The organism is Nocardioides bigeumensis (genome assembly GCF_039531755.1).
In the GTDB taxonomy this organism is placed as follows: domain Bacteria; phylum Actinomycetota; class Actinomycetes; order Propionibacteriales; family Nocardioidaceae; genus Nocardioides; species Nocardioides bigeumensis.
Genome location: NZ_BAAAQQ010000003.1, coordinates 56,410 through 105,926 on the forward strand (window position 1 = coordinate 56,410; position 49,517 = coordinate 105,926).

General features: G+C 72.0%; 47 protein-coding genes (1 of these 47 running past the window's edge). 10 read left to right on the forward strand and 37 right to left on the reverse strand.

The window, feature by feature from the left end:
* The 10 genes from ABD295_RS06055 to ABD295_RS06100 form a co-directional block, all read right to left on the reverse strand.
* Nucleotides 1–1,197, reverse strand: the 5' portion of a protein-coding gene (locus ABD295_RS06055) for a xanthine dehydrogenase small subunit (RefSeq protein ID WP_344302771.1). The gene continues 309 nt to the left of window position 1, outside the view; only the first 1,197 of its 1,506 coding nucleotides appear in the window; it begins with the start codon at nucleotides 1,195–1,197; its stop codon lies beyond the left edge, outside the window.
* Between the two features lie 11 nt (nucleotides 1,198–1,208).
* The gene (locus ABD295_RS06060) at nucleotides 1,209–1,787 is read right to left on the reverse strand and encodes a dihydrofolate reductase family protein (RefSeq protein ID WP_344302772.1); all 579 of its coding nucleotides are present in this window, start codon (nucleotides 1,785–1,787) and stop codon (nucleotides 1,209–1,211) included.
* 12 nt (nucleotides 1,788–1,799) lie between these two features.
* Nucleotides 1,800–2,627: a bifunctional allantoicase/(S)-ureidoglycine aminohydrolase gene (locus ABD295_RS06065; RefSeq protein WP_344302773.1), complete on the reverse strand. Its 828-nt coding sequence runs from the start codon at nucleotides 2,625–2,627 to the stop codon at nucleotides 1,800–1,802.
* Nucleotides 2,624–3,961: an allantoinase AllB gene (gene allB, locus ABD295_RS06070; RefSeq protein WP_344302774.1), complete on the reverse strand. Its 1,338-nt coding sequence runs from the start codon at nucleotides 3,959–3,961 to the stop codon at nucleotides 2,624–2,626. Before allB ends, ABD295_RS06065 begins: the two co-directional genes overlap by 4 nt.
* Entirely contained in the window at nucleotides 3,951–4,274 is a 324-nt protein-coding gene (gene uraH, locus ABD295_RS06075; protein WP_344302775.1) for a hydroxyisourate hydrolase, read from the reverse strand. Before uraH ends, allB begins: the two co-directional genes overlap by 11 nt.
* Nucleotides 4,274–4,768 (reverse strand): 2-oxo-4-hydroxy-4-carboxy-5-ureidoimidazoline decarboxylase, encoded by a 495-nt coding sequence (gene uraD / locus ABD295_RS06080; RefSeq protein ID WP_344302776.1) that lies wholly within the window; start codon nucleotides 4,766–4,768, stop codon nucleotides 4,274–4,276. Before uraD ends, uraH begins: the two co-directional genes overlap by 1 nt.
* On the reverse strand, nucleotides 4,765–5,625 hold the full coding sequence (gene pucL / locus ABD295_RS06085; RefSeq protein WP_344302777.1) for a factor-independent urate hydroxylase: 861 nt from the start codon (nucleotides 5,623–5,625) through the stop codon (nucleotides 4,765–4,767). Before pucL ends, uraD begins: the two co-directional genes overlap by 4 nt.
* A complete protein-coding gene (locus ABD295_RS06090) occupies nucleotides 5,625–6,821 on the reverse strand; it encodes a DUF6986 family protein (RefSeq protein ID WP_344302778.1) in 1,197 nt (398 codons plus the stop codon). Before ABD295_RS06090 ends, pucL begins: the two co-directional genes overlap by 1 nt.
* Nucleotides 6,821–7,231: a VOC family protein gene (locus ABD295_RS06095; protein ID WP_344302779.1), complete on the reverse strand. Its 411-nt coding sequence runs from the start codon at nucleotides 7,229–7,231 to the stop codon at nucleotides 6,821–6,823. The genes ABD295_RS06090 and ABD295_RS06095 overlap by 1 nt, the downstream gene beginning before the upstream one ends.
* Before the next feature lie 131 nt (nucleotides 7,232–7,362).
* Entirely contained in the window at nucleotides 7,363–8,538 is a 1,176-nt protein-coding gene (locus ABD295_RS06100) for an acyl-CoA dehydrogenase family protein (RefSeq protein WP_344302780.1), read from the reverse strand.
* A 54-nt stretch (nucleotides 8,539–8,592) separates the two neighbouring features.
* On the opposite strand from ABD295_RS06100, the gene ABD295_RS06105 reads away from it, so the two are divergent.
* On the forward strand, nucleotides 8,593–9,168 hold the full coding sequence (locus ABD295_RS06105; protein ID WP_344302781.1) for a hypothetical protein: 576 nt from the start codon (nucleotides 8,593–8,595) through the stop codon (nucleotides 9,166–9,168).
* A 12-nt stretch (nucleotides 9,169–9,180) separates the two neighbouring features.
* Here the strand turns inward: ABD295_RS06105 and guaA are convergent, their stop codons facing one another.
* From guaA to ABD295_RS06125, 4 genes are all read right to left on the reverse strand, one after another.
* Entirely contained in the window at nucleotides 9,181–10,764 is a 1,584-nt protein-coding gene (gene guaA, locus ABD295_RS06110; RefSeq protein ID WP_344302782.1) for a glutamine-hydrolyzing GMP synthase, read from the reverse strand.
* A 333-nt stretch (nucleotides 10,765–11,097) separates the two neighbouring features.
* Complete coding sequence (locus tag ABD295_RS06115) at nucleotides 11,098–12,804, reverse strand: GMC oxidoreductase (RefSeq protein ID WP_344302783.1); 1,707 nt, start codon at nucleotides 12,802–12,804, stop codon at nucleotides 11,098–11,100.
* A complete protein-coding gene (locus tag ABD295_RS06120) occupies nucleotides 12,801–14,426 on the reverse strand; it encodes a succinic semialdehyde dehydrogenase (RefSeq protein ID WP_344302784.1) in 1,626 nt (541 codons plus the stop codon). The genes ABD295_RS06115 and ABD295_RS06120 overlap by 4 nt, the downstream gene beginning before the upstream one ends.
* A gap of 102 nt (nucleotides 14,427–14,528) precedes the next feature.
* Nucleotides 14,529–16,286 (reverse strand): glycerol-3-phosphate dehydrogenase/oxidase, encoded by a 1,758-nt coding sequence (locus tag ABD295_RS06125; RefSeq protein WP_344302785.1) that lies wholly within the window; start codon nucleotides 16,284–16,286, stop codon nucleotides 14,529–14,531.
* Between the two features lie 41 nt (nucleotides 16,287–16,327).
* Here ABD295_RS06125 and ABD295_RS06130 point away from each other — a divergent pair, with 41 nt between their 5' ends.
* Nucleotides 16,328–17,605 (forward strand): phosphotransferase, encoded by a 1,278-nt coding sequence (locus tag ABD295_RS06130; RefSeq protein ID WP_344302786.1) that lies wholly within the window; start codon nucleotides 16,328–16,330, stop codon nucleotides 17,603–17,605.
* A gap of 17 nt (nucleotides 17,606–17,622) precedes the next feature.
* Here ABD295_RS06130 and ABD295_RS06135 read toward each other — a convergent pair whose 3' ends face one another.
* The 5 genes from ABD295_RS06135 to groES form a co-directional block, all read right to left on the reverse strand.
* Nucleotides 17,623–18,729: a GuaB3 family IMP dehydrogenase-related protein gene (locus ABD295_RS06135; protein ID WP_344302787.1), complete on the reverse strand. Its 1,107-nt coding sequence runs from the start codon at nucleotides 18,727–18,729 to the stop codon at nucleotides 17,623–17,625.
* Nucleotides 18,730–18,749: 20 nt separating this feature from the next.
* The gene (guaB, locus tag ABD295_RS06140) at nucleotides 18,750–20,252 is read right to left on the reverse strand and encodes an IMP dehydrogenase (RefSeq protein WP_344302788.1); all 1,503 of its coding nucleotides are present in this window, start codon (nucleotides 20,250–20,252) and stop codon (nucleotides 18,750–18,752) included.
* A 9-nt stretch (nucleotides 20,253–20,261) separates the two neighbouring features.
* Complete coding sequence (locus ABD295_RS06145; protein ID WP_344302789.1) at nucleotides 20,262–21,533, reverse strand: multidrug effflux MFS transporter; 1,272 nt, start codon at nucleotides 21,531–21,533, stop codon at nucleotides 20,262–20,264.
* A 25-nt stretch (nucleotides 21,534–21,558) separates the two neighbouring features.
* Nucleotides 21,559–23,181, reverse strand: a complete 1,623-nt coding sequence (gene groL, locus ABD295_RS06150) for a chaperonin GroEL (RefSeq protein WP_344302790.1) — start codon at nucleotides 23,179–23,181, stop codon at nucleotides 21,559–21,561.
* Between the two features lie 92 nt (nucleotides 23,182–23,273).
* Entirely contained in the window at nucleotides 23,274–23,567 is a 294-nt protein-coding gene (gene groES / locus ABD295_RS06155) for a co-chaperone GroES (RefSeq protein ID WP_205471680.1), read from the reverse strand.
* A 260-nt stretch (nucleotides 23,568–23,827) separates the two neighbouring features.
* On the opposite strand from groES, the gene ABD295_RS06160 reads away from it, so the two are divergent.
* Complete coding sequence (locus ABD295_RS06160) at nucleotides 23,828–25,027, forward strand: class I SAM-dependent methyltransferase (RefSeq protein WP_344302792.1); 1,200 nt, start codon at nucleotides 23,828–23,830, stop codon at nucleotides 25,025–25,027.
* 7 nt (nucleotides 25,028–25,034) lie between these two features.
* On the opposite strand, the gene ABD295_RS06165 is transcribed toward ABD295_RS06160, so the two are convergent.
* The 3 genes from ABD295_RS06165 to ABD295_RS06175 all read right to left on the reverse strand — a co-directional run bounded on the left by ABD295_RS06165 (nucleotide 25,035) and on the right by ABD295_RS06175 (nucleotide 27,440).
* Nucleotides 25,035–25,556, reverse strand: a complete 522-nt coding sequence (locus ABD295_RS06165) for a hypothetical protein (RefSeq protein WP_344302793.1) — start codon at nucleotides 25,554–25,556, stop codon at nucleotides 25,035–25,037.
* Between the two features lie 175 nt (nucleotides 25,557–25,731).
* Nucleotides 25,732–26,346, reverse strand: coding sequence for an MBL fold metallo-hydrolase (locus tag ABD295_RS06170; protein WP_344302794.1), 615 nt, complete (start codon nucleotides 26,344–26,346; stop codon nucleotides 25,732–25,734).
* On the reverse strand, nucleotides 26,343–27,440 hold the full coding sequence (locus ABD295_RS06175) for an S-(hydroxymethyl)mycothiol dehydrogenase (protein ID WP_344302795.1): 1,098 nt from the start codon (nucleotides 27,438–27,440) through the stop codon (nucleotides 26,343–26,345). The genes ABD295_RS06170 and ABD295_RS06175 overlap by 4 nt, the downstream gene beginning before the upstream one ends.
* A 131-nt stretch (nucleotides 27,441–27,571) precedes the next feature.
* On the opposite strand from ABD295_RS06175, the gene ABD295_RS06180 reads away from it, so the two are divergent.
* The 4 genes from ABD295_RS06180 to ABD295_RS06195 all read left to right on the forward strand — a co-directional run bounded on the left by ABD295_RS06180 (nucleotide 27,572) and on the right by ABD295_RS06195 (nucleotide 31,666).
* Entirely contained in the window at nucleotides 27,572–29,161 is a 1,590-nt protein-coding gene (locus ABD295_RS06180) for a hypothetical protein (protein WP_344302796.1), read from the forward strand.
* A 15-nt stretch (nucleotides 29,162–29,176) separates the two neighbouring features.
* On the forward strand, nucleotides 29,177–29,593 hold the full coding sequence (locus ABD295_RS06185) for a hypothetical protein (RefSeq protein ID WP_344302797.1): 417 nt from the start codon (nucleotides 29,177–29,179) through the stop codon (nucleotides 29,591–29,593).
* 187 nt (nucleotides 29,594–29,780) lie between these two features.
* Nucleotides 29,781–30,368 carry a SigE family RNA polymerase sigma factor gene (locus ABD295_RS06190; protein WP_344302798.1) on the forward strand — a complete coding sequence of 196 codons (588 nt, stop codon included), beginning with the start codon at nucleotides 29,781–29,783 and terminating at the stop codon, nucleotides 30,366–30,368.
* The gene (locus ABD295_RS06195) at nucleotides 30,365–31,666 is read left to right on the forward strand and encodes a hypothetical protein (protein WP_344302799.1); all 1,302 of its coding nucleotides are present in this window, start codon (nucleotides 30,365–30,367) and stop codon (nucleotides 31,664–31,666) included. Before ABD295_RS06190 ends, ABD295_RS06195 begins: the two co-directional genes overlap by 4 nt.
* Here ABD295_RS06195 and tsaD read toward each other — a convergent pair.
* Nucleotides 31,663–32,709, reverse strand: a complete 1,047-nt coding sequence (tsaD, locus tag ABD295_RS06200) for a tRNA (adenosine(37)-N6)-threonylcarbamoyltransferase complex transferase subunit TsaD (RefSeq protein WP_344302800.1) — start codon at nucleotides 32,707–32,709, stop codon at nucleotides 31,663–31,665. The two genes, ABD295_RS06195 and tsaD, sit on opposite strands and share 4 nt — an antisense overlap.
* A gap of 122 nt (nucleotides 32,710–32,831) precedes the next feature.
* On the opposite strand from tsaD, the gene ABD295_RS06205 reads away from it, so the two are divergent.
* Nucleotides 32,832–34,409 carry an HAD family acid phosphatase gene (locus ABD295_RS06205; RefSeq protein WP_344302801.1) on the forward strand — a complete coding sequence of 526 codons (1,578 nt, stop codon included), beginning with the start codon at nucleotides 32,832–32,834 and terminating at the stop codon, nucleotides 34,407–34,409.
* A 32-nt stretch (nucleotides 34,410–34,441) separates the two neighbouring features.
* Here ABD295_RS06205 and ABD295_RS06210 read toward each other — a convergent pair whose 3' ends face one another.
* Genes ABD295_RS06210 through glmS form a run of 9 tightly spaced genes read right to left on the reverse strand, consistent with a single transcriptional unit; the run spans nucleotide 34,442 to nucleotide 43,141 of the window.
* Nucleotides 34,442–34,918, reverse strand: a complete 477-nt coding sequence (locus ABD295_RS06210; RefSeq protein WP_344302802.1) for a GNAT family N-acetyltransferase — start codon at nucleotides 34,916–34,918, stop codon at nucleotides 34,442–34,444.
* A complete protein-coding gene (tsaB, locus tag ABD295_RS06215) occupies nucleotides 34,915–35,556 on the reverse strand; it encodes a tRNA (adenosine(37)-N6)-threonylcarbamoyltransferase complex dimerization subunit type 1 TsaB (RefSeq protein WP_344302803.1) in 642 nt (213 codons plus the stop codon). Before tsaB ends, ABD295_RS06210 begins: the two co-directional genes overlap by 4 nt.
* Nucleotides 35,553–36,338 (reverse strand): metallophosphoesterase, encoded by a 786-nt coding sequence (locus ABD295_RS06220; protein WP_344302804.1) that lies wholly within the window; start codon nucleotides 36,336–36,338, stop codon nucleotides 35,553–35,555. Before ABD295_RS06220 ends, tsaB begins: the two co-directional genes overlap by 4 nt.
* A gap of 4 nt (nucleotides 36,339–36,342) precedes the next feature.
* On the reverse strand, nucleotides 36,343–37,254 hold the full coding sequence (tsaE, locus tag ABD295_RS06225; RefSeq protein WP_344302805.1) for a tRNA (adenosine(37)-N6)-threonylcarbamoyltransferase complex ATPase subunit type 1 TsaE: 912 nt from the start codon (nucleotides 37,252–37,254) through the stop codon (nucleotides 36,343–36,345).
* Nucleotides 37,251–38,345 (reverse strand): alpha/beta fold hydrolase, encoded by a 1,095-nt coding sequence (locus ABD295_RS06230; protein ID WP_344302806.1) that lies wholly within the window; start codon nucleotides 38,343–38,345, stop codon nucleotides 37,251–37,253. The genes tsaE and ABD295_RS06230 overlap by 4 nt, the downstream gene beginning before the upstream one ends.
* The gene (gene alr / locus ABD295_RS06235; protein WP_344302807.1) at nucleotides 38,342–39,469 is read right to left on the reverse strand and encodes an alanine racemase; all 1,128 of its coding nucleotides are present in this window, start codon (nucleotides 39,467–39,469) and stop codon (nucleotides 38,342–38,344) included. Before alr ends, ABD295_RS06230 begins: the two co-directional genes overlap by 4 nt.
* A 35-nt stretch (nucleotides 39,470–39,504) precedes the next feature.
* On the reverse strand, nucleotides 39,505–40,887 hold the full coding sequence (locus ABD295_RS06240; protein ID WP_344302808.1) for an NAD(P)H-hydrate dehydratase: 1,383 nt from the start codon (nucleotides 40,885–40,887) through the stop codon (nucleotides 39,505–39,507).
* Between the two features lie 34 nt (nucleotides 40,888–40,921).
* On the reverse strand, nucleotides 40,922–41,275 hold the full coding sequence (locus ABD295_RS06245; protein ID WP_344302809.1) for a holo-ACP synthase: 354 nt from the start codon (nucleotides 41,273–41,275) through the stop codon (nucleotides 40,922–40,924).
* A 21-nt stretch (nucleotides 41,276–41,296) separates the two neighbouring features.
* On the reverse strand, nucleotides 41,297–43,141 hold the full coding sequence (gene glmS / locus ABD295_RS06250) for a glutamine--fructose-6-phosphate transaminase (isomerizing) (protein WP_344302810.1): 1,845 nt from the start codon (nucleotides 43,139–43,141) through the stop codon (nucleotides 41,297–41,299).
* A 74-nt stretch (nucleotides 43,142–43,215) separates the two neighbouring features.
* On the opposite strand from glmS, the gene coaA reads away from it, so the two are divergent.
* Nucleotides 43,216–44,199 carry a type I pantothenate kinase gene (coaA, locus tag ABD295_RS06255; RefSeq protein ID WP_344302811.1) on the forward strand — a complete coding sequence of 328 codons (984 nt, stop codon included), beginning with the start codon at nucleotides 43,216–43,218 and terminating at the stop codon, nucleotides 44,197–44,199.
* A gap of 12 nt (nucleotides 44,200–44,211) precedes the next feature.
* On the opposite strand, the gene ABD295_RS06260 is transcribed toward coaA, so the two are convergent.
* The 4 genes from ABD295_RS06260 to rplM are packed head-to-tail and all read right to left on the reverse strand — an operon-like array spanning nucleotide 44,212 to nucleotide 47,604.
* On the reverse strand, nucleotides 44,212–45,213 hold the full coding sequence (locus ABD295_RS06260; protein WP_344302812.1) for a GNAT family N-acetyltransferase: 1,002 nt from the start codon (nucleotides 45,211–45,213) through the stop codon (nucleotides 44,212–44,214).
* A 24-nt stretch (nucleotides 45,214–45,237) separates the two neighbouring features.
* Nucleotides 45,238–46,608: a phosphoglucosamine mutase gene (glmM, locus tag ABD295_RS06265; protein ID WP_344302813.1), complete on the reverse strand. Its 1,371-nt coding sequence runs from the start codon at nucleotides 46,606–46,608 to the stop codon at nucleotides 45,238–45,240.
* Nucleotides 46,609–46,630: 22 nt separating this feature from the next.
* Entirely contained in the window at nucleotides 46,631–47,140 is a 510-nt protein-coding gene (gene rpsI / locus ABD295_RS06270) for a 30S ribosomal protein S9 (protein WP_344302814.1), read from the reverse strand.
* A 20-nt stretch (nucleotides 47,141–47,160) separates the two neighbouring features.
* Nucleotides 47,161–47,604 (reverse strand): 50S ribosomal protein L13, encoded by a 444-nt coding sequence (rplM, locus tag ABD295_RS06275; RefSeq protein WP_344302815.1) that lies wholly within the window; start codon nucleotides 47,602–47,604, stop codon nucleotides 47,161–47,163.
* 243 nt (nucleotides 47,605–47,847) lie between these two features.
* Here rplM and ABD295_RS06280 point away from each other — a divergent pair, with 243 nt between their 5' ends.
* The gene (locus ABD295_RS06280; RefSeq protein ID WP_344302816.1) at nucleotides 47,848–48,768 is read left to right on the forward strand and encodes a homocysteine S-methyltransferase family protein; all 921 of its coding nucleotides are present in this window, start codon (nucleotides 47,848–47,850) and stop codon (nucleotides 48,766–48,768) included.
* A 54-nt stretch (nucleotides 48,769–48,822) separates the two neighbouring features.
* Here the strand turns inward: ABD295_RS06280 and ABD295_RS06285 are convergent.
* On the reverse strand, nucleotides 48,823–49,517 hold a 695-nt coding region (locus tag ABD295_RS06285), incomplete at its 5' end, for an HNH endonuclease signature motif containing protein (protein WP_344302817.1).

Below are 49,517 nucleotides of genomic sequence, written 5' to 3' on the forward strand. Positions count from 1 at the left end.
GACTCCCTCGATCACGTCGATGGCCAAGGCGACCGCGACGCTGGAGATGTCGTCGAAGCGTCGCTTGGCGATCTTGTGGAAGGCCGTGATGCCGGGCTGCTCCGCGGGAAGCCGCACGGACCTGATCAGCTCATCGCGAGCGCGGACGGTCTGGCGATAGCCGGTGAAGTACTCGCTCAACGGCACCTCGCGCTCACCCCCGCTCGACACGAGCAGCAGCCGCGCGTCGAGAGCCAGCAGGGCTGGCGCCAGGTCACCGATCGGCGAGGCGGTGCCGACGTTGCCGCCGATGGTCGCACCGTTGCGGATCAGCCGCGACGCGAACTGCGGCCACACCTCGTCGAGCAGCGGGACCCGCCCGGCCAGCGCCTCCTCGACCTCGCTCAGCGTCAGCGCCGCACCGACGTCGATCCAAGCGCCGGCCCGGCTCGCCGAGACCTCGCGCAGCTCGGGCAGCCGGTCGATCGCGACGACGTACGCCGGCCGCGATCCCCGCAGGTTGACCTCGACGCCGAGGTCCGTCGACCCGGCCATCACGACGGCGTCCTCGTGCTCGTCCAGCACGGCGAGCGCCGCGGCGAGGTCGACCGGCCGGACGAAGACGCCGTCATCGTGGACCACCGTCGTCGCGACCGAGGGCGGTGCCGACTGGTCGCGCCGGGCCGCGAGCGGGTCATCGCCGGCAGGTGGCCCGAGCGCCTCCGCGGCGTCGACGATCGGCCGGTATCCCGTGCAGCGGCAGAGGTTGCCGCTCAGGGCGTGGTGCCACGCTTCGCTTGTCGAGCTTGTCGAGCTTGTCGAGCTTGTCGAGACACGGTCGCGTCGGTAGTACTCCGCGGCCATCGAGCAGACGAACCCCGGCGTGCAGTAGCCGCACTGCGACCCGCCACGCTCGGCGAGCTCGCGCTGCACGGGGTGCAGGGCGGACCCCTCGCCCAGGCCTTCCGCGGTCACGACCTCCTGGCCGTCGAGGGCGGCAGCGGGCAGCAGACAGGCGTTGAGCGCGGTCCACCGCGTCCCGCCGGACGGCTCGGGACGCGAGACCAGCACCGAGCAGGCGCCGCACTCGCCCTCCGCGCAGCCCTCCTTGGCCCCGGTGAGACCGAGCCCGCGCAGGAAGTCGAGCGCGGTCGTGTGCACCGGCGTCCCGCCGAGCGGGCGCAGGTCCCCGTTGACCGTGATCGAGGCCTCGCTCATGAGTTCCGGCGTCACCTCGTCTCCGCAGATCCAGGTCCACGCACATAGTGCAGGTGGACGACCCCGTTGCGGAAGCGCCGCTCCCCCGCCAGCGTGAGGTCCAGCCGTACGCCGTCGGGCAGCGCCCGCAGCCCCCCGCCGACGATCACCGGGTTGACGAACAGGTGGATCTCGTCGACCAGTCCTGCGGCGATCACCTGAGCCGCGAGGGTGGGCCCACCGATGCCGAGGTCCTCGTCAGACCCAGCGAGCCGTCGGCGCACGTCGGCGATGTCGAGCTCCCTCACCACCGAGGTGTTGGGCGCGTCGACCGAGTCCAGGGTGCGCGAGCAGACGACCTTCTCGGTGGCCCGCCACACCTCGGCGAACTCCCTGATCGCCGGCTCGTCGTCGTTCAGCATCGCCGGGTCGTCCCACACCTTGAGGACGTCGTACATCCGCCGGCCGAGCAGCTGGGTGCCGACCCGCTCGGAGACGGCGTTGACCGCCTCGTGGACCTCCGCGTCGGGCATGCTCCAGTCGAAGTCGCCGTCGGCGTCGGCGGTGTAGCCGTCGAGCGAGCAGATCGCGGTGTAGAGCAGTCGGGCCATCAGGGATCCCCCTCACAGGTCCAGGGCGGCATGGCGGTTCACGTCCTTGTAGAGCAGGTAGCGGAACCGGCCAGGACCACCGGCGTAGCAGGCCTGCGGGCAGAAGGCGCGCAGCCACATGAAGTCGCCGGCCTCGACCTCCACCCAGTCGGTGTTGAGGAGATAGACCGCCTTGCCCTCCAGCACGTAGAGGCCGTGCTCCATCACGTGCGTCTCGGGGAAGGGGATCGCCCCGCCGGGCTCGAAGCTCACGATGTTGACCTGCATGTCGTGGCGTACGTCGTTGGGGTCGACGAAGCGCTGCGTGGCCCAGGCGCCATCGGTGTCGGGCATCGGCTGCGGCAGGACGTCGCGCTCGTGGGTGACGAACGGGGCGGGCGGGACGACGCCGTCGACGGCGGCGTACTTCTTGCGGATCCAGTGGAACACCGCGTCCTCGTGGCCGCGGTTGCGCAGCGCCCAGAAGACGCCGGCCGGCAGGTAGACGTAAGAGCCCGGCGAGAGCTGGTGCGTGCCGGAGCCCTCGATCGTCACCGCCGGGGTCCCCTGGACCACGAAGAGCACGGCCTCGGCGCCGTCGTCGTCCTCCGGCAGGTCCGACCCGCCGCCCGGCGCCACCTCGACGACGTACTGGCTGAAGGTCTCGGCGAAGCCGCTCAGCGGCCTCGCCAGCACCCACAGGCGGGTGTCGTCCCAGTGCGGCAGCCGGCTGGCCGTGATGTCGCTGAGCGTGCCGCGCGGGATGACGGCGTACGCCGTCGTGAACCGCGCCCGGCCCGACCGGCCGGTCGTGAGCTCGGATTGGGCGGGCAGCCCGCCGGTCGGCACGTAGTAGCTCACGCGTCTCCTCTCCTCAGCAACCGCCCCTGGGGCGCCCCGTCGCCGTCCGGGTCGACGACACGGCCGCGCAACCAGGTGCGCCGGACCGTGCCGGTGAGCGTACGCCCGGAGTAGGGCGTCACGGGGTTGCGGTGGTGGAGGCGCGCGGGGTCGACGACCCAGGTCTCGTCCGGTGTGAAGGCGCAGAGGTCCGCCGCGGCGCCGGGCGCGATGCGGCCCTTGGTGTGCAGCCCGACGAGGTCGGCCGGCGCCTCGGCCATCCAGTGCACGACGTCCGCGAGCGAGTGCCCGCGCTCGCGTGCCTGCGTCCACACGGCGGGCAGCCCGAGCTCCAGCGACGCGATGCCGCCCCAGGCCTCGGCGAAGTCGCCGGTGTCGCCGCACTTGAGGTCGGCAGTGCAGGGCGAGTGGTCGGTGACGACGAGGTCGATGCCGCCGTCAGCCAGGGCAGCCCACAGGCGGTCGCGGTTGTCCCGCTCGCGAATGGGGGGACAGCACTTGTGGTCGGTCGCCCCGTCGGCGATCTCCTCGGCCGCGAAGGTGAGGTAGTGCGGGCAGGTCTCCGTGCTGATCCGGACGCCGTCGGCACGGGCGGCCTGCAGCATCGGGATCGCGTCGGCGTCGGACAGGTGCACGACGTGCGCCCGACCGCCGGTGTGCCGGGCCGCGGCGACGACCCGCTCGATGGCGGCCTCCTCCGCCCGGCGCGGCCGGGAGGCCAGGAAGTCGGCGTACGCCGGGCCCGGCTGGACCGCATGGATCGCCGCGGCGTCCTCGGCGTGCACCAGCAGCAGCGCGTCGTGCCGGGCCAGCTCGTGCAGAACCAGGTCGAGACCGTCGATGTCGAGCGGCGGGAACTCCTCGACCCCGGAGTCGAGCAGGAAGCACTTGAAGCCGAACACGCCGGCGTCGTGGAGCGGACCGAGGTCGTCGAGGTTGCCCGGCACCGCACCGCCCCAGAAGCCGACGTCGACGAGCACCCGACCCTCGGCCGCCGCCCGCTTGGCGTCGAGCCCGGCGACCGTCGTGGTCGGCGGGATGCTGTTGAGGGGCATGTCGATGATCGTGGTGACGCCGCCGGCCGCCGCCGCCGCCGTCGCCGTCGCGAACCCCTCCCACTCGGTGCGGCCCGGCTCGTTGACGTGCACGTGCGTGTCCACCAGGCCCGGCAGCAGCACCTCGTCGTCGGCGAGCGTGACCACCTCACGGGCCGGCACATCGGCGTCGTACGCCGCGACCTCGGCGACGACGCCGTCGCGGACCACGACCGCGACCGATCGCTCGGCGCCGTCGACGATCGCGCGGCGGGCGCGCAGCAGCAGGTCAGCTGCCACGGTAGGTGGAGTAGCCGTACGGGCTGAGCAGCAGCGGGACGTGGTGGTGCTCGTCTGCCTGGATGCGGAACGTGACGACGACCTCGGGATAGAACGCGGCGACGCCTTGGAACTCGTACCAGCGGCCCGTGTCGAAGCGGAGCCGGTAGTCGCCGGTCGGCAACGGCTCAGGCCCGATGGACGAGACTCGGCCGTCGGCGTCGGTCGCGCCCTCCCCGATCACGGCGCCCGAGTCGGACTCGAGGGTGATGTGGACGCCGACGGCCGGACGGCCGGCCGCGGTGTCGAGGACGTGCGTGGACAGGCTGGCCACTACGACAGCACCTCCCGGATGCGGAGCAGCGCGATCTGGGTGAGCTGCTCGATGGTCTCGGCCCGTTCGGTCGCGTCGTCGTTGGCGAGGCGGCGGCGCAGCTCATGGAGGATCTCGGGCCCGTCGCGCCCGGCCGCACGGATGATGAAGACGCGGCCGAAGCGCTCCTCGTAGGCGAGGTTGCCGGCGCGCAGGTCCTCCGCCAGCGCTGCGTCGGCGGCGTCGACGCCCGACTGCTCGCGCGCGGAGTGCTCGGCGTCGTGCTTCTGCGCGTCCGCCCGCTCACCGATGCGGGGGTGCCGGGCCAGCGCGCGCTCGAGCTCGTCGTCGGTGATGGTCGAGGAGGCGGTACCCATCGCCGACGCGACCTCCCCGAGGTCGGCGTAGGGGCGTCCCGCCGCGATCTCGTCGGCCCAGCGCGGGACGTCCAGGCAGACGAGCAGCAGCTCCCGCGCGGACTCACTGCTGGCGGCGTTGAACGACTCGAGACTCACGCGTCGTCCCGCACGACGGTCGCCTCGATCAGCCCGTAGGGCCGGTCGGCCGCGATGTAGACCTCGCCCTCGTTGTCGAGCCCGAAGGGCGACAGGTCCACGAGGAAGTGGTGCTTGTTGGGCGCCGTCAGCGACACCTCGACGAGGTCGTCGTGAGCCTCCAGCGCGGCCCGGCCCATCTCGAAGAGCGAGTGCTGCATGGCCAGGCTGTGCGTCGACGCGAAGGTCTCGACAAGGACGGCGCGGACGGCGGCGTACGCCGCGTCCCAGTCCCGCTCGCCGGCATCCCGGTGCCGCCAGGTCGCCGTCAGCGAGGTGGCCAGGATCCGGTCGTGCGCGTCCTCGAGCGTGGTGAACTCGTCGCGCTGGAACCCGGCGTACTCCGACCCCGTCGTCTTGAGCAGCACCAGGTCGGTCAGCCCGGACGTCACCGTCGTGGTCGCGCCGACGGTCACCTCGGTCGTGCGCACCTCCGTGCCCCGACGGACGAACGTGTGGTCGTGACCGTCTGGGCCGACCGGCACCCGGTCCCAGGCGAGCTCCTGCACGTGGACGGACGCCTCGACGGCAGCGGTGCAGGCGTCGCGCAGCCGTGTCGCCAGGGCCAGCGCGTAGTCCTCCGGCGACGAGACGCCGTGCAGCTTGGCGTAGGCGAAGGCGGTGTTCTTCTGGGTGTCGGTGGGCAGCCCGTGCGCCTGGTCGCCGGTGACGTGGACGTCCTCGAAGTCGCCGCGCAGGGTGGTGGTGACGTTGAGGTCGCGGATCTCGTGGCGCCCGGGGGTGCCGGTGTCGCGACGGATGCGCACGACGCGGTTCTCCGCCTTGCCGTACTGGTTGGGTCCCAACCTGATGCCCATCAGGCACTCCCTTCCGCGTTGCGCTTCGCCAGTCGCTCCAGCTCGGCGCGGTCGAGACCCACCTCGTCCTCGGTGAGAGCGCCGCAGTCGAGCCCGCGCAGCAGGTAGTCGGCGAGCGCGCGTGCCGTCGCCGGCTCGTCGGCGACGGCGCCGTCACCCTCCGCTGGTCGAGCTTGTCGAGCCCATGACGCCAACCGGTCGACGGCCTCGGGAGCGCCGGCGCGGAAGAACCGGAAGGTCGCGGCGTACCTCGTCGGCAGCTGCGCCGGGTGCAGGTCCCAGCCCTGGTAGAAGCCGCGGTGCAGCGCTCGGGTGACGAGACGGTGGTGCAGCTCCCAGCCCTCTCGGAGCCGGTCGCCGACGGGCAGGCGGTTGGTCGACCCGTCGGAGAGCTGGACGCCCGTGCCGGCGGCGGCGGCCTGCATGACGGCCTTCGCGTGGTCGGCCGCGGGGTGCTCGAGGCTCTGGTCGCCTGCCGCGATGCCGAGGAAGGCGGAGTAGTCGTAGGTGCCGTAGTGCAGGCCCGCGCAGCGGCCGCGGGCGGCGCCGATCATCCGCGCGACGAGGGCGGTCCCGTCCGGACCGAGGATGGTCTGCGGTGTCTCCACCTGGATCTCGAAGCGCTGCCCCGGTCGGTCGAGGTGGTCGAGCACGTCGATGAGCGTCTCGACCTGGGCCACCGAGGTCACCTTCGGCAGCACCACCACGTCGAGGTGGGCCAGCTCGGTCATCAGTGCGAGGGTGCGCAGCCCGCGCCGGCGGGTGGGGGCCTCGAGGCTCTTGAACCGGATCCCCCACCGACCCGGGGCGTCGGGGTGCATACCGGCGGTGGTGAGCGCGGCCGCGCACGCCTCGGCGTCGGCGTCCTCCTCGTCGTCGGCGCGGGCGCCGTACCCGTCCTCGAAGTCGACGCGCAGGTCCTCCACCGGCTGGCGGGCGAGCTTGTCGCGCACCAGGGTGAGCATGGCGTCGTCGGCGCCGGTCACCTCGCGGAGGAGGTCCTCGTGCTCGTCGAGGAGGTCGAGCGCGTGATCGCCGTACGCGCGGTGCGTGCCGGCGTCGAAGCGGTCGGCCGGGACGTACACCGTGTGCACCGGCTGCCAGGCACTGCCCGCGCCGGGGTACTCGCGGGCCAGGGCGGCGTCGGCCTCCGCCAGACGCGCATCGGCGAGCGCGACCAGCTCGTCGAGCCCCACTAGGGCCCCACCCCAGGCTCGACCACCACGACCTCGATCTCGAACCCCTCGGAGTTCTCGACGTAGAGCGCCGTGTGGTCGTCGCCGCCGGCATGCGGGTAGCGGTCCGCGAACATCTCGTGCCACCCGTGCTCGGAGGACTCCGCGCGCAGCCGATCGAGCGCGCCGCGGTCCTCGATGGTCAGCGCCAGGTGGTTGACCCCGGGTCGCATCCGGTCGTACGGCTCGCCGGTGTCCTCGGGGACGCCCTGGAGGAAGAGGTACGTCCCGTCGTCGTGCTGCCACGCGATGCCGGTCGGGTCCTCGAAGTCGACGGTCCAGCCGAGCTCGCCGAGGAGCCACCCCCACTCGCCGCGCGCCACCGCCACGTCCTGCACCCACACGTCGAGGTGATGCACCGCGCGCGACATGCCCGCCACCCTAGACCGGCCCGGGTGGTCGAGCAGTGGGCGTCGCCGCGATACCTGACCACGAAAAGCACGCTTCGAGGGTGCCGAACCGTGCTTTTCGTGGTCAGGTATCTCCGCGGTGGGGGCGAGCCCTAGCGGAACGCGGCCTCGCCCGTGAGCGCCTGACCGAGCACCAGCGTGTGCATCTCGACCGTGCCCTCGTAGGTCAGCACCGACTCGAGGTTGTTGGCGTGCCGGAGCACGGGGTACTCCAGCGAGATCCCGTTGGCGCCCAGGATGGTCCGCGCGGTCCGGCAGATCTCGAGCGCCTCGCGCACGTTGTTGAGCTTGCCGAGGCTGACCTGCTCGGGACGCAGCGTGCCGGCGTCCTTGCGCCGGCCGAGGTGCAGCGCGAGCAGCTGCCCCTTCGCCAGCTCGACGGCCATGTCGGCGAGCTTCTGCTGGGTGAGCTGGTACGCCGCGATCGGCTTGCCGAACTGGGTGCGCTCCCCGGCGTACCGCAGCGCCGTCTCGAAGCTCGACCGCGCGGCGCCCATCGCGCCCCAGACGATGCCGAAGCGGGCTTCGTTGAGGCACGAGAGCGGACCGCGCAGACCAGTCACGTCGGGCAGTACGGCGGAGCCTGGCAGCCGCACCCCGTCGAGCACCAGCTCGCTGGTGACCGAGGCACGCAGCGACATCTTGTGCCGGATCTCGGGGGCGCTGAAGCCGTCGGTGTCGGTGGGGACCACGAAGCCCCGGATGCCGTCATCGGTCTGTGCCCAGACCACGGCGACCTCGGCGACGGACCCGTTGGTGATCCACATCTTGCGACCGTCGAGCACCCAGTCGTCACCGTCACGGCGAGCTCGCGTGGTCATGCCGGCCGGGTCGGAGCCGTGGTCGGGCTCGGTCAGCCCGAAGCAGCCGATCGCGTCGCCGGTGGCCATCCGGGGCAGCCACTCCTGCTTCTGCTCCTCGCTGCCGAAGCGCCAGATCGCGTACATCGCCAGCGATCCCTGCACGGACACCATGCTGCGGACGCCGGAGTCCAGCGCCTCGAGCTCGGTGCAGGCCAGCCCGTAGTCGACCGAGCTCATCCCCGCGCAGCCGTAACCCTCCAGGTGCATCCCGAGCAGGCCCAGCTCCCCGAACCGCTTCGCCAGCCCGCGCGGGTCGTCGAGCCGCCCGTCCTCGAACCACCGCGGCACGTCCGGCGCGATCTCGTCGCACAGCTTGCGCACCGACGCGCGCACGGCCTTCTCGTCGTCGCTCAGCAGGTCGTCGATCCCCACGGGGTCGACCGGCTCGAAGCCCTTGCTCGCCATGGCCCCAGCCTCCCACCTGTTGACCCGCTTGGGGCAGTGGGTCAGGGTGAGCCCGTGCCGAGGTCCCCCGCTCCCGCCATCCTGCTCGTCGCCGCGCTCGGGGCCGCGACGCCGGCCGCCGCGGCCCCCGCCGACACGGTGATCGCCGTCGACGACGCGAAGAACGACGTCCGCACCGTGCGCACCCAGGGCCTGACCGGCAAGCAGCGCGCATCGATCGACCTCCGCACCGTGAAGGTGGCGAGCACCGCCGAGAGCACCACTTTCAAGGTGACGCTCAAGGACGTGCTGCCAGGGGCGACGTTCGACCAGATGGTCTTCATCGACCTGCTCCCGGCCAACGGCTCCGACGAGACCTGGCGGGGCTCGATCGGGTTCTCGGCGCAGCTGCCGAAGCTGGCCTACGCCTATCTCGACGATCCGGTGGCGGAGAAGTCGGCCGCCTGCGATCCGCTGAGGTCCGTGACCCTCGGTGGGCAGGAAGCCATCCGCTTGGCGGTGCCCGCCAAGTGCCTGCCGGAGACGGCCACGCGCATCGTCGTCCGGACGATCAGCGGCCACTTCCGCTCCGACGCCGGAACCTGGACGAAGGACAAGCTCCGGATCCCTGGCGCGCACGTCCTGCGCTGAGCGGACGAGCCGCTACTCCCACTCGATGGTGCCCGGCGGCTTCGAGGTCACGTCGAGGGTGACCCGGTTGACGTCGCGGACCTCGTTGGTGATGCGGGTGGAGATGCGCTCGAGGACGTCGTAGGGCAGGCGCGCCCAGTCGGCGGTCATCGCGTCCTCGGAGGTGACCGGGCGGATCACGACGGGATGGCCGTAGGTGCGGCCGTCGCCCTGGACGCCGACGGAGCGGACGTCGGCGAGGAGCACGACCGGCATCTGCCAGATGTCGCGGTCGAGGCCGGCGCGGGTGAGCTCCTCGCGCGCGATGGCGTCGGCGTCGCGGAGCAGCTCGAGGCGCTCGGCGGTGACCTCGCCGATGATGCGGATGCCGAGGCCGGGCCCGGGGAACGGCTGCCGCCAGACGATCTCCGCGGGAAGACCGAGCTGCTCGCCGACCAGGCGGACCTCGTCCTTGAAGAGGGTGCGCAGCGGCTCGACGAGCTCGAACTCGAGGTCGTCGGGGAGGCCGCCGACGTTGTGGTGGGACTTGATGTTGGAGGTGCCGGCGCCGCCGCCCGACTCGACCACGTCGGGATAGAGCGTGCCCTGCACGAGGAAGGCGACCTTCGCGCCTGCGACGGAGGGGTCGCGCTTCATCGCCTTCTTGAGCACCTCGGCCTCGGCGGCCTCGAAGGTGCGGATGAACTCCCGCCCGATGATCTTGCGCTTCTCCTCGGGATCGGCGACCCCGGCCAGGGCGTCGAGGAACTGCTTCTGTGCGTCCACGACGTGGAGGTCGACGCCGGTCGCGGCGACGAAGTCGCGCTCCACCTGCTCGGCCTCGCCCTTGCGCAGCAGCCCGTGGTCGACGAAGACGCAGGTCAGCCGGTCGCCGATGGCGCGTTGCACGACGGCCGCCGCCACGGCCGAGTCGACGCCGCCCGACAGCCCGCAGATGGCGTGGCCGTGCTCACCGATCTGCTCGCGGATCCGGTCGATCTGCTCGTCGACGATGTTGACCATCGTCCAGGTCTGCCGGCAGCCCGCGATCTTGTGCAGGAAGTGCTCGAGGACGACCTGGCCGTGCTCGGTGTGCAGCACCTCGGGGTGCCACTGGACGCCGGCGAGCCGCCGGTCGAGGTTCTCGAACGCGGCGACCGGCGTGACGAGGGTGGCCGCGAGCACGTCGAAACCCTCGGGGGCGGCGCTCACCGAGTCGCCGTGCGACATCCAGACGGTGTGGTTGTCGGGGATCTCGCCGAGCAGCACGCCCGGGGCGGTGATCTGCACCGACGTACGCCCGTACTCCCGCGCCCCGGTGTGCGCGACGGCGCCGCCGAGCGCCTGCGCCATCAGCTGGAAGCCGTAGCACATGCCGAAGACCGGCACCTTGGCCTCGAAGATGTCGGGGTCGACCGTCGGTGCGCCTTCTTCGTAGACCGACGACGGTCCGCCGCTGAGGATGATCGCCTTAGGCTCGCGCGCCAGCATCTCCGCGACCGGCATCGTGTGCGGCACGATCTCGGAGTAGACGCGGGCCTCGCGGACCCGCCGCGCGATCAGCTGCGCGTACTGCGCACCGAAGTCGACCACCAGGACCAGGTCGTGTTCCGCCACAGGTCGAGTCTATGGCGTCACGTGGTCTCGCCTCCGCTCGGCCACCGGTGGTCGAGCAGCGAGCGGAGCGAGCGATCAGTCGAGACCCCCTCAGCGTCCGGCGCCCCCCAGCAGGGGCGCCGGACGCCAAATCAGGGCCCGGCCGGGGAGGGAGGGTGGCCGAGCCCTGACTGGCCCGAGCCACCAGTGCCCGGGCAGGCCACCGTCGAGGGAGCTGACGGTGGTCTGTCGGCTCAACGACCCCTGTGGGGGCGGGTTACGCCGATGTAGTGAGAAACATTGCGGGGTCTCGTGACGGTCGCTGCGCGACCTCCTCAACCACGGAGGGCCGCGTCAGGAGACGCCGACGATGGGCAGCCGCAGCGCGGCGGGAGCGGCGTCGGGGACCGCAGGGGAGATCGGCGCGACCGGGTCGATGGGCTGGTACGCCGTCCCGAGCGCGGGTCGCGGGTCGGACTCGCCCTTGTTGGGCCAGTACGCCATCGCACGCTCGGCCTGGGCGGTGATCGTGAGGGAGGGGTTCACCCCGAGGTTGGCCGAGATGGCGGAGCCGTCCGCGACGTGCAGGCCGGGGTGGCCGAAGACCCGCTGGTAGGCGTCGACCACGCCGGTCTCGGCGGAGTCGCCGATCGTGCAGCCGCCGATGAAGTGGGCGGTGAGCGGCCGGTTGAACTGCTCGCCGATGTTGCCGCCCGGCGTGCCGCCCATGATCCGCGCCATCCGGCGTACGGCGTCGTTGCCGGCGGGGATCCACGACGGGTTCGGCGCGCCGTGGCCCTGGCGCGACGACATCCGCCACCCCAGCGGCGTCTTCTTCACGAAGGTCGTGATGGAGTTGTCGAGCGACTGCATCACCAGGGCGACGACGGCCCGCTCCGACCAGTGCCGGAGGTCGTAGAGGTCGAGCGCCTTCGCTTTCTGCCGCCACAGCTCGCGCAGCCAGGCGCGCCACCGCGGCCCGGGCCCGTCGCCGTCGGTCAGCACGGTCTGCATCATCACCATCGCGTTGGAGCCCCTGCCGCAGCGCACCGGCTCGATGTGGGTGTGCTCGTCGGGGTGGAACGACGACGTGATGGCCACCCCGGCCGTGTAGTCGGTGGTCGTGTCCGGTGCGATCGCACCGATCAGCGACTCGGAGTTGGTGCGGGTGAGGTAGCCGAGCCGGTCGGACAGCCGGGGCAGGTCGCCCTCGACCTTGAGCCGGTGGAGCAGCTTCTGCGTGCCGAGGGCCGCGGCCGCGAAGACGACCTGCTCGGCGGTGAACGTCTTCGTCGCCGTCCGCCGTGATGCTTTCGCCTTGGTCCACCGGGTGTCGACGCGGTAGCCGCCGCCGTCCAGCGGCCGCACCCGGGTCACCGTGGTCAGCGGGTGCACCTCCGCGCCCCGCTGCTCGGCGAGGTAGAGGTAGTTCTTCACCAGGGTGTTCTTGGCGTTGTGCCGGCAGCCGGTCATGCACTCGCCGCAGTTGCGGCACGGGCTTCGGTCGGGGCCGGCGCCGCCGAAGTAGGGGTCGCTGACAGTGGCCCCCGGCTGCTCCCCCGGGCCGCCGAAGAAGACGCCCACCGGCGTGTGCCGGAAGGTGTGCCCGACACCCATCTCGGTCGCCACCTTCTCCATCACCACGTCGGCGGGCGAGTGGAAGGGGTTCTCGACGACGCCGAGCATCCGCTTGGCCTGGTCGTAGTACGGCGCCAGCTCGGCCTTCCAGTCGGCGATGTGCGACCAGGCCGGGTCGCGGTAGAAGTGCTCGAGCGGCTCGTACAGCGTGTTGGCGTAGACGAGCGAGCCGCCGCCGACGCCTGCGCCGGCCAGGATCATGCAGTCCTTGACCATGTCGATGCGCTGGATGCCGTAGCACCCGACCGCAGGGGCGAACAGCCAGCGTTTCAGGTCCCACGACGTGTCGGCGTAGTCGTCGTCCTCGAACCTGGCGCCCGCCTCGAGCACGCCGACGCGGTAGCCCTTCTCGGTCAGTCGCAGCGCCGTGACCGACCCGCCGAAGCCGGACCCGATGACCAGGACGTCGTAGTCGAAGGTCACGGCCGCCCGAGCTTCTTCAGCAGCCGCAGGTTGGCCGTCATCACCTTGGCGTAGAGCTCGCCGGACATGCCGAGCATCGGGGCGATCCTGATCAGCCGCTGGGTCCCGACCGACTGGGTCTCGGTGAAGCGCAGCACACCCTCGGCTCCCTGCCGCCGGCCCATGCCGGACTGGCGCATGCCGCCCATCGGCGCGGCGATGCTGCCGAAGGTGGCGCTGAACGCCTCGTTGATGTTGACCGTGCCGCACTTGATCCGCCTGGCCAGCGCCCGCGCCCGGTTTCCGTCCTGGCTGTAGATCGCGGCGTTGAGGCCGTACTCGCCGTCGTTGGCCCGTGCGACCGCTTCGCTCTCCTCGTGGAAGCGGTAGAGCGCGATCACGGGTCCGAAGGTCTCGTGGCCGAAGCAGGTCATCTCGGGGGTGACGCCCTCGAGGATCGTCGGCTCGTAGAAGTACGGGCCCAGGTCCGGGCGCGCCCGGCCCCCGGTGCGCACCCGGGCGCCCTTGGCGACCGCGTCGTCGACGTGGGCGGTGACCGCGTCGAGCTGTTGCTGCGAGATCAGCGAGCCCATGTCGACGCCCCAGCCGAGGGACGCGCCGAGCGACATCGCCTCGGTGCGCGCCACGAACCGGTCGACGAACCGGTCGTAGACCTGGTCGGCGACGTACATCCGCTCCATGGAGACGCACAGCTGGCCGGCGTTGGAGAAGCTGCCGCGTACGGCGCCCTCGGCGGCCTTCTCGATGTCGGCGTCGCGCAGCACCAGGATCGGGTTCTTGCCGCCGAGCTCGAGGGAGCATCCGATGAGGCGCTCCGCGCACTGCTGGGCGATGATGCGTCCGGTCGCCGTGGAACCGGTGAAGCAGACGTAGTCGGCGCCGTCGACCAGCGCCGGGCCGAGCTCCGGCCCGGGACCCGCGACGACCTGCCACAGGTCGGCGGGAAGCCCGGCCTCCTCGAGCAGCTGGGCCCCGAACAGCGCCGACAGCATCGTCTGCGCGTCGGGCTTGGCTACCACGGCGTTGCCCGCGAGCAGCGCCGGCAGGCCGTCGCACAACGCCATCGTGAAGGGGTAGTTCCAGGGCGAGATGATCCCGACGACACCCTTGGGGACGTGGTGGGTCTCGACCCGGGTGAGGGCGGGCACGATTCCGGGCACCCGTCGCGTGCCGAGGTGCTGCTCGGCCGTGCGGCCGTAGTAGCGGGCGGTCAGGGCGATGTGCCCCGGCTCGTCGAAGGCGTGCTTGCGGGCCTTGCCCGACTCCCACACGATCAGGTCGAGGATCTCCTCCTGCCGGTCCAGCACCAGGTCGTGGAGGCGCAGCAGCATCGCCGCGCGCTCGGCCAGCGGGGTGCGCGCCCACGACTCCTGGGCGCGGCGGGCCCGGGCGAAGGCCTCCGCCACGTCGGCGGGCGTCGACTGCGGCACGTGCGCGATCGGCTGCCCGTTGAGCGGCGAGAAGACCTCGGCGGTGCGCCCGCTCGACGCGACGATGCGGCGCGTCAGTGCGGCGACGTACTCAGGCTCGAGGGCGTAGGACGCCCGCGGGTCGTGCTCGGGGTCGTGCGGTCCGTCCGTCATCGGGGGGAGAGGCCCGCCTGCCGGGGTCTGCGCGGTCATGTACCCGAGAGTAGCCCCGCGTGGCGTGGGTCCCGAGAAGATGAGGCGCTTGACACAGTGATGTGAGGTGTAAAGGGCATCCTGGTGGCTGCGGAGGTCGCGCTAGCGCCGTCTCGAGACCTCCGGCGCCGCCAGCTCGGGCGCACTCACCCGCGCCTCGTCGGCCTCCTGGTCGGTCAGCTTGAGCTGACTCTGCCGCTCGGCCTCGACCCGGCGCAGGTAGTGGTCGACCTCGTCGGCGGTGCGGGCCTCGTCCCAGCCGAGCTCGGCGGCCATCAGGGCGGCGGCCGGTGCCGCCGACGCGACGCCGCGGTCGAACATCTCGACCGAGATGCGGGTACGCCGGGTGAGCACGTCGTCGAGGTGGCGCGCGCCCTCGTGGGTGACGGCGTACACGACCTCTGCGGCGAGGTAGTCGTCCGCGCCCTCGAGCGGCTGCCCGAGCTCCGGCCGCTGGCCGATCAGCGCGAGCACCTCGTCGACGAGGGAGCCGTAGCGGCCCAACAGGTGGTCGATGCGCGAGATGTGCAGGTCGATCCGCCGGGCGAGCAGGACGCGCTGGTTGGTCCGCGCCTCGAAACCCGGCGCTCCCGCGAGCGGGATCCGGTCGGTGATCGAGGCCCGCAACGCCGAGCCGGCCGACGTCAGCGAGGCGGCCGCGGCGTCGACGGCGTCGCGCGCCATCACGCGGTACGTCGTCAGCTTGCCACCCGCGATCATCACCAGCCCCCGGACCGGCGCCACCACGGTGTGCTCGCGCGAGATCCGCGAGGTGGGCTCCGACTCGCCACGGGCGAGCGGCCGCAGGCCGGCGTACACACCCTCGACGTCGTCGTGGTCGAGCGGCTCGCGGAGCATCGTGTTGACCTGCTGGAGCAGGTAGTCGATGTCGGCCTTGCTGGCCGCGGGATGGGCCTTGTCGAGGTTCCAGGGGGTGTCGGTCGTCCCGATGATCCAGTGCCGCCCCCACGGGATCACGAAGAGCACCGACTTCTCGGTCTTGGTGATGAAGCCGCACTCCGAGCGGATCCGGTCGCGCGGCACCACCAGGTGGATGCCCTTGGAGGCCTGCACGTTCAGCGACCCCCGGCCGCCGACCATCTGCTGGATGTCGTCGGTCCACACACCCGCGGCGTTGACCACCACGCGGGCGCGGATCTCGAGCTCGCGGCCGGACTCCAGGTCGACCGCGCTGACGCCCACCACGCGCTCGCCCTCGCGGAGGAAGCCGACGACCTTGGTGCGCGTGGCGACGTGCGCGCCGTGCTCGGCAGCGGTGCGGGCGATCGTCATGACCAGGCGGGCGTCGTCGACCTGGCAGTCGTAGTAGCGGACGGCGCCGTGCAGCTCGTCGGTGCGCAGGTCGGGGGCGATCCGCGCGACCTGCTTGCGGAACAGGTGCTTGTGCTTGGGCACGCCCATGTCGTACTTGCCGGCCCGGGAGCCGAAGAGGGCCATGGCGTCGTAGAGCAGCAGCCCGGAGCCGACGTAGGGTCGCTCCCAGGCCTTGTGCAGGGGGTAGAGGAACGCCACAGGCCTCACCAGGTGCGGCGCGAGCCGGGTCAGCAGCAGCCCGCGCTCCTCCAGGGCTTCCTTCACCAGCCCGAAGTCGAACATCTCGAGGTAGCGCAGCCCGCCGTGCACCAGCTTGCTGCTGCGGCTGCTCGTGCCGCTCGCGAGGTCGCGCTGCTCGACCAACCCGGTCGACAGGCCACGCGTGACCGCGTCGAGGGCCACACCCGTCCCGACGATGCCGCCGCCGACGACCAGGACGTCCAGCTCGCCGTCGTCACCGCCGGCTTCGAGCGCGCGCAGGGCGGCGTCGCGGGCGTCCGGACTGAGGGCGCTCGACTGTGGCATGCGTCCATTGTGGCGGGCGGGTGGTACGGCACGATGGCCAGATGGTCGGGATGGACGAGGTGGTCGCTCTGTACGACGACTCGGGGCGTCCGGTCGGCGCGGCGCCGCGTTCGCGGATGCGCGCCGAGAACCTCCGGCACGCCGCCACCGGCGTGGTCGTCCGGGACCCCCTGGGCCGCGTCTTCGTGCACCGGCGCACCGACACCAAGGACGTCTATCCGGGTCGTTACGACTTCACCGCCGGTGGGGTGCTGCTCGCCGGCGAGGACCCCGTCGACGCGGCTCGACGTGAGGCCGAGGAGGAGCTGGGCGTCAGCTCCCCCCTGGTGCCGCTGGGTGAGGCCGACTACGCCGACGACCACACGTCGTACCACGCGTTCCTCTTCGAGACGACCTGGGACGGGCCGGTCCGCCTGCAGCCCGAGGAGGTCGCCTCCGGCGAGTGGCTGACCCTGGAGCAGCTCGCCGCCATGCTGGACGACCCCACCGTCCTGATGATGCCGGACGCGAGAGCCCTGCTCGGCCCGTGGCTGCGCGAGCGTCTCGCCGACAGGGTCGAGCCGGAGCAGGGCTGGGACAGCCACACGGTCGTCGTCGAGGGCAGGTGGGTCGACCGGACGCCGCAGCGACCCGACGTCGCACCACGCCTGCGCGCCGAGACGGTGGTGCTGCCACGCCTGGCGCCGCTGCTCCCGGTGGCGGTGCCGGTGCCCGTCGTCGTCGAGACCGAGCCGCTGCGCGTCAGGCACCCGATCGTGCCCGGCGAGCCGTGCGACCCGGAGGCGCTCACCGCCGAGGACGGACGCCTCGTCGGCGAGCTGCTGCAGGCCCTGCACGCGACGCCACCTGAGGTGTACGCCGGGTCCGAGGTGCCCGACGGTCCGGCCGCGTACGCCGACCTGCTCGAGGTGCTCGGCGCCATGCGTGAGCGGGTGCTGCCGATGCTGCCGGCCGACCGGAGGGCCGAGGGCGCCCGGCTCCTCGACGAGGTCGCGGAGCCGCCGACGAGCAGGTGCTTGGTCCACGGAGACCTCGGACCGACGCACGTCCTCGTCCTCGACGGTCGCGTCCACGGGATCATCGACTGGTCCGACATGGTCGTCGGCGACCCCGCCCACGACCTGGCGTGGACTCTCAACGGAACGCCGCCGGAGTTCGCGGACGCCCTCGCCGCGGCGTACGGCGTCACTCCCGAGCTGCGCGCGCGTGGGCTTCTCTGGCAGCGCCTCGGTCCGTGGTTCGAGGTGCTCGGCGGTGTCGACTTCCTCGGGCAGGAGTACGTCGACTCCGGCCTCGAGGGCGTCCTCGCCCGACTCTGAGCAACCGGGAGTCGGGGCTACTCGACGACGACCTCCACCCGCTGGAACTCCTTGAGCTCGGTGTAGCCCGTCGTCGCCAGGGAGCGCTTGAGCGCACCAACGATGTTCATGGTGCCGTCGGCGACGCGGGACGGCCCGAAGAGGATCTGCTCCAGCGTCCCGATCATCTCGAACTCGACCCGCTCGCCGCGCGGCAGGTCGGGGTGGTGCGCCTCGCCGCCCCAGTGGAACCCGCGGCCCGGCGCGTCGGTGGCCCGGGCGAACGGCGAGCCCACCATGACCGCGTCGGCGCCGCACGCGATGGCCTTGGCGATGTCGCCGGAGCGGCCGATCGAGCCGTCCGCGATGACGTGGACGTAGCGGCCGCCCGACTCGTCGAGGTAGTCGCGCCGCGCCGCCGCGACGTCGGCCACCGCGCTCGCCATCGCCACCGCGACGCCCAGCACCTTGTGGGTCGTGTGCGCGGCGCCCCCACCGAAACCGACGAGGACGCCGGCCGCGCCGGTCCGCATCAGGTGCAGCGCCGCCTGGTGGGTGGCGCACCCACCGACGATGACCGGCACGTCGAGCTCGTAGATGAACTCCTTGAGGTTCAGCGGTTCCGCCTGGCTGGACACGTGCTCGGCCGAGACGGTGGTGCCCCGGATGACGAACATGTCGACGCCGGCGTCCACCACGCACTTGGCGAACTCCTTGGTCCGCTGCGGCGACAGCGAGCCGGCGACGGTCACCCCTGCGTCGCGCACCTGCCGCAGCCGGGCGGTGATCAGCTCGGGCTTGATCGGCGCGGCGTAGATCTCCTGCATCCGCCGTGTCGCGTCGGAACCGGTGAGGCCGGCGACCTCCTCGAGCAGGTCGCTCGGGTCGTCGTACCGCGTCCACAGACCCTCGAGGTTGAGCACGCCGAGCCCGCCGAACTGGCCGAGCGCGATCGCGGTCTCGGGTGACATCACCGAGTCCATCGGCGCCGCCAGGATCGGCAGCTCGAAGCGGTAGGCGTCGATCTGCCAGGCGAGGCTGACCTCTTCAGGGTCGCGGGTACGCCGCGACGGCACGATCGCCACGTCGTCGAAGGAGTACGCGCGACGCGCCCGCTTGGCCCGGCCGATCTCGATCTCGGTCACCGGCAAAGGCTAGTGCGTCTTCAGCGACCGCTGTAGTTGGGCGCCTCGACGGTCATCTGGACGTCGTGGGGGTGGCTCTCCTTGAGCGAGGCCGAGGTGATCCGGATGAACCGGCCCTTGTCCTGCAGCTCGGGGATGGTGCGCGCGCCGACGTAGAACATCGACTGGCTCAGGCCGCCGATCAGCTGGTGGGCGACGGCGGCGAGGGGGCCGCGGTAGGCGACCTGGCCCTCGATGCCCTCGGGGACGATCTGGTCGTCGCTGGTGACCTCGGCCTGGAAGTAGCGGTCCTTGGAGTAGGACTTCTTGCCGCGCGAGGACATGGCCGCCATCGAGCCCATGCCGCGGTAGGACTTGAACTGCTTGCCGTTGACGAAGATCAGCTCGCCCGGCGACTCCTCGCAGCCGGCGAGCAGCGAGCCGATCATCACCGTCTCCGCGCCCGCCACGATCGCCTTGGCGATGTCACCCGACTGCTGCAGGCCGCCGTCGGCGATGACCGGCACGCCGGCTGGCTTGCAGGCCAGGGAGGCTTCGTAGACCGCCGTGACCTGGGGTACGCCGCAGCCGGTGACCACGCGCGTCGTGCAGATCGAGCCGGGCCCGAAGCCGACCTTGACCGCGTCGGCGCCCGCGTCGACGAAGGCCTGCGCGCCCGCGCGGGTGGCGACGTTGCCGCCGATCACCTGCACGTGGGCCGTGGCCGGGTCGGACTTCAGCCGGGCGACCATGTCGAGGAGCATCCGCACGTGGCCGTGTGCGGTGTCCGCGACCAGCACGTCGACCCCTGCGTCGATGAGGGTCGTCGCGCGCTGCCAGGCGTCGCCGAAGTAGCCGATCGCCGCGCCGACCATGAGCCGCCCGTGGGCGTCGTTGGAGGCGTGCGGGAACTGCTCGGACTTCACGAAGTCCTTGACGGTGATGAGGCCGCCCAGCCGACCGTCGGGGTCGACCAGCGGCAGCCGCTCGCGCTTGTGCTTGCGCAGCAGCAGCGTCGCCTCCTCGCGGCTGATGCCGACCGGACCGGTGACCAGCGGCATCGGCGTCATCACTTCGTCGACCTTGGTGGTCGCCCACTCCGCGACGGGCGTGAAGCGCAGGTCGCGGTTGGTGATGATGCCCATCAGCCGGTTGTCGGCGTCGACGACGGGGAGACCGGAGACGCGGTACTCCCCGCAGATCCGGTCGAGGTCCTCGAGCGTCGCGTCGGGGCCGATGGTGACGGGGTTGGAGATGATGCCGGTCTGGGTCCGCTTGACCAGGTCGACCTGGTAGGCCTGATCGTCCAGCGACAGGTTGCGGTGCAGCACGCCGAGCCCGCCCTGGCGGGCCATCGCGATCGCCATCCGCGACTCGGTGACGGTGTCCATCGCCGCCGACACCAGCGGCACCTTGAGGCTGATCCCGCGGGTGAGCCGCGTCGTGGTGTCGATCTCCTGGGGCGAGAGGTCCGACTCCCCCGGCAGCAGCAGGACGTCGTCGTACGTCAGACCAAGGGCGGCGAACTTGTCGGGAACCTCCACGCGACGATTCTACGGACTCACGGGGCCGCGGGACGTCGCCAGGAGGTGAGTCGTCCACGACACCAGGCCGGCGACGACCAGCGCGGTCGAGGCCGCGGCCATCACCGTGAGCGACTCGGTGACGATCGGCGCCAGCGCGGAGGCGGCGACGCCGTTGAGGATCAGGGTGAAGAAGGTGAACATCGAGACCGCCGCCCCACGCGTGGCGGGGAACATGTCGAGCAGCAGCAGCTGCAACGTGGGGTACGCCGACGCGGTGCCGACCGCGATGAGGGCCGGCCCGACGACCGCCCAGGGCAGGTCGGCGATGGGCAGGCTGACCAGCACGACGTTGACCACGCCGCCGAACACCGAGAAGAGCAGCGCGCCGGTGACGAGGTGGCGGCCGTCGATCCGGCCGGCCGCCCTGCCGCTGATCTGGGCGCCGACCAGGATGCCGACGATCATCGGCACGAAGAGGATCCAGAAGTCCAGCTCGCCCAGCCCGAGCAGGTCGTTGACGACGATCGGCGCCATCCCGATGTAGAGGAACTGCCCGGCGAAGCTGAGCGCCGCCGCCCACGCCACCCGGTGGAACGCCAGGCTCCTGGTCACCGTCAGCAGGCTCCCGAGCAGGGCGCCGACGCGCAGCGGGATGCGCAGCTCGGGCGGGTGGGTCTCCCCCAGCCAGAACAGGACGACCAGGGCGAGCAGCACGCCGAAGAAGGCCATGAACCAGAACACGACCTGCCACGGCCCGAGCTGGATCAGCAGGCCGCCGAGCACCGGCGCGACCGCGGGGGCGACGCCGAAGATCATCATCACCCGGCTCATCAGCCGCTGGGCCTCCGCGCCCTCGAACTCGTCGCGGATCACGGTGCGGCTGACGATCACCCCGCCACCGGCGCTGAGTCCCTGGAGGACCCGGAAGACCAGGAGCGTCTCCAGGTTGGGCGAGAGCGCGGCCCCGACGGACGCGAGCGCGAAGACCGCGACACCGCCGATCATCACCGGGCGCCGGCCGAGCGCGTCGGACAGCGGTCCGTGGAAGGGACTCATCAGTCCGAAGGCCACGAGGTAGGCGCTGACCACCAGCTGGAGCTGCTCGGTCGTGGCCGGAAGGTCGCGGCCCATCTCCGGGAACGCCGGGAACGGGGTGTCGATGCTGAACGGGCCCAGCATCGACAGGCCGGCCAGGATCACCGGGATCCACAGCGCCGCCCGCCGGGGCGGTCGCGACGGGTCGACACGCAGCAGGCCGGCGCGAGGAGCCTCCCCCCGAGCTGGGGAGGACTCGCTCACGCCGGCCTGTCGGCTGTGCCCTGGGTCAGTGGCCGTGGCCGTGCCCGTGTCCGGCGGCAGCCGCCGGCTGCTCCTCCTCGGGCTTCTCGACGATGAGCGTCTCGGTCGTGAGCAGCATGCCCGCGATCGAGGTGGCGTTGACCAGCGCCGAGCGGGTCACCTTCACCGGGTCGAGGACGCCCTGGGCGACCAGGTCGCCGTACTCGCCGGTCGCGGCGTTGAAGCCGGTGCCGACGCCGCCCTCGCGGACCTTGGCGACGACGACGAAGCCGTTGTCCCCGCCGTTCTCGGCGATCCAGCGCAGCGGTGCGTCGAGCGACTTGCGGACGATGCGCACACCGGTCGCGGAGTCGCCCTCGAGGCCGAGATCACCGTCGAGGACGGCGGCCGCGTGGATGAGCGCGGAGCCGCCACCGGCGACGATGCCCTCCTCGATGGCCGCACGGGTCGCCGAGACGGCGTCCTCGATGCGGTGCTTCTTCTCCTTGAGCTCCACCTCGGTGGCCGCGCCGACCTTGATCACGCACACACCGCCGGCCAGCTTGGCGAGGCGCTCCTGGAGCTTCTCGCGGTCCCAGTCGGAGTCGGTCGACTCGATCTCGGCCTTGATCTGGTTGACCCGGCCCTCGACCTCGGCGGAGTCTCCGCCGCCCTCGACGATGGTGGTGTTGTCCTTGGTCACCACGATGCGGCGGGCGGTGCCGAGCACGTCGAGGCCCACCTGGTCGAGCTTGAGACCGACCTCGGGGGAGACGACCTGGCCGCCGGTGAGTGTCGCGATGTCCTGCATCATCGCCTTGCGGCGGTCACCGAAGGCGGGCGACTTGACCGCGACGGCGTTGAAGGTGCCGCGGATCTTGTTGACCACCAGGGTCGAGAGCGCCTCGCCGTCGACGTCCTCGGCGAGGATGAAGAGCGGCTTGCCGGACTGGATGACCTTCTCGAGGATCGGCAGCAGGTCGCCGACGGCCGAGATCTTGCCCTGGTGGAGCAGGATGTAGGCGTCCTCGAGGACGGCCTCCATGCTCTCGGGGTCGGTCACGAAGTAGGCCGAGATGTAGCCCTTGTCGAACTGCATCCCCTCGGTGAAGTCGAGCTCGGTGCCCATGGTGTTGGACTCCTCGACGGTGATCACGCCGTCCTTGCCGACCTTGTCGAAGGCCTGCGCGAGCAGGTCGCCGATGACCGCGTCGCGGCTCGAGATCGTCGCGACCGAGGCCATGTCCTCACGGGACTCGACCTCGCGAGCGGCCTCACGCAGCGCGTCGGAGACGGCCTCGGCAGCGGCGTCCATGCCGCGCTTGAGACCCATCGGGTTGGCGCCGGCCGCGACGGCGCGCAGGCCCTCGTGGACCATCGCCTGGGCGAGCACGGTGGCCGTGGTGGTGCCGTCACCCGCGACGTCGTTGGTCTTGGTGGCGACCTCCTTGGTGAGCTGCGCACCGAGGTTCTCGAAGGGGTTGTCGAGCTCGATCTCACGCGCGACGGTCACGCCGTCGTTGGTGATCGTGGGGGCGCCCCACTTCTTGTCGAGGACGACGTAGCGGCCCTTGGGGCCGAGCGTCACCTTGACGGCATTGGCGAGGGCGTCGACGCCCCGCTCGAGCGCCCTGCGGGCGGACTCGTCGAACTCCAGGATCTTGGGCACTTGGGTTGCTCCTTAGGAACGCTGAACCGCCCGGACGTCATACGACGCGAGCCGTCTACGGCTCCGTCCGTATGACGTCCGGGCGGATGGGATCAGGAAACTACGGCGAGAACGTCGCGTGCCGAGAGGATGAGGTACTCCTCGCCGGAGTACTTGACCTCGGTGCCGCCGTACTTGCTGTAGATGACCTTGTCGCCCACGGCGACGTCCAGCGGGACGCGGTTGCCGTTGTCGTCGATCCGACCCGGACCGATCGCCAGGACCTCGCCCTCCTGGGGCTTCTCCTTGGCGGTGTCCGGGATGACCAGGCCGGAGGCCGTGGTCTGCTCGGCGTCGAGCGGCTTCACGACGAGGCGGTCCTCGAGGGGCTTGATGTTGACCGACACGAGTCGACCTCCATGTTTCATTGTTCGTTGGACGATGATGGTGAAGGAATCGGAGGCCCCATCAGGGCGGGGCCCCCGGACGTTTGTGCCTGCGGAGTGGCGGACGCCGTCGCGGGGGTCGTACGCCGATCGCAAGCGCTGGCACACTCGGGTCGAGAGTGCCAAGACAGAACTTAGCACTCACCTCCGGGGAGTGCCAGCGCCCCCGGTTGCTCGGGCAGCGTCGAGAACCCTGCGGGAACCACTGCAAGGATGCGCCCGTGGACCTCGAGACATTTCGCTGGCTGCTGACCCCCCAGGGCCAGGGTCTGTTGTCCGAGGCCGGCCGGATCCACGCCGGGCACCCGGGCGACCCGGTCGCGGCCATGGCGGCCCTGCGCAGCGCGGCACCCTCCGCCACGGCTGAGCAGGCCGCGGCGGCGATGACGCAGGAGACGCTGCGTGCGCGGGGCGTGGACAAGTTCGGCGCGGACGCCGTGCGCATGTACTTCACCCCCGACGGCCTCGAGCAGGCGACCCGGCCCCGGGTCGCCGACCACCGCGCCGCTCGCCTGGTCGCCGCCGACGTCGCTTCGGTCGTCGACCTGGGCTGCGGTATCGGCGGCGACCTGGTGGCGCTGGCGCGTGCCGGGCTGACCGCGGTCGGCGTGGACCTCGACCCGGTGCGGGTGGCGATCGCGGAGGCCAACCTCGCCGCGCTCGGCCTGGAAGGAGCGGTGGGCGTCGCCGACGCCACCACGCTCGACCTCTCGCCGTTCGGCGCGGCCTTCGCCGACCCCGCCCGGCGGTCGGGCAGCGGACGCGTCATGGACGCCGAGGGCTGGACCCCGCCATGGCCGTTCGTGGCGCAGCTGCTCGAGCGGCCCGGCGCCCGGGCGGTGGTGAAGGTCGCGCCCGGCATCCCGCACGCGCTGGTCCCCGGGGGCACAGAGGCGGAGTGGGTCAGCGTCGCCGGCGAGGTCAAGGAGGCGGCGCTCTGGAGCCCCGCGCTGGCGACGGTAGGCCGCCGGGCGACCGTCATCGGTCCCGGTGGGCTGGCCACCCTCACCGAGGAGGACGACCCCTACGACGGGCAGCGTCGCCCGGTCCGTGAGCTAGGAGAGTTCCTCTACGAACCCGACGGCGCCGTCATCCGCGCCCGGTTGGTCACGGCGGTGGCCGCCGGGGTGCAGGGCGGCCTCCTCGACGCACACATCGCGTACGTGACGTCGGACATGGGGTTCCGGTCACCCTTCGCGCGTGCGTACCGGGTTGTCGAGGAACTGCCATTCCGGGAGAAGCAGCTGAAGGCCGCCCTGCGGGCGCGCGACATCGGCGTGTTGTCGATCAAGAAGCGCGGAGTCCGGGTAGACCCGGCTTCCCTGCGCAGACGCCTCGCGCTGTCCGGAGCGAGCAGCGCGACCCTGGTCCTGACCCGTCGGGCCGGGTCCGGGATCGCGCTGCTCGTCGAGCCGGTCTAGCTCCCGGTCAGAGGACCGGCGGGCAACCGCAGTCCGGCGGCGTGGCCGGAACCGTGAAGGTGACCTGCTTCTGGCCTGAGGCGTCGCCGTCGCAGTCCTCGAAGTGGTACGTCACCGTCACGTCGAACGACAGGTTCGCCGAGTTGTCGCTCAAGAAGTTCGCCAGGATGGCGAAGTTGGTCGCGTTCGCCGGGACGCTGATCGAGCCCTCGAACGATAGCTCCGGCCCCGTGGTCGTGATGTCGTCGATGAAGACCTCGGTCGCGCACCCCAGGTTGCTGGTGGCCAGGAACTTGAACGCGTAGCCCTTGCGCCAGGTGCCGGGCTCCGGCTCCTTGCAAGAGTTGCCTGGAACCTTGCAGCCACCGCCGTAGACGAGTGTGACGTCGCCCGAGACAGTGCCGGCAAAGGCAGGCGTGGCGGTCGCGACAGCGACCACCGGAACGGACCAGGCCATGCCGCGCGTGACTGTGCGTCGCGAAATGCCCCCGGAATTGCTGGCGCGCACGGGCGCCTCTTGCTTCACCATGTTCTACCCCCCGGTTTCTATGGTTGCGTGGACACCATAAGCCCCAGTAGCACGTCTCTGCCAAACGAGCGGGCAGAATTTAACGAACTGGCCTGGACCAGAGTCGCGGATGTGGCTCGCAACGGTATTCGTAGGAAGCACCCCCGCCAGACCTCGGTATTCGAAGGCGCCCACTTCAGGACTGGTCCAGCCCACCCCGTTCGGCGCCTATCGTCGTGTCGGCCCCGTGCCCAGTGTGGACCACGGTGTCGCCCGGAAGGACCAGAAGGCGGGCCCGGATCGACTCACGGATGAGGTCGGCATCGCTGAACGAGCGGCCCGTCGCGCCCGGTCCGCCCTCGAAGAGGGTGTCGCCGGTGAAGACGCAGCCCAGGTCGGCGGCGTACAGGCAGACCGCGCCGGGCGCGTGGCCAGGCGTGTGCAGGACCTCGAGCGCCGTCCCGGCCACCTCGATGCGCTGCCCGTCCGCCAGGTCGACGTCCCAGAGCAGGTCGGGGTGGGTCAGCTCCCACACAGGCTTGTCTGCCGGGTGCAGCAGGATCGGCGCCCCCGCACGCTCCCTGACCTCGGGGGCGACGCGCACGTGGTCGTCATGCGCGTGCGTGCACACGATCGCCTTCAGCTTGCGCCCGCCGACCAGCGCGAGGATCGCACCCGCGTCGTGGGGGGCGTCGATGACGATGCACTCCTCGTCGTCACCGACCACCCACACGTTGTTGTCGACGTCGAAGGTCTCCCCGTCGAGGCTGAACGTGCCGCTGGTGACGGTGTGATCGACCCGGGCGCTCACGAGCCGCTCTCGAAGAGCACGACCGAGCGGAGCACGTCGCCGTGGTGCATCTTCTCGAAGGCGGCCTCGACGTCGCCGAGGCCGATCTCCTCGCTCACGAAGGCGTCGAGGTCGAGCCGGCCCTGCAGGTAGAGGTCGACCAGCATCGGGAAGTCTCGGCTGGGCAGGCAGTCGCCGTACCAGCTCGACTTGAGGGAGCCGCCGCGACCGAAGACGTCGATGAGTGGGATGTCGGGGACCTTCATGTCGGGCGTGGGGACGCCGACGAGGACGACGGTCCCGGCCAGGTCGCGGGCGTAGAACGCCTGCTTCCAGGTCTCCGGGCGGCCGACCGCCTCGATGACGACGTCTGCGCCGAAGCCGCCGGTGAGCTCCTGGATGGCGGCGACCGGGTCGGTCTCCTTGGAGTTCACGACGGCGCTGGCACCCATGGCCCTCGCCTTCTCGAGCTTCCGGTCGTCGACGTCGACGGCGATGATCCGCGAGGCACCAGCGAGCGCCGAGCCCGCGATGGCGGCCATGCCGACGCCGCCGCAGCCGATGACGGCGACGCTCTTGCCCCGGGTGACGTTGCCGGTGTTGATGGCTGCGCCAAGTCCGGCCATCACGCCGCAGCCGAGCAGACCGACGGCGGCCGCGCGGGCCGACGGGTCGACCTTCGTGCACTGACCGGCGGCGACCAGGGTCTTCTCCGCGAACGCACCGATCCCGAGCGCCGGGCTCAGCTCCGTGCCGTCCTCGAGCGTCATCTTCTGGGTCGCGTTGTGGGTCGAGAAGCAGTACCACGGCTCGCCGCGCAGGCAGGCGCGGCAGCTGCCGCACACGGCGCGCCAGTTGAGCACCACGAAGTCACCGGGCTCGAGCCCCGTCACGTCGGGGCCCACCGACTCCACCACTCCTGCTGCCTCGTGGCCGAGGAGGAACGGGAAGTCGTCGTTGATCCCGCCCTCCCGGTAGTGGAGGTCGGTGTGGCAGACGCCGCAGGCCTGCACCTTCACCACCGCCTCCCCCGGGCCCGGATCCGGGACGTTGATGGTCTCGATCGACACCGGGGCGCCCTTGCTCCGGGCGATGACCGCCTGCACCTGCTGCATCCGAACTCCTCATGTCTTCGAACCACTGTTCAAATGGCTGGGTGCCACCATAGAAGGACGTGACGAAAGGGGGCATCCCCATGTCCGGGCCAGTGCCGCGGAGGGGGTCTGAGAGTGCGCCGAGCCCTGACTTGCGCGCTGACTCGAGCCCCGACTTCTGGGCGTGGTACGACGCCCGGGAGCCGGCTCTGCAGCGCCTCGTCTTCCTGCTGACGCTCGACGCTCGGCGCGGGCGGGCGCTCCTCTCACAGGCGCTCCCGCCGATCGCTGTCGACTGGGCGCGCGTGGGCGTCGAGGAGGCCGACGAACGGCTCCTCGTCGACGTCTTCGCCCTGCTGCGGCCGCAGTGGCGGCAGCCGCCGACCTTCGAGCCCGAGGACCTGCCACCGGTGGGCTCCGCCCTCGCGGACACCGTCTGGGACCGGCTGTGCGACCTGCCCGGCGCTGAGCGCGCGGCGGTCGTGCTCAGCCGCCGTGAGGGACTCGGCCCGGACGACATCGCCCTGCTGGTGGGAGGCCACGCGGGGGCGGCCGAGGACGCCGTCAACGCGTTCATGGGCGAGGTGACGGCGCTGGTCGAGGAGGCGGCGCGACGGCAGCCTCCCCGCCTGCTGCCCTCGCCCGACTCGCTGGTCGACGACGTGCTGGCCGAGCGGGCCGACGCGGCGGCGTACCTGCCCGTCGGCCGCGAAGACGTCGACCGGGCCGCGGCGGGTCTCCGGCGCCGGCGCCGCCTGCTCGTCGGGGCCGCCACCACGGCCCTGCTCGCCGTGATCGGCGGGCTGACGGCTGCGCTCGGATCGGCGGAGCCGGAACCGCTGGCCAAGTCCGCCTTCGCCGGCCGGGCGGCCTCCATCCCGCAGCTGTCGCTGGCGAGGTACGACGCCACGGGCGCACCCAACGTGCCCTATCTCCTCGGCGACGCGCTCTACGACCCCGTGATCGGTCGGACGACGCTTCCGGTCGAGCACCCCGGGGTGGCGGTGCGGAGAGGGCGGCACGTGTTCGTGACCAACCTCCTCTCGGCCGGCGACGAGCATCTGGTGCGCGTCGCGTGGAGCGGCGCGGAGGTCGGTCGGGCGCCGACGGTCGGCGAACCGGTCGTGTCGGCAGACCGGTCCGCGCTCGCGTGGCTGCGCCGGCACGGGGACGGCCGGGTCGACGTACGCCTGGGAGCGCTGAGCCAACAGGTCGACCCCTCCTCCGTGCTGGCGGGGATGGCGCACCGGCACGTGGTCCTCAACGCCGACGACGGGGTCTGGGTCACCGACCTGCGCAGCCCGCCCTGGCGGCTCACCGGCCTCCGCGAGGCCACGGCGGTCTCGCGGACGGGCCTGGTCAGCGCCGTGGCCGACGCCGGCGGCGGCGCGGTCGTCGACCTGGAGGGGCGGGTGCAGTGGACCTCGCCGGACTGGCTCCCCGGTCCGATCAGCCCCGACGGGCGACGCGTCATCGCCGCCGGAGCCACCCGCGCCCGGCTCGTGCACGCCTTCCTGGACGCTCGGACCGGCCGGCTGGTCCGCGAGGTGCATTGGGGCGACTCGGTGCCGCGGGTCATCGACGAGCGCTGGGAGGACGCCCGGCACCTCCTCATGGTCGCCGCCGACCTGGGCCGGACGGCCATCCTGCGCGTCGACCTCGACGGCGAGGTCACCCGCGCGACCGGACCCGCTCGCGTGGACGTCGCCGGCTTCTCGCTCTACCGGTTCGCGGACGGGTGAGTCACGATGACATCGATGGATGAGCAGCCGGAGCCCGAGGTCGTCATCGACCTCGACGCCCCCCTGCCCCCTCCCCCGCCCGTCGACCCGGCACGGCGCCGGCGCGGCCGGCTCCTGGGCGGTCTGGTGGCGCTTGGCATCGCCGCCGTCGCCGTCCGGACCCTCGCCATGACCGGCGGCGGCCTGCCCGCCCCGCCGACACCCCGCGAGCCGCAGCAGACCCCGGCCGTGCAGGCGGACGAGGACCGCGTCCCCTTCCCGCCGCCGTGGGTGCTGCCCCCCGAGGAGCGCGCCCGGGAGGCGGCCGTCGGCTCGGTGTGGATCGAGCTCGAGACCCACTGCGCCAAGACCAGCGACGAGGAGTTCCGCTCCCTCACCGTGGTGCGGGCGACCTGTCGGACCGCGGTGAAGCGGGGGCCTGCTCCGCGCTGAGCCTCGCGCTGGCGTCGGGCGGCAACTCCCGCGCAATTGAACGGAAATGGTCGCTCGTGGGCGCCCCGAGCGACAAGTTCCGCGCAATTGAACGGGAGTGGGCGCCGACCAGCGCTGAGCCGACCAACAAAATTGCAACCCGCCCTCGCACCACCGCGTCTTGGTGGCGAGAGGAGGGAAGAATCCAGTGCACGCCATCGCCACACGAACGGGAGCACCGGTCCTGAGCACAGGAGTCGGGTCCCGCGAGTCCCACGACGCCGACTTCGCGGAGTACCTCGCCGCGCGTCAGCCTGCGCTGCTGCGGACGGCGTACGCGCTGACGGGCAACCGTGCCGACGCCGAGGACCTGCTCCAGACGGCGCTGGCGAAGCTCTACCTCTCCTGGGGGCGGGTGCGCGACCGCGAGGCGATCGACGGCTACGTGCGCCGGATCCTCGTCAACGAGAACAACTCGCTGTGGCGGCGGGCCTTCAAGCGCCGCGAGGTGGCCGTCGAGGCGGTCCCCGACCGGGCAGGTGGGGAGGGGCCGGACAGCGGGCACAACGACGCGCTGTGGTCGTTCGTCCAGTCGCTCCCGCCGAAGCAGAAGGCGGTGGTGGTGCTCCGCTACTACGAGGAGCTCAGCGAGGCGGAGACCGCCGACGTGCTCGGCATCTCCGTCGGCACCGTGAAGTCCCAGGCCAGCCGCGCCCTGGCCGCCCTGCGCGAGCGCGCCCCCCAGTCTCTCAACCCCTACGACAGCACCGACTCCGGAGAGGAGCGACCCCGATGAGCCCGATCCCGAACAACCCGTTCAACGACGACGAGCGTGCCCTCAACCGTGCGCTCCACGGACAGGTCGATCCGCTGCAGGCCAGCCCGCTGGGGCTCGGCGAGGTCCAGGCCAAGGCACGCGTCGTACGCCGCCACCGGCGCATCGCCGCCGCTGCAGCCGTGGCCGCCGCGGTCGCCGTGGTCGTGCCGACCGCCCTGGTGGCCACCCGGGGGCTCGACTCGACGCCCGACCGGCCGCCCGTCGCGACGCAGGCCCCCGACCCGACCCGGACGGAGGCCAGCGACCCCACGACGAGCAGCCCGCCCGAGGAGGCGCAGACGCAGCCGTTCGACCTGAGCGCCCTCGAGAAGGGCGACGACCCCAAGATCGACTGGGCCGACGGCCGCGACGTGCACCGCTTCGACGGCACCGTCGTCCCCGACGCGCTGCCCGCGGGGACGACCGACTTCGCTCCGATGGCCGACGGCTGGGTGGTGATGACCCGTGACGACCAGGGCGGCCAGTATGCGCAGTACGTCCCGGCCGACGGGGTGTCCACGCAGGTCGTGCACGACGCCTCCGGCGGTCTGGCCACCTCCCCGCTGGGTGAAGTCGTGGCGTGGGCTACCCCCGAGGGAACCGTCAACGGCTTCCACAACGGCGGCGAGCTCTTCGAGCTCCCGTCCGTCGGTGCCGGCGAGTACTTCGACGCGGTCGCAGTGACCACCGAGGACTGCCAGGAGGGACGCACGAGCCCCGGCGGCTGCACGGTCTACGTGAACACCAAGGGCCTGGAGAGCACGGCGCGCCTGACCTCCTCCCACGGCATCACCGATCTCGTCGCCGACGACATCGACGAGCTCACCGCCTGGACCTCGGGGCGCCTCGCCGGCATCGTCGAGCGTCGTGACGACATGACCACGTGCTCGGTCGTCAAGAAGAGCGACGACGGGCAGCCGGTCGTCTGGGAGACCTGCGACAACAGGCTCGTGGACTTCTCCCCGACCGGAGCAACCGTCCTGGGCGTGGGCAGCGTCGGTGACGGGGACGGCGGTGAGGGCGTCGTCACCCTCCTCGACTCGACGACCGGCACACCGCTCGTCGACCTGCGCGCCGACGAGAAGCACCAGACCTTCGCCTACCAGTGGGCGTGGGAGGACGACTCGCACGTGCTGCTCGTCGTCAGGTCCGGAGTCGACTGGTCGATCGTGCGGCTCGGCACCGACGGCTCGATGGAGTACGCCGTGGCGCCGGTCGCCGGCGACGCGGACCCGTCCACCTCTCCGCCGCCGCTCCTGCTGCAGCAGATCAGCTAGGCGACGACCTGCGTCACCGGCTGCGACGAGTCGGCGGGCAGGTCGAGCGAGGACGGCGTACGCCCGCGAGCGACCAGCTCAGCGCCCAGGGCGGCGACCATCGCGCCGTTGTCGGTGCACAGTCCCGGGCGGGGCACGCGGACCCGGACGCCGACCCGCTCGGCGCGCTCGACCGCCATGGCGCGCAGCCGGCTGTTGGCGGCGACGCCACCGCCGATCAGCAGGTCGTCGATCCCAGCGGTGGCCGCCGCGTCGAGCGCCTTGCGCACCAGCACGTCGCTGACCGCCTCCTGGAATGCCGCGGCCACGTCGGCCACCGGCACGGGCTCGCCGGCCCGCTCGCGGGCCTCGACCCAGCGGGCGACGGCGGTCTTGAGCCCGGAGAACGAGAAGTCGAAGCGGTGCCGCTCCATGTCACGGCCCGAGGTCAGCCCGCGCGGGAAGGCGACGTACGCCGCGTCGCCGTCGCGGGCCGCTCGGTCGATGTGCGGTCCGCCCGGGAAGGGCAGGCCCAGCAGGCGGGCCACCTTGTCGAAGGCCTCGCCTGCTGCGTCGTCGATGGTGGCGCCCATCGGGTCCACGCCCGTGGTGATGTCCGTGACCTGCAGCAGCGAGGAGTGGCCGCCCGAGACGAGCAGGGCCAGGCACGGCTCGGGCAGCGACCCGTGCTCCAGCTGGTCGACCGCCACGTGGGCGGCGAGGTGGTTGACGCCGTACAGCGGCTTGCCGAGCCCGATCGCCAGCGCCTTGGCCGCAGCGACGCCGACGAGCAGCGCTCCGGCCAGCCCCGGACCGCTCGTCACGGCGATGGCGTCGACCTCGTGCAGGCGTACGCCGGCGGTCTCGGCCGCCCGCTCCAGCGTCGGCACCATCGCCTCGAGGTGCGCCCGCGAGGCCACCTCGGGCACCACGCCGCCGAAGCGGGCGTGCTCCTCGACGCTGCTCGCGACCGCGTCGGCGAGGAGCGTGTGGCCGCGCACGATGCCGACACCGGTCTCGTCGCACGAGGTCTCGATGCCGAGCACCAGCGGGCCGTCCGTCACGCCGCACATCTTCCCTCACTCCCGAATGGGCAGCGAAAAGCAGTGTGAACAAAGTGGCCGATGGGGACGTCGGACGGGGTGAACTACCGTCCATCGCCCCCGCTCGGAAAGGTACGAAGCACGTGCGTTCACCCACCCAGACATTCAGGACGGGGCTCGGCGCCGCCACCGCCCTCGCCGTCGGCGCCACGCTCGTCGGCGCAGCGCCCAGCACCGGCGCGACCGACATCGACTCCGCGGCGATCACGCCGAAGACGTCGTTCACGATGAAGGCCGACGGCTCGTCCGGCACGGCCACCAAGGGCAACCGGATCCCGAACCTCGACATCGTCAAGAAGACGGTCCGCACCTACTACAACGCCACCAACGGCATCGCCGACAAGACGACGTCGCCCTACATCACCGAGATGAAGGCGATCCAGGACGCTCAGGCGGCGTACCTCGACCAGGCCTTCACCACCGTCACCGCAGCGGGCAAGATCCCTGCGATCGTGCTCGACACCGACGACACCACCCTCTGGAACTACGACATGGAGGACGGCGCGATGGGGTTCCACTACGACCCCGCGCTGCAGAACACGTGGGTGCAGGAGCAGCGCTTCCCGGCGACGCCCGGCATGGTCGCGTTCGCGAACGCCGCCGCGGCCAAGGGCTTCGCGGTCTTCGGCATCACCGGCCGCGGTGACAGCCAGCGCACCGCCACCCTCGCCAACCTCACGAAGGTGGGCTACACGGCCTTCGCGCCCGAGCGGTTCTTCACCAAGTGGCCGGGCACCGACAAGCCGGCGTACGTCACCTGCGCGGTCGTCACGGCGTGCACGACGGTCGAGTACAAGGCCGGCACCCGCAAGCACATCGAGACCGACCTGACGGGCACGGGCGGCAAGAGCTACGACATCGTGCTCAACGTCGGCGACCAGTGGTCCGACCTGATGGGCGGGTACGCCGACAAGACGCTCAAGCTGCCGAACCCGACGTACTACCTCCCCAGCCCAAACCTGCCGGGGGTCTCCGAGCCGGCGCTGGCGCCGAAGACGCAGTTCACGATGCTGCCTGATGGGTCCAGCGGGGCCACCGTCGGCGGGGAGAACATCCCCAACATCGACTCGACGATCGCCACCATCCGGGCGTACTACAACGCCAAGGACGGCATCGCGAGGCGCAGCAGGTCGGCGTTCGTCAAGGAGCTGAGGACCGCCACTCGCGCCAAGGCGGCCAAGATCAAGACGCAGTGCAAGAAGGCGGACCGTCCGCGCGGCAGGCACAAGACCCCCGCGGTCGTCTTCGACGTCGACGACACCCTGCTCTGGACCTACGACCTGCAGGACGCGGGCAGCGGCTTCGCCGGTGACGCCGCGCTGCGCAAGACCTGGGTCAAGAAGAAGAAGTTCCAGAGCGTCCCGACGATGGCGAAGATGGTCCGCAAGGCCAAGCGCGGCGGCTGCGCTGTCATCGCGATCACCGAGCGACCCGTCGACGAGCTCGCCCAGACCCGCAAGAACCTCAACAAGCGGTTCAACTGGGTCTTCTCCAAGAACAACGTGATCTCGTCGACCAACAAGGCCGCGACCCGTGCGCAGCTCAAGCAGACCCGTCGGCTGCGCATCCTCTGGAACGTCGGCGACCAGCCGGCCGACCTGCTCGGCGGGCACGCGGAGCACCGCTTCCAGGTGCCCAACCCGACGTACTACCAGCCCTGAGTAACAGCACCGCTTCCCCACCAGGCTGGTAGCTACGCAGGCGCCGCCGTCGAGGTCCGATCAGCTTCCGAGAGATGCTTGATCATGACCTCGGCGGCGGTGCCGTCGGCGTAGTAGCGAGGCCGCCGGTCGAGCACCGCATAGCCGGCCGCGGCGTAGAACGCGCGGGCGCCGTCGTTGTCCTCGCGGACCTCGAGCAGGACGCGGTCGGCACCCAGCTCGACAGCCAGGTCCTCGATCGTGGCGAGCAGCCGGGTCGCCAGGCCGGTACGACGGTGCTCGGCGTCGACGGAGATCCGCTGCAGCTCGGCGATCTCGGCCGCCACGCTCACGACCGCGTGCCCGACCAGCGGGCCGTCCGCATCCGCGACGAACCAGTGCGCCGTCGGCACCTCCCCACCGACCCCTTGGGCGACGAACCCGAACGGCCACGCCTCGCCACCGAGGTTGCGGTGCTCGAGCTCGGACACGCTCAGCGCGTCGTCCAGCCGGGCCGGGCGGATCCTCATCCCCGTGGTCGAGCCGCGGGCTCGTCGGCGTCCGGCCGGCGCAAGTAGAGGGGTTCCGGGTCGAGCAGCTCGGCTCGCTCGTCGGTGATCACCCTGGCCAGCCAGCCGGCGCTCGGGCGGGTCGGCGCGATCAAGTGCGGGAACGCATCGGGGTAGAGCCGCGGCCCCTCCCCCGCGACCGGCAGCTCGGTCGCCGCGTCGGCCGGGCGGACCACGGCGGGCCCGCCCACGCGCCGACCGGCGTCGTCGTACGACGCGAGGTAGACCTCCTTGCGCCGGGCGTCGGTGGCCACCACGAAGTCGCCCGCCACCTGCCCGGTGTCGACGGCCTCGACGGCCAGCACGTCGAGCGAGCACACGCCGTACACGGGGATCTCGAGGACGAACGCCAGGGTGCGCGCCGTCACCAGCCCGACCCGCAAGCCGGTGAAGGGGCCGGGACCGACGCCGACCCCGATCGCCGTGAGGTCCTGGCGCACGACGCCCGCGTCGGCCAGCACGCGCTCGATCAGCGGCGCGAGCTGCTCGCCGTGGCGCATCGGCACGTCGGCACTCGCCTCCGCGACGACGTCCTCGCCGTCGTGCAGCGCCACGGTGACGAGCGGGGTCGCGGTGTCGAGGGTCAGCAGAACCGTCACAAGGCCCGCCAGTGGGTGGTCAGGACGCGGTTCCCGTCGTGCACGTCGAGCAGGTGGATCGCGTACGTCGGCGGCGCGTCCAGCCAGATCCTCGGGAGGTCCTCCCCCTCGAGCGGGATGGTCGAGGACACCCCGCCGCCGACGAGGAGCGGCCGGCCGGCGAACGTGGTGGACACGGCCATGTGCACGTGGCCGACCAGGCTGGCGACGACGTGGCTGTGCGCGGCGAGCACCCGCTCGAGGGCGTCGGGGTCGCGCAGCAGGATCGAGTCCATCCACGGCACCCCGACCGGGCGCGGGGGGTGGTGCCAGCAGACGAAGGTCGGGAGCAGCGACGAGGCAAGCTCGGCGTCGAGCCAGTCGAGGGTCGGCTGCGCCAGCTCGCCGTGGTCGATCCGCTCCCCCGGCGGCGCGGGCACGAGCGAGTCGAGCATGAGGAAGCGCACGCCGGCCACGTCGCCCGCCACGCCGCCCGCCACGTCGCCCGCCACGTCGTACGCCGCGTTGAGCGGCTCGCCCGTGGGCAGCCCGAAGAAGGCCTCGGCGAAGGGTTCGCGGACGTCGTGGTTGCCGGTGCCCCACAGGACCGGCGCGGGCAGGTCGGCGTAGACGTCGAGTGCCTCGGCGTACTCCTCCGCGCGGCCGTGGTCCGCGACGTCGCCGGTCACGACCACGACGTCGGGCGCGATGCGCGCGACCGACTCGGCCACACGTCGGTTGCGGTCGGCGACGCCCGGCCGGTTGCCGAAGTGAGTGTCGGTCAGGTGCGCGATGGTGAGCACGGCCTCAGTCTCCCAGCGGGTCGAGCCAGCGGGGGCCCACGGGTGCGACGAGGACGGTGCGCGGATCCAGCTCGTCCTCGCCGGTCGGGTCGCTGCCCTCGGCCCTGCGGATCCGGATCTCCAGCCGCGAGTCGGCCAACCCCTCGGCCACCCCAGCTCCCCACTCCACGACCGTCACGGCCTCGTCCAGAGAGGCGTCGAGGTCGAGGTCGTCGAGCTCGTGGATGCCGCCGAGCCGGTAGGCATCGACGTGGACGAGCGCGGGGCCATCGACCAGTGAGGGGTGGACGCGCGCGATGACGAAGGTCGGCGACGTGACGCCGCCGCGGACCTGCAATCCCTCGCCGAGGCCCCGGGTGAGCGTGGTCTTGCCTGCCCCGAGACCGCCGGAGAGCACCACCAGGTCGCCCGCGCGCAGGTCGCCCGCCAGCCGCTCCCCCAGCGCGCGCATCGCCTCCGCGTCCGGAGCCTCGTGGCGCGTCGGGGCCGGTCGCTCCAGGCGGACGTACGGAGCCTCGTGCTCGGTCTCGGTGAACCCCTCGTGGCGCCAGAACCGCACGGTGCCGGGCAGCTCCTCCCGCGCGAGCACCGCGACCCTCCGGAAGCCGACCGCCTCGTCGAGGGCGGCCGCCACCAGCGCCGCGGCGACGCCGGTGTGCTGGGCGTAGGGCACCACGCCGACGCGGCGCAGGAACAGCGTGTCTCCCTGCGGGTCCAGGACCAGCGCCCCGGCCGGCTCGGCCTCGTGCAGGGCGAGCAACCCGCCGTGCCGGGCCAGCGCCTCCGCCAGGGACGTCTCGGTCTCGGCAAGCGCGTCGGCGGGCGGGTCGAGGGCGGGCCGGGCGACGAAGGCGGCGCGCACCACCGCATGGACGTCGGCGGCGGCCTCGGCCCCGACCCGCGCCACCTCGATCACTGGACCTGTTCCTGGGCCAGCCGTTCGACCGCGCGCTCGAGCAGGTCGTCGAGCTCGGCGTTGACCTCCCGGTGGCTCTCCAGCACCACCATGTGGCCCGCGTCGCGGCACTGCAGGAGCTCCGAGCCCGCGATCGACTCGTGCAGCTTGCGGCTGTGGTGGACGCCGGTGATCTTGTCCTTGGTCCCGCAGATGATCGAGGTGGGCACCCGCTCGAACGGCTCGAGGTGGGTCCAGTGGTCGAGGCTCGCGAACGCCGGGAAGAAGTCTGCGACCACGCTGAAAGGGGTCTTGTCGAGCATGTCGTAGGTGAAGTCGACGTACGACGCGGGCACGGCGCTGCCGAAGGCGTAGGTGTCGACGACGACCCTGGCCACGTCACGGCCCACCGCACGGACCCGGTCCACCATCCCCGAGCCGCGCGAGAGGGTGCTGACCACACGGGTGACGATGCCGGGACCGATGCCGGCCGGGAGCAGCGGGAAGAGGATCCGCCCGGGGTCCAGGCCCCCCGCGGTGGTGGCGATCAGCGCGGCGCCGACGACCTTGGTGCCGAAGAGGTCCGGCCGTCGCTCGGCCAGCGACATCACCGTCATGCCGCCCATCGAGTGGCCGACCAGGACCACGGGCTCGTCGCCGGTGAGGTCGTCGAGCACCCGCTCGAGGTCGCTGCCGAGCTGCTCGATGGTCGCGTGGTCGTCCGGCGACCTGCCCGACCGTCCGTGGGAGCGCTGGTCGAAGAAGATCGTGCGCACCTGGCCGCGGTAGCCGGCGCGCTGGAAGTGCCAGCAGTCGAGGTCGAGGGCGTAGCCGTGCACGAACACCACGGTCGGGGTCAGCTCGTCGCGACGCCGGTCGCGGGCGGTCGACGTGAGCGACTCGTCGACCTCGTCGACCTCGGCGTACAACGGGACGCCGTCGTCGGCGACGACGGTGATCGGGTCGGCGCGCAGGCTCCCGAACGGCAGGTGGTCGCCGTCGTCGCGGTGCCGGATCTGCCGGCCGCGCCGCACGACCCTGGCCGCGACCCCCGCGGCCGCGATGCCCGCGGCACCGGCCGCGATGCCGAGGATCCTGCCGCGGGCACTCATGGGGCCGCTCCGACGTAGCGGTGCGCGAAGCGTCCGCCGATCCGGGTCACGATCTCGTAGCTGATCGTCTCGCAGGCCTCGGCCCACTCCTGGGCGGTCGGCTCGCCGTCGTCGCCGGAGCCGAAGAGCACCACGTCGGTGCCCGGCGCGGGCAGCTCTCCGTCGAGGTCGACGACGACCTGGTCCATGCAGACCCGACCGCGGAGCGGGCGGCGCCGACCGCTGATCCAGACCTCGGCACGGTTGCTCGCGTGACGCGGCACGCCGTCGCCGTACCCCGCCGGGACCAGCCCGACAGTGGTGTCGTGCTCGGCGACCCACGTGTGGCCGTAGGAGACGCCGGCGCCGGCGTGGATCGGCTTGCTGAGCGCCAGCGTGGCCCGTGCGGACATCGCCGGGCGGAGGCCGAGCGCGCTGGTGTCGGGCTGGCCGGGGGCCGGGTCGAGCCCGTACGCCGCCAGCCCGCACCGGACCAGGCCGAAGCGGCTGCTCGGCCGCAGGATCGCCCCCGCGGAGTTGGCGAGGTGGGTGACCTCGGGGTCGAGCCCGGCCTCCTCGGCGACGGCCAGTGCCTCGCGGAAGACGGCCTCCTGGGCCTCGTTGGCGGGGTGGTCGGGATCGTCGCTGCAGGCGATGTGGGACCAGATGCCGGTCACGGCGATCGTGCCGGCCCCCTCGAGCTCGCGGGCGCGGGCGACGAGCCCCGGCCAGTCGGCGACCGTGGCGCCGCCGCGGGAGAGCCCCGTGTCGACCTTGAGCTGGACCCGCGCGGCTCGATCCGTGACGGCGGCAGCGATCTCGTCGAGCTCGGCGAGGGTGTACGCCGTGACGTCGACGTCCCCGGCCAGCGCGGCGGCGTAGTTCTCTCCGGGGACGGCGAGCCAGCACAGGAGCCGTCCCTCGTCACCGGCAGCACGCAGCGCCAACGCCTCGTCCAGGGTGGCGACCCCGAGCCAGTCGGCGCCTGCCTCGCGGGCCGCGCGGCCGACGGGAACCATCCCGTGCCCGTAGCCGTCCGCCTTCACCACCACCATCAGCCCGGCGGGCTCCACCAGGTCGGACAGCAGGCGCACGTTGTGGCGGACCGCGTCGAGGTCGACGACGATCTCGGCCCGCGCGGTCATGGGTCCGATCCTCTCAGCCCGTGTCGGGCGCGCCGTCAGGGTGTCCGCAGGCCCCGGACGGCCTGCGGCAGCGCGGCGGCGACAGCCGACGCGCGGAGCGGCCCGCCGTGCGAGGCGAGCGTGGCTGCGGCGCCGTGCAGCCAGGCGCCCGCCGAGGCGGCGTCGAAGGGCTCGAGACCGGCGGCGGCCAGCGCCCCGACCAGGCCAGCGAGGACGTCTCCCGCACCGGCAGTGGCCAGCCACGGGACGCCCGTGGTGTTGATCCTGGCCCGGCCGTCCGGGTGCGCGACGACGGTGCGTCGTCCCTTGAGGAGCACCACCGCGTCGTACGCCGCGGCCGCCTCGCGCGCGTGCCGCAGCGGCGCGGCCTCGACGTCCTCGCGGGGGACCTCCAGCATCCGGGCGAGCTCGCCGGCGTGCGGGGTGAGGATCGCGTGCCGTCCGACCGGGCGTGGCGTCGCGGTCAGCGCGTCGGCGTCGACCACGACAGGGACGCCGTCCTCGAGCGACCGGGTGAGGGCGTCGGACGCCTGGTCGCCGCCGCCCGACCCGACCACCCAGGCCTGCACGCGGCCGGCACCGGAGACCGTCTCGGGGTGCGCGGCCAGCACCTGGTCGGTCGCGCCGCCGTCGTAGCGGACCATCCCGGCGAGCCCGCACCCGGCGCCGGCGACGGACAGCACGGCGGCGCCGGGGTAGCGCTCCGAGCCGGTGCGGACGCCGACGACACCCCTGGAGTACTTCTGGCTCTCGCCGCCCGGCTCCGGCAGCAGCGCGGCCACGTCCTCGGACTGGAGCGCCTCGACGGCGGCCTCGGGCAGCTCGAGCCCGATGTCGACGAGCAGCACGGCCCCGGCCGCCGCTGCCGCGGGGTCGGCCAGGAGGGCGACCTTGTGGGTGCCGAAGGTGACGGTGATCGCCGCTTGGACGTGCGGCCCGGCCAGCTCCCCGGTGTCGGCGTCGACGCCGGAGGGCAGGTCGACCGCGACCACCGGGACCTCGCTGAACCGCTCCAGCGCAGCCAACGCGTCCGGCCGGAGCCCGGGGGTGCCGCCGATGCCGACGATCCCGTCCACGACGACGTCGGGCCGCTGGGCGTCCTCGACGTCGACCACCCGCCCGTACGCCGCCTCCAGTGCCGCCAGCCCCTCTGCGTGCGCCCGCTCCGGGGCCAGCAGCACCGCCTCGACACCCACGCCGCGCCGGGCCAGCACCGCGCCGGCGTACAACGCGTCGCCGCCGTTGTTGCCCGCGCCGACCTGCAGCAGCACCTTGGCGCCGTACCCGCCGCCGAGGAAGTCGAGGACGGCGTACGCCAGTCCGTGCGCGGCCCGCTGCATCAGCGCGCCCTCGGGGAGCGTGCGCATCAGTGCGTCCTCGGCGGCCCTGACCTGGGCCACGGTGTGCGCCCGCAGCATGCTCGCCACGCTAACGCGGTTCCGACCGGATCGGTCAGCCCTCGAGCACCACCACAGCGGAAGCGATCCCGGCGTCGTGCGACAGCGAGAGGTGCACGGAGGTCACGCCGAGCGCTTCGGCGCGGGCCAGCACCGTGCCGCGCAGCTCCAGCAGGGGTCGCCCCGACAACTCCGAGACCACCTCGGCGTCGTGCCAGGCCATGCCGACGGGGGCGCCGAGTGCCTTGGCGACCGCCTCCTTGGCCGCGAAGCGAGCGGCGAGCGAGGCGGGCGGCCGACCCGCCTCGGCGGCGGTGAACAGCCGCTCACGCAGGCCGGGCGTGCGCGCCAGCGACGCCTCGAACCGGTCGATCTCCACGACGTCGATGCCGACGCCGATGACGGCCACGCCCGATCCCCGTCGCCGCGGCTACTCGACGGTGACGGACTTGGCGAGGTTGCGGGGCTGGTCGACGTCGTGGCCGAGCAGGGAGGCCAGCTCGCAGGCGAACAGCTGCAGCGGCACCACGGCGACCAGCGGCTGCAGGAGGACGGGCACCCGGGGCAGCGGGATCACCGAGTCGGCGTACGACGCGACGGCGGGGTCGTCCTCCTCGACGAGCAGCAGCGTCCGGGCACCGCGGGCGCGGATCTCCTGGATGGCGCTGATCATCTTGTCGTGGAGCTGGTCGCGCCCGCGCGGGGGCACGACGCAGAAGACGGGCAGCCCCTCCTCGATGAGGGCGATCGGGCCGTGCTTGAGCTCACCGGCCGCGAAGCCCTCGGCGTGGATGTAGGCGAGCTCCTTGAGCTTGAGAGCGCCCTCGAGGGCCACGGGATACCCGGCATGGCGGCCCAGGAACAGCACCGAGCGCGCGTCCTTGAGCTCGGCGGCGAGCGCGTAGATCTCGTCCTTGCGGTCGATCAGGGTCTGCAGGTGGGCCGGCATCTCCTCCAGGTCGTTGACCACCGCCGTGATCTCGTCGCCGAACATCGTGCCCCGCACCTGGGCGAGGTAGAGCCCCAGCAGGTAGCTCGCGACGAGCTGGGTGATGAAGCCCTTGGTCGAGGCGACCCCGATCTCCGGGCCGGCGTGGGTGTAGATCACCGCGTCCGACTCACGCGGGATCGTCGAGCCGTTGGTGTTGCAGATCGCGAGCACCCGCGATCCCTGCACCCGCGCGTGCCGGATCGCCTGCAGGGTGTCGGCGGTCTCGCCGGACTGGCTGATCGCGACGACGAGCGTGTTGGCGGTGAGGATCGGGTCGCGGTAGCGGAACTCGTGGGCGAGCTCGACCTCGACAGGGATGCGGCACCAGTGCTCGATGGCGTACTTGGCCACGAGGCCTGCGTAGAAGGCCGTGCCGCAGGCGATCACGATGATCTTGTCGACGTCGCGGAGCTCCTGCTCGGAGAGCCGCATCTCGTCGAGCTGCAGGGCGCCCGACGGCGTACGTCGGCCAAGGAGCGCGTCCGCGACAGCCTGCGGCTGCTCGTAGATCTCCTTGCGCATGAACCAGTCGTGGCCGTCCTTCTCGGCGGCGGAGAGGTCCCAGTCGACGTGGTAGGGCTTGCCCTCGGCCGGCGAGCCGTCGAAGCCGGTCACGGTGACGCCCTCGCGGGTGATCGTGACGACCTGGTCCTGTCCGAGCTCCAGCGCGTCGCGGGTGTGCTCGATGAAGGCGGCGACGTCGGAGCCGAGGAAGTTCTCGCCCTGCCCGAGACCGACGACCAGCGGCGAGTTGCGGCGGGCCGCCACCACGCGGTCGGGGTCCTGCGCGTCGACGGCGACGAGGGTGAAGGCACCCTCGAGTCGCCGGCAGACGGCCTGCATGGCGGTGGTCAGGTCGCCGCCGGCGTCGAGCTCACGCTCGAGGAGGTGCGCCGCGATCTCGGTGTCCGTCTCGGACCGCATCTCGTGGCCCTCGGCCTCGAGTTCGGCACGCAGCGTGGCGTAGTTCTCGATGATGCCGTTGTGCACGAGCGCCACCCGGTCCCGGCGTCCAAGGTGGGGGTGCGCGTTCTGGTCGTTGGGGGCGCCGTGGGTGGCCCAGCGGGTGTGCCCGATGCCGGTCGTCGACTCCGGGAGCGGCCGCTCGCCGATGGCCTTCTCCAGGTTGGCGAGCTTGCCCGCGCGCTTGTCGGAGTGCACGGTGCCCGCCTCGATCAGGGCGATCCCGGCCGAGTCGTAGCCGCGGTACTCCAGCCGGCGCAGGCCCTCGATGACCACGCCCTGCGCCTGCTTGTCGCCGACGTAACCCACGATGCCGCACATAGGGGGTGAGTCTACGGCGGTGAGCAGCAGGCCAGGGCCGGGGAGGCGCACCGCGGGCTGCAACAATGCCGGGCATGCCGGACCCGACGTCGCGTGACGGCGCCCGCGACGAGGGACAGCGCGAGGCGTCGCCGTACGTCGAGCTCGACCGCAGGGCCTGGGCCGCCCTGGCCGGCACCATGGAGTCGCCGCTCACCGAGGACGAGATCGAGCGGTTGCAGGGACTCGGCACCCAGCTCGACCTCGACGAGGTCCGTCAGGTCTACCTGCCCCTGTCGCGCCTGCTGAGCCTGTACGTCGGCGCGGCCGGCCGGCTGCACCGCGAGCAGGAGGAGTTCCTGGGCGTCGGACACCCGCCGCGCACCCCGTTCGTCATCGGCGTCGCCGGGTCGGTCGCGGTCGGCAAGTCCACGACCGCGCGGGTGCTCCAGCAGATGCTCGCTCACTGGCCCGAGCACCCGAACGTCGCGCTGGTCACCACCGACGGCTTCCTGTTCCCCAACGACGAGCTCGAGCGCCGCGGACTGATGCAGCGCAAGGGTTTTCCCGAGTCCTACGATCGGCGGGCGCTGACCAGGTTCGTGGTCGACATCAAGTCCGGCAAGGACGAGGTCGAGGCCCCCATCTACTCCCACCTCGTCTACGACGTCGTTCCCGACGAGCGGGTCGTGGTCAAGAAGCCCGACATCGTGATCATCGAGGGTCTCAACGTCCTCCAGCCGGCGCGGGTGCGCGGTGACGGACGCCCCGGGCTGGCGATCAGCGACTTCTTCGACTTCAGCGTCTACGTCGACGCGCGCACCGACACGATCCGGCAGTGGTACGTCGACCGGTTCCTGAGCCTGCGCGAGACCGCGTTCCGCGACCCGGCGTCGTACTTCGCGAAGTACGCCGGGCTCAGCACCGACGAGGCGGTCGCTCAGGCCGAGCAGATCTGGGACTCGATCAACGGCCCCAACCTGACCGAGAACATCCTGCCCACCCGCGGTCGCGCCAGCCTCGTGCTGCGCAAGGACGCTGACCACTCGGTGCGCTACGTGCGGCTCAGGAAGGTCTGACGGTCGTCGAGCTCAGTCGAGACGCTTCTGCAGCTCGAGCAGGCGCTCGGTCGGCACGTAGCCCATCCGCTCGTTCACGAGGTTCATGGCGGTGTTGGTGTCGGCGTTGCAGGTCGTCGCGCGGACGCAGTCGGGGAAGTCGGCGAGCACCCGCCGGTGTCCGGCCAGCTTGACGGCGTACCCGAGCCGGTGGCCCCGGTGCTCGGGCGCGACGATCGTCACGCCGACCTCGGCCGTCTCGGGGGCGAGATGACTCACCCTGATGTCGCTGAAGGCGGCGACCTCGCCGTCGTCCGACACCGCGACGGCACTGATGACGGAGCGGCGGATCTCGACCAGCCGGGCCTCGTGGGCGCGCAGGCGCTCGGGGGTCCACTCCGAGTCGCGCAGGTCGGTCTCACCGAGCGGCACCTGGGAGTAGAACGAGCTCAACAGCCGGGCGATCCCGTCGATCAGGTGGTCGGGATAGACGGTGTCGAAGGTCTCGATGCGGTACGCCGCGGCGTGCTCGGCGACCTCGTCGTCGAGCGGGGCCCAGGTCGAGGGCGCGGTGGTGAGGTCGAGGTCCTTCTCCTGCTCCTCGTTGGCCACCTGGTAGCCCTGGGCCAGCGCGAACCTCTCACCCGGGATGACGGTCCCGGGCAGGCCCTTGGCCTCGGCCAGCAGCGTGCTGCGCCCGGCGGCAGCGGCGCGCGCATCGAGGTCGCGCGACAACAGCGTCGCGATCCCCTCGCGGCGCCGCTGCGGCAGCACCCACAGCTCGACGAAGGCCAGGTGGTCGTTGTCCTTGGTCGGCAGCGAGAACATCGAGGCGCCGACCGGGGACCCCCCGTCGTACGCCGTCACGAGCGTCAGCTCGCGCTCCGGGTTGTGCGCCGGAAGCGCCACCCGGCTCTGCGCCCATTTGGGCCAGGGGCTGTGCGGCCGCTCGGCCTCGGCGGCGTGGCCGACCTCCCACCAGTCCCTCAGCACCGCTTCGTCGGAAGGGTCCACGACCCGCAGCTCCACCGTCACGGTGCCCGAACCTACGTCACCGGCTCAGAGAGCGAGGCGCTCCCGGACGACCTTGGCGAGCCGGTCGGCGACACCGCGGGCCTCGTCGGCAGTCGGCGCCTCGACCATCACGCGCACCAGGGGCTCGGTGCCCGACGGGCGCAGCAGGATCCGGCCGCGCCCGGCCAGCTCGGCCTCCTCGACGGCCAGCGCGGCCACCAGCACCTCGTCGTCGTCGGCTCGGGCCTTGTCGACGCCGGGGACGTTGACCAGCACCTGCGGCAGGCGGGTCATCACGCCCGCCAGCGACGCCAGGCTCTGCCCGGTGGTGACCATCCGCTCCAGGACGTGCAGGGCGGTGAGGATGCCGTCGCCCGTCGTGGCGTGGTCGCTCATGATCACGTGCCCTGACTGCTCGCCGCCGAGGGTGTAGCCGGACTCGACCATCTCCTCGAGCACGTAGCGGTCACCGACCTTGGTCTGGAGGACGCGGATGCCGGCCCCCTCCAGCGCCTGCACGAAGCCGAGGTTGCTCATCACCGTCGCCACGACCGTGTCCTCGACCAGCCGGCCACGATCGCGCATGGCGAGCGCCAGCACGGCCAGGAGCTGGTCGCCGTCGACGACCTCCCCGGTGGCGTCGACGGCCAGGCAGCGGTCGGCGTCGCCGTCGAACGCGAACCCGACGTGGGCGTCGTGCTGCAGCACGGCCTGACGGAGCGGCTCGAGGTGGGTCGACCCGCATCCGTCGTTGATGTTGGTCCCGTCGGGTGACGCGTGGATCGCCACCACGTCGGCACCGGCGTCGGCCAGCGCCTGCGGCCCGGCCACCGAGGCCGCGCCCTCGGCGCAGTCGAGGACGACGCGCAGACCCGCGAGCGGGTGGTCGATCGACCGCACGAGGTGGGCGGCGTACTCCGCCACGGCGGTCTGGTGGGTGCGCACGGTGCCGACGGCGCCGCCGGTCGGGCGCTGCCAGGGCTCGTGCAGCCGCTGCTCGATGGCCAGCTCGATGGCGTCGTCGAGCTTGCGGCCGCCGCGGGCGAGGAACTTGATGCCGTTGTCGGGCATCGCGTTGTGGGAGGCCGAGATCATCACCCCGAGGTCGGCGCCCAGGGTGTCGGTGAGGTACGCGACGCCGGGCGTCGGCAGCACGCCGAGCAGGACGACGTCGACACCGGCGGACGCCAGTCCGGCCACGACCGCGGCCTCCAGGAACTGCCCGGAGATCCGCGGGTCGCGGCCGACGACGGCGAACGGCCGGTGGCCGTCGGGACCGTCGCCGAGCGGCGTGCCGAACTCTCCGAGGTCGGCCAGCACGTGTGCGGCCGCCACGGAGAGCTCGAGCGCCAGCTCGGCGGTCAGGTCGTCGTTGGCAAGGCCGCGGACGCCGTCGGTGCCGAAGAGTCGAGCCATGATGTGGTGGGAGACTCGGCGATCAGCGCTTGCTGTACTGGGGAGCCTTCCGGGCCTTCTTCAGACCGGCCTTCTTGCGCTCGATGACGCGCGAGTCGCGCGTCAGCAGCCCGGCCTTCTTGAGCGTCGCGCGGTTGGTCTCGGTGTCGATCTCGTTGAGCGCCCGGGCCACGCCGAGGCGCAACGCGCCGGCCTGGCCGGTGATGCCGCCGCCGTGGATGCGGGCGATGACGTCGAAGCGGCCCTCGAGGTGCAACGCCACGAACGGCTCGTTGACGACCTGCTGGTGCAGCTTGTTCGGGAAGTAGGAGTCGAGCGTGCGGCCGTTGACCCGCCACTGGCCGGTGCCGGGCACGAGGCGGACGCGGGCGACGGCCTCCTTGCGACGGCCGGTCGCGTTGGCCGGGGCGATGGTCGCCGGGCGGGACGGGGAGTCGGCGGTGCCGTCGCTCTCGCTGGTGTAGGCGACGCCGCTCTCGTCCGCGGTGAAGGTCTCGTCGGCCTCGACGGTTTCGGTGGTGTTCTCAGACACGTGAATGAGTCCTTCGTCGCTTACTGGGAGATCTGCGAGATCTCGAACGGGGTGGCCTGCTGGGCAACGTGCGGGTGCGTCGGACCCGAGTAGACCTTGAGCTTCTTGAGGATCTGGCGACCGAGGCGGTTCTTGGGGAGCATGCCCCAGACGGCGTTCTCGATGGCCTTGCGGGCGTCCTTCTCGAGCAGCTCACCGATCGGCGTGGCCGAGAGACCGCCGGGGTAACCCGAGTGGCGGTACACCATCTTGGTGGTCTTCTTGCTGCCCGACAGCGCGACCTTCTCCGCATTGATGACGATGACGAAGTCACCGGTGTCCATGTGCGGGGCGTAGATCGGCTTGTGCTTGCCGCGAAGCAGGTTGGCGGCGGTGACCGCGAGGCGACCGAGCACGATGTCGGACGCGTCGATCACGTGCCACTCCCGGGTGATGTCACCGGGCTTGGGGCTGTACGTGCGCACAGGCGTATGCCTTCTCGTTCGTAGGATCCCGACCGGGGTGCCGGCCGAGTGGTGGAACCGCGGCTTCTGACGAACACTGCCTGGCTTCTCTTCATCCAGGTCTGCACCCTCCACCTGACGAAGCGTGGCGTGGGCGCGGCAGGAGTCGCGACTCGCAAGGGTACGGCGACTCAGGTGTGGAGCGCCAATCCGCGCGGTCCAGACCACGTGGTTTCGCGCGTCTGACGCTGCGAGCCTCGGACGATGGTGTTCCCGCTGGAGCCCGACCGACTGTACGTCACCGACGGCGGGCTGGAGACCTCGCTCATCCACAAGCAGGGGCTCGAGCTGCGGGAGTTCGCGGCCTTCGAGCTGCTGTGCGGACCCGACGGTCACGACGAGCTGGCCCGCTACTTCGCGCCATACGTCGCGCTTGCCCGAGAGCGCTCGCTGGGCATGGTCGTCGACACCGCGACCTGGCGGGCCAATCCCGACTGGGCGTCGACGCTCGGCTACTCCACGTGGGCCCTCGCGGAGCTCAACGGGCGCGCCGTCGACCTGGCCCGCGAGGTCGCCGCCGGGCTCGACGGACTCCCTGCGGTGGTCGACGGAGTCGTCGGCCCCCGCGGTGACGGGTACGTCGTCGACGACGCCATGTCGCCCGAGGAGGCAGCCGACTACCACGCGGCGCAGGTGGCGGTGCTCGCCCGCGACGGCGTGGACCTCGTCAGCGCGATCACGATGAACTACGTCGAGGAGGGGGTGGGCGTGGCGTTGGCAGCCGCGGCCGCGGGCGTGCCGGCGGTCATCTCGTTCACCGTCGAGACAGACGGGCGACTGCCGACCGGGCAGACCCTGCACGAGGCGGTCGAGCAGGTCGACGCGGCGACCGGCTCGTCGCCGGCGTACTTCATGGTCAACTGCGCGCACCCCACCCACTTCGCGCGGGCTCTGGACGCCGAGGGCCCGTGGCGCGAGCGGATCGGCGGGCTGCGCGCGAATGCGTCGCGGATGAGTCACGCCGAGCTCGACGCGTCCGAGGACCTTGACGACGGCGACCCGTCGGAGCTGGGCGCGCTGCACCGAGACCTGCGCACCCGACTCCCCGGGGTCCAGGTGCTCGGCGGCTGCTGCGGCACCGACGAGCGCCACGTCACCGCGATCGCTGACGCCTGGCTGCGCTGAGACGCCGACCGCTCGCGGCGCGACGTCAGCGCGCATCGGCCCTGCACGACGCTCTCAGGCGGCCCTCGGCCTGGCTTTGAGCGACGACCGTCTGGTGCCGTGGTGGTCGCGGAGGTAGGTCAGGCCGTGGGGGTCGGTCCAGCGCCAGCCGATGTCGAGGGGCAGGCGTTCGTAGGTCCAGGCGGTGTGGGTCTTGAGCCGGTGATGTCGCCGGCACAGGGGGGCGAGGTTGTGATCGCACGTCTCGCCGCCCTCGGCGTAGGGCGTGCAGTGGTCCTTGTCGCACTGTCGGGCTGGTCGGGAGCACCAGGGGAACACGCAGGTGGGTTCGCGCAGGGCGACCCGCAGGGCCATCCGGGCGCCGACTTCGTACCGGTCGACGCTCACGGGCTGGTTGAGGTCGATGACCTTGGTGACCCTCACCTCCGTCTCGGGCCGCCCGCACCAGTTGGCGACCTGTTGGGCCAACACCGGGCGGCCCGCGCCACCGGTGGTGGTCTCGACCCGGGCGACCTCACCCCCGAGCGCACCGTGCAGGGACTGCTCGGTGACATGGACGAACAGGTGCACACCCCGCCGTGACCGCCTCGCGGCCCTCCCCGACCCCGCCCCAGGCGTCTCCGCGCCGGGCGACCCCGCCCCGGGCGTCTCCTCGCCGGGCGTCTCCGCGGCGGGTGTCTGGGCGGCGGGTGTCTGGGTGCCGGCGGCGAGCAGCGCGGCGGCGTGGGCGGGGTCGGCGAGCACCCCGA

What these genes read in the sequence shown, in the direction of transcription:
- ABD295_RS06060 (WP_344302772.1), bottom strand. Translation starts at nt 1,787, where the DNA reads ATGGCCCGACTGCTCTACACCGCGATCTGCTCGCTCGACGGCTACACC.
- pucL (WP_344302777.1), bottom strand. Translation starts at nt 5,625, where the DNA reads ATGGGCATCAGGTTGGGACCCAACCAGTACGGCAAGGCGGAGAACCGC.
- ABD295_RS06095 (WP_344302779.1), bottom strand. Translation starts at nt 7,231, where the DNA reads ATGTCGCGCGCGGTGCATCACCTCGACGTGTGGGTGCAGGACGTGGCG.
- ABD295_RS06100 (WP_344302780.1), bottom strand. Translation starts at nt 8,538, where the DNA reads ATGGCGAGCAAGGGCTTCGAGCCGGTCGACCCCGTGGGGATCGACGAC.
- ABD295_RS06120 (WP_344302784.1), bottom strand. Translation starts at nt 14,426, where the DNA reads ATGACCGCGCAGACCCCGGCAGGCGGGCCTCTCCCCCCGATGACGGAC.
- ABD295_RS06125 (WP_344302785.1), bottom strand. Translation starts at nt 16,286, where the DNA reads ATGCCACAGTCGAGCGCCCTCAGTCCGGACGCCCGCGACGCCGCCCTG.
- ABD295_RS06130 (WP_344302786.1), top strand. Translation starts at nt 16,328, where the DNA reads ATGGTCGGGATGGACGAGGTGGTCGCTCTGTACGACGACTCGGGGCGT.
- ABD295_RS06165 (WP_344302793.1), bottom strand. Translation starts at nt 25,556, where the DNA reads ATGGTGAAGCAAGAGGCGCCCGTGCGCGCCAGCAATTCCGGGGGCATT.
- ABD295_RS06175 (WP_344302795.1), bottom strand. Translation starts at nt 27,440, where the DNA reads ATGCAGCAGGTGCAGGCGGTCATCGCCCGGAGCAAGGGCGCCCCGGTG.
- ABD295_RS06185 (WP_344302797.1), top strand. Translation starts at nt 29,177, where the DNA reads ATGGATGAGCAGCCGGAGCCCGAGGTCGTCATCGACCTCGACGCCCCC.
- ABD295_RS06195 (WP_344302799.1), top strand. Translation starts at nt 30,365, where the DNA reads ATGAGCCCGATCCCGAACAACCCGTTCAACGACGACGAGCGTGCCCTC.
- ABD295_RS06210 (WP_344302802.1), bottom strand. Translation starts at nt 34,918, where the DNA reads ATGAGGATCCGCCCGGCCCGGCTGGACGACGCGCTGAGCGTGTCCGAG.
- ABD295_RS06230 (WP_344302806.1), bottom strand. Translation starts at nt 38,345, where the DNA reads ATGAGTGCCCGCGGCAGGATCCTCGGCATCGCGGCCGGTGCCGCGGGC.
- alr (WP_344302807.1), bottom strand. Translation starts at nt 39,469, where the DNA reads ATGACCGCGCGGGCCGAGATCGTCGTCGACCTCGACGCGGTCCGCCAC.
- ABD295_RS06240 (WP_344302808.1), bottom strand. Translation starts at nt 40,887, where the DNA reads ATGCTGCGGGCGCACACCGTGGCCCAGGTCAGGGCCGCCGAGGACGCA.
- glmS (WP_344302810.1), bottom strand. Translation starts at nt 43,141, where the DNA reads ATGTGCGGCATCGTGGGTTACGTCGGCGACAAGCAGGCGCAGGGCGTG.
- coaA (WP_344302811.1), top strand. Translation starts at nt 43,216, where the DNA reads ATGCCGGACCCGACGTCGCGTGACGGCGCCCGCGACGAGGGACAGCGC.
- glmM (WP_344302813.1), bottom strand. Translation starts at nt 46,608, where the DNA reads ATGGCTCGACTCTTCGGCACCGACGGCGTCCGCGGCCTTGCCAACGAC.
- ABD295_RS06280 (WP_344302816.1), top strand. Translation starts at nt 47,848, where the DNA reads ATGGTGTTCCCGCTGGAGCCCGACCGACTGTACGTCACCGACGGCGGG.